General features: G+C 63.7%; 50 protein-coding genes (1 of these 50 only partly in view). 18 read left to right on the forward strand and 32 right to left on the reverse strand.

All coding sequences use genetic code 11. The features are described 5' to 3' along the window. From GM676_RS15075 to GM676_RS15095, 5 genes are all read right to left on the reverse strand, one after another. Positions 1-198, reverse strand: a 198-nt coding sequence (locus GM676_RS15075) for a hypothetical protein (RefSeq protein ID WP_211923237.1), incomplete at its 3' end; no start/stop codon positions are given. 7 nt (positions 199-205) lie between these two features. Further along, a complete protein-coding gene (gene cpaB, locus GM676_RS15080) occupies positions 206-1,042 on the reverse strand; it encodes a Flp pilus assembly protein CpaB (protein WP_155464479.1) in 837 nt (278 codons plus the stop codon). Beyond that, positions 1,039-2,412: a DUF8689 domain-containing protein gene (locus GM676_RS15085; protein ID WP_155464480.1), complete on the reverse strand. Its 1,374-nt coding sequence runs from the start codon at positions 2,410-2,412 to the stop codon at positions 1,039-1,041. The genes cpaB and GM676_RS15085 overlap by 4 nt, the downstream gene beginning before the upstream one ends. An 87-nt stretch (positions 2,413-2,499) precedes the next feature. Continuing rightward, positions 2,500-3,030 carry an A24 family peptidase gene (locus tag GM676_RS15090; RefSeq protein WP_155464481.1) on the reverse strand — a complete coding sequence of 177 codons (531 nt, stop codon included), beginning with the start codon at positions 3,028-3,030 and terminating at the stop codon, positions 2,500-2,502. Positions 3,031-3,083: 53 nt separating this feature from the next. Then, on the reverse strand, positions 3,084-3,266 hold the full coding sequence (locus GM676_RS15095) for a Flp family type IVb pilin (protein ID WP_155464482.1): 183 nt from the start codon (positions 3,264-3,266) through the stop codon (positions 3,084-3,086). 256 nt (positions 3,267-3,522) lie between these two features. Between GM676_RS15095 and GM676_RS15100 the strand changes: the two genes are divergently transcribed. Then, positions 3,523-4,566, forward strand: a complete 1,044-nt coding sequence (locus tag GM676_RS15100; protein ID WP_155464483.1) for a GGDEF domain-containing protein — start codon at positions 3,523-3,525, stop codon at positions 4,564-4,566. A gap of 2 nt (positions 4,567-4,568) precedes the next feature. Here GM676_RS15100 and GM676_RS15105 read toward each other — a convergent pair whose 3' ends face one another. Next, positions 4,569-5,792, reverse strand: a complete 1,224-nt coding sequence (locus GM676_RS15105; protein ID WP_155464484.1) for an HD-GYP domain-containing protein — start codon at positions 5,790-5,792, stop codon at positions 4,569-4,571. Between the two features lie 78 nt (positions 5,793-5,870). Between GM676_RS15105 and GM676_RS15110 the strand changes: the two genes are divergently transcribed. From GM676_RS15110 to icmF, 3 genes are all read left to right on the forward strand, one after another. Next, positions 5,871-6,800: a LysR substrate-binding domain-containing protein gene (locus GM676_RS15110; protein ID WP_155464485.1), complete on the forward strand. Its 930-nt coding sequence runs from the start codon at positions 5,871-5,873 to the stop codon at positions 6,798-6,800. A gap of 164 nt (positions 6,801-6,964) precedes the next feature. Beyond that, positions 6,965-10,468 carry an indolepyruvate ferredoxin oxidoreductase family protein gene (locus tag GM676_RS15115; RefSeq protein WP_229262703.1) on the forward strand — a complete coding sequence of 1,168 codons (3,504 nt, stop codon included), beginning with the start codon at positions 6,965-6,967 and terminating at the stop codon, positions 10,466-10,468. A gap of 26 nt (positions 10,469-10,494) precedes the next feature. Continuing rightward, positions 10,495-13,782 carry a fused isobutyryl-CoA mutase/GTPase IcmF gene (gene icmF, locus GM676_RS15120; RefSeq protein ID WP_155464487.1) on the forward strand — a complete coding sequence of 1,096 codons (3,288 nt, stop codon included), beginning with the start codon at positions 10,495-10,497 and terminating at the stop codon, positions 13,780-13,782. A gap of 10 nt (positions 13,783-13,792) precedes the next feature. Here icmF and GM676_RS15125 read toward each other — a convergent pair whose 3' ends face one another. Both GM676_RS15125 and soxR read right to left on the reverse strand, forming a co-directional pair. Then, entirely contained in the window at positions 13,793-15,238 is a 1,446-nt protein-coding gene (locus GM676_RS15125; protein WP_155464488.1) for a pectate lyase family protein, read from the reverse strand. Positions 15,239-15,510: 272 nt separating this feature from the next. Continuing rightward, positions 15,511-15,942 carry a redox-sensitive transcriptional activator SoxR gene (gene soxR / locus GM676_RS15130; RefSeq protein ID WP_155464489.1) on the reverse strand — a complete coding sequence of 144 codons (432 nt, stop codon included), beginning with the start codon at positions 15,940-15,942 and terminating at the stop codon, positions 15,511-15,513. Positions 15,943-16,009: 67 nt separating this feature from the next. On the opposite strand from soxR, the gene GM676_RS15135 reads away from it, so the two are divergent. Continuing rightward, positions 16,010-16,423, forward strand: coding sequence for a RidA family protein (locus GM676_RS15135; protein WP_155464490.1), 414 nt, complete (start codon positions 16,010-16,012; stop codon positions 16,421-16,423). On the opposite strand, the gene GM676_RS15140 is transcribed toward GM676_RS15135, so the two are convergent. The 6 genes from GM676_RS15140 to GM676_RS15165 all read right to left on the reverse strand — a co-directional run bounded on the left by GM676_RS15140 (position 16,417) and on the right by GM676_RS15165 (position 23,205). Next, positions 16,417-16,818 carry a hypothetical protein gene (locus GM676_RS15140; RefSeq protein ID WP_155464491.1) on the reverse strand — a complete coding sequence of 134 codons (402 nt, stop codon included), beginning with the start codon at positions 16,816-16,818 and terminating at the stop codon, positions 16,417-16,419. The two genes, GM676_RS15135 and GM676_RS15140, sit on opposite strands and share 7 nt — an antisense overlap. A gap of 43 nt (positions 16,819-16,861) precedes the next feature. Beyond that, positions 16,862-17,884, reverse strand: coding sequence for a substrate-binding domain-containing protein (locus tag GM676_RS15145; RefSeq protein ID WP_155464492.1), 1,023 nt, complete (start codon positions 17,882-17,884; stop codon positions 16,862-16,864). Between the two features lie 10 nt (positions 17,885-17,894). Next, entirely contained in the window at positions 17,895-19,163 is a 1,269-nt protein-coding gene (locus GM676_RS15150; protein WP_155464493.1) for an MFS transporter, read from the reverse strand. A gap of 22 nt (positions 19,164-19,185) precedes the next feature. Next, positions 19,186-19,839, reverse strand: coding sequence for a beta-phosphoglucomutase (gene pgmB / locus GM676_RS15155; protein WP_229262704.1), 654 nt, complete (start codon positions 19,837-19,839; stop codon positions 19,186-19,188). Further along, the gene (locus tag GM676_RS32955) at positions 19,836-22,157 is read right to left on the reverse strand and encodes a glycoside hydrolase family 65 protein (protein ID WP_371866247.1); all 2,322 of its coding nucleotides are present in this window, start codon (positions 22,155-22,157) and stop codon (positions 19,836-19,838) included. Before GM676_RS32955 ends, pgmB begins: the two co-directional genes overlap by 4 nt. An 88-nt stretch (positions 22,158-22,245) precedes the next feature. Next, positions 22,246-23,205, reverse strand: a complete 960-nt coding sequence (locus GM676_RS15165) for a LacI family DNA-binding transcriptional regulator (RefSeq protein ID WP_229262705.1) — start codon at positions 23,203-23,205, stop codon at positions 22,246-22,248. A gap of 194 nt (positions 23,206-23,399) precedes the next feature. Between GM676_RS15165 and GM676_RS15170 the strand changes: the two genes are divergently transcribed. Next, a complete protein-coding gene (locus GM676_RS15170) occupies positions 23,400-25,868 on the forward strand; it encodes a TonB-dependent receptor (RefSeq protein ID WP_155464495.1) in 2,469 nt (822 codons plus the stop codon). A 131-nt stretch (positions 25,869-25,999) separates the two neighbouring features. Further along, a complete protein-coding gene (locus GM676_RS15175) occupies positions 26,000-26,338 on the forward strand; it encodes a hypothetical protein (RefSeq protein WP_371866248.1) in 339 nt (112 codons plus the stop codon). Here the strand turns inward: GM676_RS15175 and GM676_RS15180 are convergent. Further along, complete coding sequence (locus GM676_RS15180; RefSeq protein WP_155464496.1) at positions 26,328-27,389, reverse strand: MBL fold metallo-hydrolase; 1,062 nt, start codon at positions 27,387-27,389, stop codon at positions 26,328-26,330. The two genes, GM676_RS15175 and GM676_RS15180, sit on opposite strands and share 11 nt — an antisense overlap. Before the next feature lie 156 nt (positions 27,390-27,545). On the opposite strand from GM676_RS15180, the gene GM676_RS15185 reads away from it, so the two are divergent. Then, positions 27,546-27,998 carry a hypothetical protein gene (locus GM676_RS15185; protein WP_155464497.1) on the forward strand — a complete coding sequence of 151 codons (453 nt, stop codon included), beginning with the start codon at positions 27,546-27,548 and terminating at the stop codon, positions 27,996-27,998. 18 nt (positions 27,999-28,016) lie between these two features. Here the strand turns inward: GM676_RS15185 and GM676_RS15190 are convergent, their stop codons facing one another. Together GM676_RS15190 and GM676_RS15195 are read right to left on the reverse strand one after the other, a co-directional pair. After that, on the reverse strand, positions 28,017-29,108 hold the full coding sequence (locus tag GM676_RS15190) for a WD40/YVTN/BNR-like repeat-containing protein (protein WP_155464498.1): 1,092 nt from the start codon (positions 29,106-29,108) through the stop codon (positions 28,017-28,019). Between the two features lies 1 nt (position 29,109). Next, positions 29,110-29,379, reverse strand: a complete 270-nt coding sequence (locus tag GM676_RS15195; RefSeq protein WP_155464499.1) for a ubiquitin family protein — start codon at positions 29,377-29,379, stop codon at positions 29,110-29,112. Positions 29,380-29,439: 60 nt separating this feature from the next. Between GM676_RS15195 and GM676_RS15200 the strand changes: the two genes are divergently transcribed. Next, entirely contained in the window at positions 29,440-29,745 is a 306-nt protein-coding gene (locus tag GM676_RS15200; RefSeq protein WP_155464500.1) for a hypothetical protein, read from the forward strand. Here GM676_RS15200 and GM676_RS15205 read toward each other — a convergent pair whose 3' ends face one another. After that, positions 29,746-30,282, reverse strand: coding sequence for a carboxymuconolactone decarboxylase family protein (locus tag GM676_RS15205; protein WP_155464501.1), 537 nt, complete (start codon positions 30,280-30,282; stop codon positions 29,746-29,748). 112 nt (positions 30,283-30,394) lie between these two features. On the opposite strand from GM676_RS15205, the gene GM676_RS15210 reads away from it, so the two are divergent. Continuing rightward, positions 30,395-31,294: an AraC family transcriptional regulator gene (locus GM676_RS15210; protein WP_155464502.1), complete on the forward strand. Its 900-nt coding sequence runs from the start codon at positions 30,395-30,397 to the stop codon at positions 31,292-31,294. A 204-nt stretch (positions 31,295-31,498) separates the two neighbouring features. Here GM676_RS15210 and GM676_RS15215 read toward each other — a convergent pair whose 3' ends face one another. From GM676_RS15215 to GM676_RS15230, 4 genes are read right to left on the reverse strand one after another with little or no spacing between them, the layout of a single operon-like run. Then, positions 31,499-31,777, reverse strand: coding sequence for a 2Fe-2S iron-sulfur cluster-binding protein (locus GM676_RS15215; protein WP_155464503.1), 279 nt, complete (start codon positions 31,775-31,777; stop codon positions 31,499-31,501). A gap of 32 nt (positions 31,778-31,809) precedes the next feature. Continuing rightward, complete coding sequence (locus GM676_RS15220) at positions 31,810-32,697, reverse strand: ABC transporter permease (RefSeq protein ID WP_155464504.1); 888 nt, start codon at positions 32,695-32,697, stop codon at positions 31,810-31,812. Beyond that, complete coding sequence (locus tag GM676_RS15225; protein WP_170304302.1) at positions 32,694-33,755, reverse strand: ABC transporter permease; 1,062 nt, start codon at positions 33,753-33,755, stop codon at positions 32,694-32,696. Before GM676_RS15225 ends, GM676_RS15220 begins: the two co-directional genes overlap by 4 nt. Continuing rightward, the gene (locus tag GM676_RS15230; RefSeq protein WP_155464505.1) at positions 33,742-35,319 is read right to left on the reverse strand and encodes an ABC transporter ATP-binding protein; all 1,578 of its coding nucleotides are present in this window, start codon (positions 35,317-35,319) and stop codon (positions 33,742-33,744) included. The genes GM676_RS15225 and GM676_RS15230 overlap by 14 nt, the downstream gene beginning before the upstream one ends. Before the next feature lie 231 nt (positions 35,320-35,550). On the opposite strand from GM676_RS15230, the gene GM676_RS15235 reads away from it, so the two are divergent. The 7 genes from GM676_RS15235 (at position 35,551) to GM676_RS15265 (ending at position 41,861) form a co-directional block, all read left to right on the forward strand. After that, complete coding sequence (locus tag GM676_RS15235; RefSeq protein ID WP_155464506.1) at positions 35,551-36,261, forward strand: GntR family transcriptional regulator; 711 nt, start codon at positions 35,551-35,553, stop codon at positions 36,259-36,261. Positions 36,262-36,376: 115 nt separating this feature from the next. Continuing rightward, positions 36,377-37,225, forward strand: coding sequence for an outer envelope protein (locus tag GM676_RS15240; protein ID WP_155464507.1), 849 nt, complete (start codon positions 36,377-36,379; stop codon positions 37,223-37,225). Positions 37,226-37,249: 24 nt separating this feature from the next. Beyond that, complete coding sequence (locus GM676_RS15245; RefSeq protein WP_155464508.1) at positions 37,250-38,326, forward strand: BMP family ABC transporter substrate-binding protein; 1,077 nt, start codon at positions 37,250-37,252, stop codon at positions 38,324-38,326. A gap of 2 nt (positions 38,327-38,328) precedes the next feature. Beyond that, positions 38,329-39,312, forward strand: coding sequence for an aromatic ring-hydroxylating dioxygenase subunit alpha (locus GM676_RS15250; RefSeq protein WP_155464509.1), 984 nt, complete (start codon positions 38,329-38,331; stop codon positions 39,310-39,312). Next, positions 39,309-39,788: a nucleoside deaminase gene (locus GM676_RS15255; protein WP_155464510.1), complete on the forward strand. Its 480-nt coding sequence runs from the start codon at positions 39,309-39,311 to the stop codon at positions 39,786-39,788. The genes GM676_RS15250 and GM676_RS15255 overlap by 4 nt, the downstream gene beginning before the upstream one ends. Before the next feature lie 97 nt (positions 39,789-39,885). Then, positions 39,886-41,424: a S10 family peptidase gene (locus GM676_RS15260; RefSeq protein ID WP_371866255.1), complete on the forward strand. Its 1,539-nt coding sequence runs from the start codon at positions 39,886-39,888 to the stop codon at positions 41,422-41,424. Positions 41,425-41,456: 32 nt separating this feature from the next. Beyond that, positions 41,457-41,861 carry an EF-hand domain-containing protein gene (locus GM676_RS15265; RefSeq protein ID WP_229262706.1) on the forward strand — a complete coding sequence of 135 codons (405 nt, stop codon included), beginning with the start codon at positions 41,457-41,459 and terminating at the stop codon, positions 41,859-41,861. Here the strand turns inward: GM676_RS15265 and GM676_RS15270 are convergent, their stop codons facing one another. The 5 genes from GM676_RS15270 to GM676_RS15290 form a co-directional block, all read right to left on the reverse strand. Continuing rightward, positions 41,862-43,043 (reverse strand): hybrid sensor histidine kinase/response regulator, encoded by a 1,182-nt coding sequence (locus GM676_RS15270; RefSeq protein ID WP_155464511.1) that lies wholly within the window; start codon positions 43,041-43,043, stop codon positions 41,862-41,864. It lies immediately after the preceding gene. Continuing rightward, on the reverse strand, positions 43,043-43,645 hold the full coding sequence (locus GM676_RS15275) for a chemotaxis protein CheB (protein ID WP_155464512.1): 603 nt from the start codon (positions 43,643-43,645) through the stop codon (positions 43,043-43,045). The genes GM676_RS15270 and GM676_RS15275 overlap by 1 nt, the downstream gene beginning before the upstream one ends. A 2-nt stretch (positions 43,646-43,647) precedes the next feature. Next, positions 43,648-44,466, reverse strand: coding sequence for a CheR family methyltransferase (locus tag GM676_RS15280; protein ID WP_155464513.1), 819 nt, complete (start codon positions 44,464-44,466; stop codon positions 43,648-43,650). 2 nt (positions 44,467-44,468) lie between these two features. After that, positions 44,469-47,978 (reverse strand): response regulator, encoded by a 3,510-nt coding sequence (locus GM676_RS15285; protein WP_155464514.1) that lies wholly within the window; start codon positions 47,976-47,978, stop codon positions 44,469-44,471. Positions 47,979-48,066: 88 nt separating this feature from the next. Next, on the reverse strand, positions 48,067-48,852 hold the full coding sequence (locus tag GM676_RS15290) for a TauD/TfdA dioxygenase family protein (RefSeq protein ID WP_155464515.1): 786 nt from the start codon (positions 48,850-48,852) through the stop codon (positions 48,067-48,069). Positions 48,853-48,944: 92 nt separating this feature from the next. Here GM676_RS15290 and GM676_RS15295 point away from each other — a divergent pair, with 92 nt between their 5' ends. Further along, positions 48,945-49,841 (forward strand): LysR family transcriptional regulator, encoded by an 897-nt coding sequence (locus GM676_RS15295; protein WP_155464516.1) that lies wholly within the window; start codon positions 48,945-48,947, stop codon positions 49,839-49,841. A gap of 13 nt (positions 49,842-49,854) precedes the next feature. Here GM676_RS15295 and GM676_RS15300 read toward each other — a convergent pair whose 3' ends face one another. The 5 genes from GM676_RS15300 to GM676_RS15320 form a co-directional block, all read right to left on the reverse strand. Continuing rightward, a complete protein-coding gene (locus GM676_RS15300; protein ID WP_229262707.1) occupies positions 49,855-52,545 on the reverse strand; it encodes a TonB-dependent receptor in 2,691 nt (896 codons plus the stop codon). A 48-nt stretch (positions 52,546-52,593) separates the two neighbouring features. Then, positions 52,594-53,952 (reverse strand): glycoside hydrolase family 5 protein, encoded by a 1,359-nt coding sequence (locus GM676_RS15305; RefSeq protein ID WP_155464518.1) that lies wholly within the window; start codon positions 53,950-53,952, stop codon positions 52,594-52,596. Between the two features lie 68 nt (positions 53,953-54,020). Beyond that, a complete protein-coding gene (locus GM676_RS15310) occupies positions 54,021-55,478 on the reverse strand; it encodes a glycoside hydrolase family 30 protein (RefSeq protein ID WP_155464519.1) in 1,458 nt (485 codons plus the stop codon). Between the two features lie 291 nt (positions 55,479-55,769). Next, positions 55,770-56,615, reverse strand: coding sequence for a helix-turn-helix transcriptional regulator (locus GM676_RS15315; RefSeq protein ID WP_155464520.1), 846 nt, complete (start codon positions 56,613-56,615; stop codon positions 55,770-55,772). A gap of 84 nt (positions 56,616-56,699) precedes the next feature. Further along, a protein-coding gene (locus GM676_RS15320; protein ID WP_229262708.1) for a YbhB/YbcL family Raf kinase inhibitor-like protein crosses the window boundary here: on the reverse strand, positions 56,700-57,258 show its 3' portion. 68 nt of this gene lie beyond the right edge of the window; the window shows 559 of its 627 coding nt (coding positions 69-627); its start codon lies off the right edge, out of view; the stop codon is at positions 56,700-56,702.

Consider the following 57,258-nt stretch of genomic DNA (forward strand, 5'->3'; position numbering starts at 1 on the left):
GGCGAAGGCGGTAGCCCGCCTGGCGGCCGTGACGACGGTGGCCGGCGTGGCGGTGGTGGCGAAGGCGGCGTCGGGTGTCGCTGCCTGGCCCGGTGCCGGCAGCGTCAGCGCGGCGCACAGCGTCCACGCCGCCGCCAGCAGGCGTACGCGGAGCGGCATGGGGAAGCGCGGCAGCGCGGCTTGGCGATACGTATCCATGGCGCGCTCACAGGCATTCTTGCGTGCGCTGCACGCCTGCGATCACACCGACACAGGACCGCGCACGCGGCGCGGCGGCCAGCACGCGCGGCTTCGGCGGCGCTGGCGGCTCGGCGGCTGGCGTACCCGACGCGGGCGGCGCGACCGGCGGCGGCTCATGCGCGCCAAGCAGCGTTCCCTTGGTTGCGCCTTCGGTGGTACCCGGACGCGGGTCCACCTGATTGCGCAACACCAGCGACAGCGTGCCCACGCTGCGCGCCAGGTCCAGATTCTCGGCCTGCGCCGGCGTCACCTCCAGCGTCACCGCATTCACCACGCGCGGCTTGGTCTCATCGCGCCCCACTTCCTGCGCCACCGCCAGCACCAGTATGCGCTCCAGCACAATCTTGGAAATCGCCTTGTCATTGGACTGCGTGTTGACGATGATGTCGACAAAATTCCCCGGCAGCGCAAATCCCGCCACGCCCACCACATCGTTCACCCGCACCGTGATGGCGCGCTTGCCTTCGGCGATCAGGGCCGACAAGCCGCCCAGCGTGCCGGCCGGCGCCAGTTTGGCTTCGCTCAACGGCTCGTCGCGCAGCACACTGGTTTTCAGCACGCGCCCTACCAGCTTGCCGTGATCGCGCAGCGCGCCGCGTGGCAGGCTCTCGGCCGGCCAGTCGATCTGCTTGAGCATCTCCGGCGTCAGACGCTGGCCAAGATTGACATCCTGCGCCGCCACCACAATCTTGTTCGAAGAACCGGGCGTCTGCCGCAGCAGCCAGCGCGAAGCCAGCGCCACCGCCGCCAGTCCGAACACGATGGCCAGCGCCATCATCAACAGTGCGCGCCGGTTCTTCATGCTATTCGCGGCTCCACATCGTCGGCTGCCGCGCGCAAGTCAAAATCGGCGCCGGCGAACATGCTGATCCAGGCCTGGTCCAGCGTGGCGATGGCGAGGCGCGCCGGTTCGCCCATGAAACCGGCGAAATCCGCCACCCGGCCGACGATCTCGCGCGGATAGCAGGCCAGCAGCGGCAACCCGGCGCCCGCATGCAGCTCGTCCAGCAGATAGCGCAGCGCCGCTTCGTCATACGCCACGCCCAGGCTCAGACACTGCTGGCGCACCAGCGTGCGATAACTGGCGGCGCTCAGCGCGCCCACCGGAATCTTGTAGCCGACGCGGCGCAACGCCGCATCGTCCAGCAGCGACGACGGCGGCAAGCTGGTGGCAAACACCAGCCGCATGCGGCACGGCACCGTGAAGTGATAACCACCGGCCAGCGACAAGGCGCTGCGCTCCAGCTCCTGTGCCTGCGTAAAGCGGTTCAGCAGCTCGACCGCCGGCACGCGCTGGCGGCCCAGGTCATCGACAATCAGCAGGCCGTTGTTGGCCTTGAGCTGCGGCGGCGCGCGATAGCAGCCACTGGTGGCGTCTGGCTGCAAGTCCAGCATGTCCGCATCGAGCGATGCGTCCAGCACCACCGCCGGCCGCTGGCACAGTACCCAGCGCGGATCGCCGCTGCGCCGCTCGGGCGCCTGCTGCGCCAGGCGCGCCTGACGCGGCAAGGGTGGGCGGTGCACGGCAGGGTCGTACACCTGCACGATGTCCTGCCCCACCACCAGCGCATGCGGTACCGCCACCAGGCCTTGCGACAGCGTGCCGAGACGGCGCGCCAGCAGCGACTTGCCGCTGCCCGACGGTCCGTACAACAGCATGCTGCGCCCCGCATGCATGGCCGCACCCAGCATGCGCTGCACCTGCGGCGCCAGGAAATCGTCGCTGAATTCCGCCGCCAGTTCATCGGCGTTCAACTGCGGCGCCTGCGCGGCCAGGCGTTCGACCACGGCGCGATACGCCTCCAGCGTCACCGGCGCCGCGCCGACATACGGGCAGCGCTCGTGCCAGGCGGCGGCGCGCTGCTTGCCGGCGCCCGTCAACTGGTACTGCACGTCGATGTCGGACTCGCCGCGCCACGCCACCTCCACCACGTGCTCGGCCACCATGAAATCCAGCACCTCGCGCAGCACATTGATTGACAGATGCAGCCGCGTGGTCAGCACCGGCAGATGGCTTTTGCCGCCAAGGTAGAGCACCTTGGCGATCAGTTCGACGATCAGCTGCTGCGGCAGGCCGCTGTCGCGCACCGATTTCGGTTGCGGCGGCAGCGCGGCTTCCGGCTCGGCATCGAGCAGCTGCGTGTAGGGGGACGGCGGTTCCAGGGCTAGCATCGTTATCTCCGCAAGGAAACTAATTTCGGTGTGGAATCAAGTTTAGCCAGCCATGCTTTGCGGACATTGACGTGCAGCAAGCGCAGCTCAATGATGCTGCCAAGCGACAAGGCCTACCGTGCCGAGCGCGATCGCCACACCGTAGGGAATGCCGCCCACGCTGGCCTGCGGCGGCAACGGTACCGGCATCAGCGGCACGCCCAGCAGGCGCAGCAGCAAGGGCTTGCAGATCAGGCGCAGATTGCGCGCACTGTCGCGCCAGCGTCCGCTCCACAACAGCATCAGCAGCGCGATCGCGCCGCCGATCAGGGCCGACAACGCGGCAACTTGCAGCGCCTGCCACGGCCCGACAAACGCCCCCACCATGGCCATCAGCTTGACATCGCCGGCGGCCATGCCGCGCAGCAGATACAGGGGCAGAAATAAAAAAAGGCCGGCGAAACCGCCGGCCAGCCACAGCGACACCGACGACCCCGGCTGCCCGCTCAGCAGGTGCAGTATCAGCGCCAGCATCAGGCCGCTGAGGATGAGCACATTCGGTATCTTGCGCATGGCCAGATCTGTCAGCGCCGCTTGCGCCACCAGGCAGATCAGGATCACTTCAATCGCATTCAGCATGACGGTTCTCCCGAAAGAGCTTTCCGGCCGCGGCCGGAAAGCTCAGCTGCCGCTTACGTCGCCGCCGTGATGGAAGCGGCGATGCCGGAGAAGGCCGTGCTGATCGCCGGTCCCAGCACCGCGAAGGCGCCCACCACCACCGCCACCATGGTGGCGGCGATCAATCCGTACTCAATTGCGGTGATCCCGTCTTCCTCGCGCCCAAATTCCTTTACTGCTGCGATAATCGCGTTCATGTCGTACTCCTTTGGTTAAGTCCATCGGTAAGCCTCTGGCGCACGCCTGCCGCGCCATTGAGTTCACTATACGGACCACAGGTTTTAAAGAGTTGACGCTACGCAAGTTTTCCATGCGGAATCTTTTTAGTGGCAGATCAAGGGGAATGTAGGAAAAAGGTCGCATTATTGGGCAATGGAAGTTTTTTTTCGCACACAAGAATTGCCTCGATTGCAAAAAGCTATTATCCTGCTTAGCTGTTCTTTGGAAAGGCAAATGGACTCCCTACTGAAACACATGGTGGACATGACCGGTCACCGCGATCACACGATGCTCGACATCTCGGTGATTTCAGCGGTGCAGGAGCTTGCCCGCGCCGATCTGGTCCGTGTGTTGACCTTGGCCACCGTGCGGGGAAAGGTTTTCGTCCGTCCGCGCGCCGAGATCCTGGCCGGCGAAGCCGCGCGCATGGTGGATACGTCCTACCAGCACCATCCGGGCGAACCGATCACGACCTATCCCGCCTTGGCGCAATGCGTCGCCAATCACGAATCGAGTGCCGAAGTCGCCAACGAGGCCGACGAACACACCCTGTGGCTGCCGATCTGGCTGGGCGACAAGGCCGATACCTGCCTGGAAGTGGTCAATCCGACGCCATACACCAAGGAAACCATCCACGTCATCGGCGCGATTGTCAGCGTCTACCGCAACTTCCAGAACCTGCTGGATTACAGCGAACGCGACTCCCTGACCGGCCTGCTCAACCGCAAGACTTTCGACGACCAGTTGTCCAAGATGCTGGCCGCCTGCACCGACCAGGATGCCGTCACCCTGCCGGGCGAACCGGAGCGCCGCCACCACAGCGAAGAAGAAAAGCAATGGCTGGCGGTGGTGGACGTGGACCATTTCAAGCACGTTAACGACCGTTTCGGCCATTTATACGGCGATGAGGTACTGATCCTGATCGCCAACCTGCTCACCTCCTCGTTCCGCGCGCAAGACCGCGTGTTCCGTTTCGGCGGCGAGGAGTTTGTCGTGCTGCTGCGTTCGGCCACGCTGGACAACGCCAAGAAAATCATCGAGCGCTTCCGCATGAACGTGGCGGCGCATGACTTCCCGCAGGTGGGCAAGGTGACGGTAAGCGTGGGCTTTGTCAGCATCAGCGCGCTGGAGGCGCCGGTGATCATCCTGGGCCATGCCGACCAGGCGCTGTACTACGCCAAGAGCCATGGCCGCAACCTGGTCTGCCACTACGACGAGCTGGTCAGCGGCGGCAAGCTGCAAGCCATCGCGTCCAACGATACGGCGGAATTCTTCTAAGCCTAAGCCGCGACCGTCAGGAAGCGCATCGGGTCCACATTCCACTTGGCCGGCGATTCATGGCCGACGATCTTGTCGCCGCCGCCAAAGCCGACGCCGCGCGACAGATCCACCGTTTCCGGCTTGATGTAGACATTCTTCTTGGTGTGGAAGAACACGTTGACCTTGGGCGCCAGCAGATTGGTCTCGTGTGGCTCCACCACCACACCCAGACGCCCCGACTCCAGCAACACCATGGTGCCGACCGGATAAATCCCGACGCAGCGCATGAATTCCTGCGCGTACTGCGGGTTGAAGTGGAACTTGCTCCACTCGTAAATCTTGCGTAGCGCAGCCGCCGCCGACATGCCCTTGTGATAGCAGCGGTCCGCGGTAATGGCGTCGTACACGTCGACAATGGCGGCCATCTGCGCCAATTCGCTGATATCGTCGTTGGCCTGCTTGCTCGGATAGCCGCTGCCGTCGCGCCGCTCGTGGTGGTGCAGCGTGATGTCGAGCGGAATCGGGCCGATCTCCGGCGACTGGCGCAGGATGTTATAGCCGTCTTCCGGATGTTTCTTGATGACGGCGAATTCCTCGTCGGTCAGCGGACCCGGTTTGTTGAGGATGTGATCCGGCACCAGCGCCTTGCCGGTGTCGTGCAGCAGCCCGCCGAGGCCGGCCTGGTGGGTGATCTCGGGCGGAATGTTGCGCGAACGGCAGAACGCCACCAGCAGCGTGCACACGCTGACCGAGTGCAGGAAAGTGTAGTCATCCTTGGTCTTGATGCGCAGCAGACCCACCAGCGCGCCGGGATTGCGCAAAATCGATTCGGTAATGTTTTGCACCACCGGCTGCACGTGGTCCAGTTCAATGGCCTTGCCGAGACGGGCATCCTGCATGACGGTACGCACCAGCGTCGAGGCCTGATGGCGGATCTGCACCGCGCGCTGCATTTCCTCGGCCAGCGGCACGCGGGTCTGCACCGGCGCCTTGGCCACGATTTCGACGATTTCCCGTTCGGTGGCCGCTTGTGCTTCGGCCAGCGTGGGCGCATCCTCCACATCCAGGCCCTTGCTGCTGTCTATGACAACGTCGTGGATGCCGGCGTTGATGATCTTGCGGATTTCCTCGCCGCTGGAGATCTTGAAGCGATTACGCACGAAGGGATGGGTCATCCAGTCGCAGCTCAGGTCATGAATGTACATGCCCACTTTCAGCTGGGAAGAGTCGACTTTCTTTAACATACGTTTACCCGTCAAAATGGCGCGGTCTGCGCTAACACAGTATAACAAACAGTTTCCTACCGGGATTAAATTTACAACATGGAATTACGCCAGCTCCGTTATTTTGTTGCTATCGTCGATCACGGCTCGCTGTCGCGTGCGGCGCTGATTTTGCATGTCGCCCAGCCGGCGCTGACCCAGCAGTTGCGCCAGCTGGAAGAGGAGCTGGGCGTGCAGTTGCTGCACCGGACCGCCCAGGGCGTACTCAGCACCGATGCCGGCAAAGTGTTCTACGAACACGCCCAGGCCATCCTCAAGCAGGTGGCCGACGCCCGCTCGGCGGTGGCGCAGTCGGCCGAGCGGCCCAGCGGCAGCGTCACGCTGGGGCTGCCGCACAGCATTTCCGGCGCACTGGCCCTGCCACTACTGATGGCCACCCGCGCCCATTACCCGGAAATCAGTCTCCAATTGACCGAGGAACTGACCGGCAACCTGAGCGACCAGCTCAAGTCCGGCCGCGTCAACCTGGCGGTGCTGTTCGACGACGGCCAGCTCAGCCAGTTCGCCACCACGCCGCTGGCCGAGGAGGAACTGCAATTCATTTGCCGCGCCGACGCGGCGTATGCTCAAAGTGAGCATTCACTCACGCTAGAGCAGGCTTTGCAGGCCATGCTGATCCTGCCGGGTCTGCAACATGGCGTGCGACCGCGCATCGAAAGCGTGGCGCGCGAGGCCGGCCTGAGCGTCGGCAATGTGATTGAGATCAACTCCATCGCCATCCTCAAATCGGCCCTGCTGGCCGACATGGGCGCCACTATTTTGCCGTCCGCGCCTGTCCTGGACGAACTTCAGCGCGGCACGTTGCGTGCCCAGCGCATCCATAGCCCGCCGATTTCGCGCACCGTGGTGCTGTGTGCTTCACGCAACATTCCGCTGACCAATGCCGCTGCCGCCATCAGCCGACTGGTGCGGCAAGTCAGCGACCAGCTGTGCGCCGATGGCAGTTGGCCCGGCGCAACACCGATATAAGTTTTTCTTATACCCCTATCGGCAAACGATATTTCCGTATACGTCAAGTAGCGCCCATACTGGTCATAGAACCGCCCACCAGCGGTTAGTGGCCTGAACCTGGCATGCCCACCCGGCATCCCCCAGTTCGAGCGCGATCTGACTACAAGAACGGAGACACCACCATGCCAGACGGCAGCAGCTCGCTCACGTCCGTGAGCCTCGACGACAAATACACTTCCACCAAAGGCACCATTTTCCTGTCCGGCATCCAGGCCCTCGTGCGCCTGCCGATGATGCAGCAGGTGCGCGACAAGATGGCGGGCCTGAACACGGCCGGCTTCATTTCCGGCTACCGCGGCTCGCCGCTGGGCGGCCTCGATGAAAACCTGTGGAAGGCCAAGCCGCACCTCGAAGCGCACAACGTGCAGTTCGTGCCGGGCGTGAACGAGGACTTGGCGGCGACCGCCGTGTGGGGCTCGCAGCAGGTGGATCTGATCGGTGAATCCAAATACGACGGCGTGTTCGCCATGTGGTACGGCAAAGGCCCGGGTGTGGACCGCTGCGGCGACGTCTTCAAGCACATGAACCATGCCGGCACCTCGAAGCACGGCGGCGTGCTGCTGGTGGCCGGCGACGACCACGGCGCGTATTCGTCCACGCTGCCGCACCAGTCGGATCACATCTTCTCGGCCTGCATGGTGCCGGTGCTCTACCCTTGCAATGTGCAGGAGTATCTGGACCTCGGCATCCACGGCTGGGCCATGTCGCGCTTCTCCGGTTGCGCGGTGGCGTTCAAGGCGCTGGCCGACACGGTGGAGTCGTCGGCCTCGATCGACGCCGATCCGTTCCGTGTCGAGACCAGGATTCCGAAAGACTTCGTGATGCCGGAAGGCGGCCTGAATGCGCGCCTGTCCAGCATTCCGCTGGGCCAGCAGGCGCGCAATCAGGAAGCGCTGATGCAGGACTACAAAATCTACGCCGCGCTGGCCTATGCGCGCGAGAACAAGCTGAATCACATCACCATCGATTCGAAAGACGCCAAGCTGGGCATCATCGCCTCCGGCAAATCGTATCTGGACGTGCTGGAAGCGCTGGAAGAACTGGGCATCGATGAAGAGATGGCCGCCAAGGTCGGCCTGCGCCTGTTCAAGGTCGCCATGCCATGGCCGCTGGAGCCGGACAGCGTGCGCGAATTCGCACAGGGCCTGGACGAGATTCTGGTGGTGGAGGAAAAACGCCAGTTCGTCGAATATCAACTGAAGGAACAGCTGTACAACTGGCGCGACGACGTGCGCCCGCGCGTGATCGGCAAGTTCGACGACAAGGGCGAATGGGTGGCGCCGCGCGGCGAGTGGCTGCTGCCGCCGAAGGCCGACTTCTCGGTGTCGCAAGTGGCGCGCGTGATCGCCAGCCGCGTGGCGCGCTACATCAGCGACGCGCACATCCAGCAAGAGATCAAGAACCGCCTGACCTTCCTCGATGAGAAGGACGCGGTGCTGAAGAAGGCCATCAGCACGCCATTCCGCCCAGCCTTCTACTGCTCCGGATGCCCGCACAACACCTCGACCAAGGTGCCGGACGGTTCGTTCGCGCTGGCCGGCATCGGCTGTCACGTCATGGCCACCTCGATCTACCCTGAGTACAACAAGCTCACCACCCATATGGGCGGCGAAGGCGCGCCATGGATCGGCCAGGCCGCGTTCTCCAAAGTGCCGCACGTATTCCAGAATCTGGGCGACGGCACCTACTTCCACTCCGGTTACCTGGCCATCCGCGCGGCGGTGGCGGCCAAGGTCAATATCACCTACAAGATTTTGTACAACGACGCTGTCGCCATGACCGGCGGCCAGCCGGTGGACGGTCAGACCTCGGTGCCGATGATCGCGCAGCAGATGGCGGCGGAAGGCGTGAAGCGTATCGCGCTGGTGACGGAAGACCTGTCGCGCTATACCGATCGTTCGGCGCTGCCGTCCATCGTGTCGCTGCACGACCGCAAGGAGATGGACGCAGTCCAGCGCGAACTGCGCGAACTGCCGGGCACTTCGGTGCTGATCTACGACCAGACCTGCGCGGCCGAGAAGCGCCGTCGCCGCAAAACCGGCGCTTATCCCGACATCGCCAAGCGCATGGTCATCAACGAAGCCGTGTGCGAAGGCTGCGGCGACTGCGGCGTCCAGTCCAACTGCGTGTCCATCCTGCCGAAGGAAACGGAATTCGGCCGCAAGCGCACCATCGATCAATCGTCGTGCAACAAGGACTACTCGTGCACCAAGGGCTTCTGCCCGAGCTTCGTGACGGTGGAAGGTGGCGCGCTGAAAAAATCCAAGACCGGCGCCACCCAAAGCGATGACGGCTGGGATGCACTGCCTGTGCCCGCGCTGCCGGACTGCGAGCATCCTTACAACATTCTGATCAACGGCATCGGCGGCACCGGCGTGATTACCGTGGGCGCGCTGATGGGCATGGCCGCGCACATCGAAGGCAAAGGCGCCTCGGTGCTGGACATGACTGGCATGTCGCAGAAAAACGGTTCGGTGACGTCGCATGTGAAGATCGCCCGCACCCCTGAGCATCTGCGCGCGCAGCGCATCGCCACCGGCGAAGCGGACGTCATCCTCGGTTGCGACATGCTGACCGCTGGCGCCGCCGATGCGGTATCGAAGATGCGCCCGGGCCGTACGCTGGCCATCGTCAACCTGCACGAGCAGCCGCCCGGCACCTTCGCGCAAAACGCCGACTGGCAGTACCCAGCGGCCGACGTGCGCGCGCTGATCGAGGAATCGGTCGGTGCCGGCGCCGCCGACTTCATCGACGCCACCAAGCTCGCCACCGCGCTGATGGGCGACTCGATCGCCGCCAACCTGTTCATGCTGGGCTACGCCTGGCAGCGCGGCCGTATCCCGCTGAAAGAGGAATCGCTGCTGCGCGCGATCGAACTGAATGGCGTGGCCGTCGCCTCCAACAAGAAGAGCTTCCTGTGGGGACGCCGCGCGGCGGTGGATCTCAAGCGCGTCGAGCACACCGCCACGCCGGCGCAAGCCATCGTGGTACAGATGCCGCAAAGCCTGGACACCATCGTCGCCAAGCGCATGGTCTTCCTGACCGGCTACCAGAACGCCGCCTACGCAGACGCCTACTCGGAACTGGTGGCGCAAGTGCGCGCCAAGGAAAACTCGCTCGGCCTGGGCAACAAGCTGTCCACCGCTGTCGCCAAATCCTACTTCAAGCTGATGGCCTACAAGGATGAATACGAAGTGGCGCGGCTGTACACCGACGGCCGTTTCGTCGAACAGCTGCAATCGCAGTTCGAAGGTAACTTCAGCGTCAAGTTCAACCTGGCGCCGCCGCTGTTCGCGAGGAAGGACGCCAAGGGCCATCTGGTGAAGGCGGAATTCGGCTCGTGGATGTGGAGCGCTTTCAAAGTGCTAGCCAGGCTGAAAGGCCTGCGCGGCACCGCCTTCGACATCTTCGGCTACACCGAAGAACGCAAGATGGAGCGCGCGCTGATTGTTGAATATCGCGAGATGGTGGCGTCGCTGCTGGCCAGGCTGAATGCGGACAACCACGCCACCGCCGTCGATCTGGCCGCGCTGCCGGAGAAAGTGCGCGGCTTCGGCCATGTGAAGGAAAAGGCGGTCGCCACCTTCCGCACCGAAAAAGCGCGCCTGATGGCACAGTACATATAATGATTAAAAAAATATAAGGGACACCAATGAACGATCTCTCGACCCCGAAAATCGCGGCTGTGGACGACCAGCCGCGCGTCAAGAACAAGGTTCGCTTCGTTACCGCGGCCTCGCTGTTCGACGGCCACGACGCGTCGATCAACATCATGCGCCGCATCCTGCAATCGAATGGCGTGGAGGTGGTACACCTCGGCCATAACCGTTCGGTGGATGAAGTGGTGACCGCCGCGCTGGCGGAAGACGTGCAGGGCATCGCCATCTCCAGCTACCAGGGCGGCCACGTTGAATATTTCAAATACATGATCGACCTGCTGCGCCAGCGCGGCGGTGCGCACATCAAGGTATTCGGTGGCGGCGGCGGTGTGATCGTGCCGCACGAAATCGAAGAGCTGCATGCCTACGGCGTCACCAAAATCTTTAGTCCGGAAGATGGCCAGCGCATGGGCCTGGTCGGCATGATCCAGTGGATGGTGCAGCAGTGCGACATCGACCTGTCGCCATACTCGCCAACCTCGCTGGCGCCGCTGCGTGAAGGCGATATCGCCGCGCGCCATCGCCCGCTGGCGCAGTTGATCACCGCCCTGGAGAACGACAAAGCCGCGCCGGCGCTGCGCACCGAGCTGCTGGCGGCGGCCGAAGACCTGCCGGTGCCCACGCTGGGCATCACCGGCACCGGCGGCGCCGGAAAATCCTCGCTGACCGATGAACTGATACGCCGCGTCCGCCTCGATCAGGGCGATGCGCTGAACATCGCCGTGATCTCGATCGACCCATCGCGCCGCAAATCGGGCGGCGCGCTGCTGGGCGACCGTATCCGCATGAATGCCATCAATCCATGGGCCGGCCAGTCGCGCGTGTTCATGCGCTCGTTGGCCACGCGCGAAGCAGGTTCCGAGATTTCGCAGGCGCTGCCGGACGTTATCGCCGCCTGCAAGGTGGCCGGCTTCGATCTGGTGATCGTTGAAACCTCCGGCATCGGCCAGGGCGACGCCGCCATCGTGCCGCACGTGGATGTCTCCATGTACGTGATGACGCCGGAATTCGGCGCCGCCTCGCAGCTGGAAAAAATCGACATGCTCGATTTCGCCGACTTCATCGCCATCAACAAATTTGACCGCAAGGGTGCGCAAGACGCGCTGCGCGACGTCGCCAAGCAGTACCAGCGCAACCGCGAACTGTGGAGCAAGCGTCCGGAAGAGATGCCGGTGTACGGCACGCAGGCCTCGCGCTTCAACGACGATGGCGTGACCGCACTGTATCAGGGCCTGCTGCCGCGCCTCGTGCAACTGGGCCTGCGCGCGCAAGCGGGCAAGCTGATTGCGGCCGATGTACGCCACTCCAGCGGCAAGAACGTCATCGTGCCGCCGGCACGCGCGCGCTACCTGGCGGAGATTGCCGACACCGTGCGCGGCTACCACCGCTTCACCCGCAAGCAAGTCACGCTGGCGCGCGAACGCCAGCAGTTGAGCGAATCCAAACGCATGCTGGCCATCGCCCACAAAGCCGCCGATTTCGACGACCTGATCGCCGAGCGCGATGCTGAAATGGACGCCAGCGCCAAAAAGCTGCTGGCGCAATGGCCCGACATGCAAGCCGCCTACGCCGGCGACGACTACGTGGTGAAAATCCGCGACAAGGAAATCCGCACCCGCCTCGTGCAGCACACGCTGTCCGGCACGCGCATCCGCAAGGTGGCGCTGCCGCGTTATGAGGACCATGGTGAAATCCTGCGCTTCCTGATGCTGGAAAACGTACCGGGCTCCTTCCCCTTCACCGCCGGCGTGTTCGCCTTCAAGCGGGAGGGCGAAGATCCAACCCGCATGTTCGCCGGCGAGGGCGATGCCTTCCGCACCAACCGCCGCTTCAAGCTGGTCTCCACCGGCATGGACGCCAAGCGCCTGTCGACCGCGTTCGACTCGGTGACCTTGTACGGCGCCGATCCGGCGCTGCGTCCGGACATCTACGGCAAGGTTGGCAACTCGGGCGTGTCGATCGCCACGCTGGACGACATGAAGGTGCTGTACGACGGCTTCAATCTGTGCAGCCCAAGCACCTCGGTATCGATGACCATCAACGGCCCGGCGCCGACCATCCTGGCGATGTTCATGAACACCGCCATCGACCAGCAGATCGACAAATTCGTCGAAGAGAACAAACGCCAGCCTAGCGCCGACGAAGCTTCGAAGATCAAGGCATGGGTACTGCAAAACGTGCGCGGCACCGTGCAGGCGGACATCCTGAAGGAAGACCAAGGGCAGAACACCTGCATCTTCTCCACCGAGTTCTCGCTGAAAGTGATGGGCGATATCCAGGAGTACTTCGTGCACCATCAGGTGCGCAACTTCTACTCGGTGTCCATCTCCGGCTACCACATCGCCGAAGCGGGCGCGAATCCGATCTCGCAGCTGGCGTTCACGCTGTCGAACGGCTTCACCTTTGTGGAGGCCTACCTGGCGCGCGGCATGCACATCGACGACTTCGCGCCCAACCTGTCGTTCTTCTTCTCGAACGGCATGGACCCGGAATACACGGTGCTGGGCCGCGTGGCCCGTCGCATCTGGGCCGTGGCGATGCGCGACAAATACGGCGCCAACGACCGCTCGCAAAAGCTCAAGTATCACGTGCAGACCTCGGGCCGTTCGCTGCACGCGCAGGAGATCGACTTCAACGACATCCGCACCACGCTGCAAGCGCTGATCGCCATCTACGATAACTGCAACTCGCTGCACACCAATGCCTACGACGAAGCCATCACCACGCCGACCGACGAATCGGTGCGCCGCGCACTGGCGATCCAGCTGATCATCAACCGCGAATGGGGCCTGGCCAAGAACGAAAACCCAAACCAGGGCTCGTTCATCATGGACGAATTGACGGATCTGGTGGAAGAAGCGGTGCTGCAAGAGTTCGAGCGCATCGCGGAGCGTGGCGGTGTGCTGGGCGCGATGGAGACCGGCTACCAGCGCGGCAAGATTCAAGAGGAGTCGATGCTGTACGAGCATCAAAAGCACGACGGCACGCTGCCCATCATCGGCGTCAACACCTTCCGCAATCCGAAAGGCGCGGCGGCGCCAGCGCAGATCGAGCTGGCGCGTTCCACCGACGATGAGAAGCAATCGCAGCTCAAGCGCCTGGAGGACTTCCACGCGCGCAACGCGGCCAGCGCGCCACAAGCGCTGGCCGCATTGCAGCAAGCCGCCATCGACAACGCCAACGTCTTCGAAAAACTGATGGACGCCGTGCGGGTCTGCTCACTGGGCCAGATCACCACCGCCCTGTTCGAAGTCGGCGGCCAGTATCGCCGCAATATGTAAAGCTGTCGCTCTACTTCAACTTCCCGGCGCCCGCACTCGCGGGCACCGCGGTCAGCGTTGCCGTGGCGCTTTGCAGCGTGTAGGCATACGGCGGCGTCCACACATTGGCGCCGGTCGGCTGCGCATAACCACACTGCCCATCCACCGCGTTCGTGCCCGACTTATCGCTGGTGAACACATGGCCCGATGAGCGGAAGCCGATGAAGCTCTTGCCCTTGATGGCTTTGCCGCAGAACTCAGCCAGTTTAAGACCGGTGATGTTGTAATACTGGTTCTCCAGCAGCATGTTCGAGCGATACCGCGCATCGCTGCCGCTTTCAAACTTGATGTCTGTGTTCGTGGTCGAGGTGCTACCTGAGATCAGGTTGTTGAACATATGTACCTGGCCATAGCGGTTCAGCGGCAGCCGGGTCGTCGCCCCATCCCACCAGTTGCCGCTGAAGGTCACATGCAGACGCCCCTCGTCGCTCCACGCGCGGCCGGAGTCACCATTTCCCACCAGCGTGGTCTTGTGGTGCTTGCCGAAGTAGCTATTGGAGATCGTGACATAGTCGCTGCCACGCACCACGTCCAGCGCACCGTCGTGACGCGTGTCGTAAGTGCCGGTCGCCAGCGAATCGGGCGTATCGCCGTCGCTGATGGTGAGATGGTCAAGATAGATGTTCTGGCCGCGCGAGACGGTCAGGCCATCGGCGTAGGCGTTATCGGCGTCCTCGGGATTCACATCCCACGGCGTATCGATGACCAGGTTGCGCACGATGACGTTACGGGTCCAGGTGGGATAGTCTTCGCCGTCCTTGCCGTCGGCAATCCACTTCTTGAAATCCGCCTCGGGATCTCCGCCGGCGGTCAGCGGCAGCTCGCCGCCTATCAGCAACGCGGTGCCGGTAATGCGTGCCGGCCGGCCTTGCGCGTCATTGATGCCAACCAGCGTGGTGTTGGACGGCAGCGCAATCGAACCGCCATATTTCTGGTCCGAATAGCTGGTGTATTCGCGGAAGACGGTGTTGTTCTGGCTCCAGCGCAAATCGATATGGCCAATCACGCGAATGATCTTGGGATCGTTGCCGGCTTCATTGATGGCGGCCACCAGTTGCTGGCCGTTGTACACCGTGTAGACGCGGTTCGCAATGGCCGAGCCGCCACCAGTCACCAGCACGGGGCCTTTGCGCGACTGGGCGTGCCAGCCGGTGGCCGGCGCCGGGTCGCGCTCGAATGTGAGGACGCCGCCGGTCGGATCGGCCGCGGCAAACTGCCATGCCGGCAGCTTGGGGGCGGCCGCATAGCTGGCGGGATCGTGCAATCCGTCGACCAGCACGGGCGCCGAGTAATTGCGCACGCCGTACTGGGCGACCTGCAAAGGCGTGCTGGCGCCGACCAGGGTTTTGGCGTCGATGGCGGCGGCGTGCACGGAGGAAGCCAGCAGCATGCCGGCAACAGCGAGTGGATATTTCATGGTTGTCTCCAATATTGAACATCACTGTGAGCTCGCGACAATCCATACCCGCGTGTCTATACCTTGCCGATGGCAAAACGGGACAGCTTACGGGAGGGTACGGATCAATATTCGGTCATCCAACCGGAATGACCGAAGCAGGCACCTTGCGTACCTGCCGCCTTTGCGAAGAGGACCGGGAAGCCGAGTTCGCGCTGGTCAGGAATCGGCGGCGAAAAAAACCACGCCGCCAACAATGAATAAATACTAATCCTGCTTAAAAAATTATGCAACTACGTGAAGTGCGGCCCCGCGCCTTGCCGCGCCAGCCCGTCATCGGCGTTGCGCAAGGGGCAGGCTTTGAGCGACAGGCATCCGCAGCCGATGCAGCCGTCCAGTTGATCGCGCAACTGGGTCAGCGTCTTGATGCGATCTTCCAGTTCCTGTTTCCAGGCGGCGGACAGCCGGCGCCAATCGGCGACAGTGGGCGTGCGGCCCGAGGGCAGCGCATCCAGTGCCCGCGCAATCTCCGCCAATGGCAAGCCGACGCGCTGGGCGACTTTGATGACAGCGATGCGGCGCAGTACGGAGCGCGCGTAGCGGCGCTGGTTGCCGCTGGTGCGAACGGAATGTATCAGTCCCTTGGCTTCATAAAAATGCAGCGTGGAGACGGCGACACCGGCCCGCTCCGCCAGCTCGCCCACGCCTAGTTCCCTGGATATCATAAATTCGCTTGACCTCAAGTTAAGTTGAGATTTTATAGTATGCTCACATTCACTGCTGAAGGACACCATGAAATTCATTAACCCCACCAGTCTGTATGACCCGCGTCCCAATGGTTATAGCCACGTCGTCGTCGCCGAAGCACCGGCGCGCATCATCTATATCGCCGGCCAGGGCGGCGAGAATGCGGATGGCGAGTTGTCGGCAGATTTCAAAACACAGGTGGAGCAGGCGCTGCGTAATCTGCAAACCGCGCTGGATGCCGCAGGTGCGCGTCACACGCATGTCGGCAAAGTCACCGCGTTGATAGTCGATCACAGCGAGGCAAGGCTCGCCATTTTCAGCGCCGCCTTGCGCGCCATGTGGGGCGATGAACCGGCACCTGCCTGCACACTGATACCGGTGCCGCGTCTGGCCCTGGACGGCATGCTGTTTGAGATTGAAGCGACCGCCGTGCAGCCAATGGGAGACGAGATTTACTGAGCGTGGCAAGCCGCCGCGCGATAGAAGTAGTAATTGCCAAAATTGAGGAACTCGCTCTTGTCATTGAAGCGGTAAGAAATCTCCCGTCGCTTCTGGTCAAATCCGAGCAGACCGTCATGTTTGGATAGCTGTTCCCTGAACACCTCCGCAGGGAACGGCTCCTTGCCGCCCAGCGTGATAATCAAAATATCGCCATCCGCGCGCCGCCACGTGGCCGGGCTATAAAACGCAAAACCGCCACGGAACACCAGACCGCCATCCGCTTGCAACAGCATGCACATGGTCGGATACTCCGTGCCCGTATTCTCCAGCACCAGAGGCGCAGCGGGACGCTGCACACTGGCACAGCCGCCGATCAACAACGCAAAGCTAACGTAAGCTATATAAGTTCTCATACACCATTATCCCGAGCCACCCCAACAGCAACAGTGCGCAAGCTCACTTTGGCGCAACCTGTCTGACCGGGCCGACGGTGGTGCCTTCCAGCAGAATGGGTTGCCATAATTCGTGCAGTTCGCTGGCGGGGGTGCCTTCGACCAGCGATTGCAGCATGGCGACCATGCGGGCGCCGGCGCGGCGCGGATCGGGCTGGTCGACGGTGGTGACGTTGATGCCCGACAGCGTGTCGGCCATATTGCCCCAGACGATGACGGAAATCTCTTTGCCGATTTCCACGCCCGCATCCAGCAGCGCGCGCATGGCGCCGACGCCGGACAGGTGGTTGTCGACGATTACCGCCGTCGGCCGCGGCGAGCAGGCCAGCAGCTGTTGCATGGCCTGGTGGCCGCTGCGCCGGTCCAGCGTATTGTCGATCAGGTAGCGCGTATCGATGCCCAGACCGGCCGCAGACATGCACGCCGTGAAGCTGTCCTTGCGCTGCCGCGCGAAGTTCAATTCCAGCGGTGCGCTGATCAGGGCCACGCGCTGGTGGCCCAGCCCCAGCAGGCGCTCCATCGCCATGCGGATGCCGGCCTCGTTGTCGTAGTCGAACCACGCATACGGCGCGTTGAGCTCCGTGCGTCCGTGCGCGACAAAGGGAAACTTGGCTTTGCTGAGGAAGGCGATGCGCTCGTCGCGCACCAGCGTGCGCCCCACCACCAGGCCATCGACGCGCCGTCCGCGCACGATCTGCTGGTACGAGCGCTGCTCCGCCGCCGGCGACACCGGCGCAATGATCAAACTCTTGGAGACCTCTTCCAACGCGGCCGACATGCCGGCCATCACCTCCAGGAACATGGAGTCGCCCAGATCCGCCGGTTGCAGCGGATAGATGATGCCGAACACGTTGGTGCGCCCCAGCGCCAGTGAACGCGCCATCGGATTTGGCTGGTAGCCAACCTCCTTGGCCGCCTTCAACACGCGCTCGCGGGTGCGCACATTGACCTCAGGGTAACCGTTTAACGCGCGGCTCACCGTGGTCTTCGACATACCAAGATGATTTGCAAGATGCGCGAGGTTCATGGCCGATCGTTCAATGTTGACCGCTGATTATAGCGGCAGGGTCGAAGCCACCGCCACCGTCATCGACTGCTCTTTTGAAGAAATACAACATCACCAGGACAATTGTGATGGGCACCAGCGTCAGATAGAAAGCAAAATGACCATTAAAATTGCCAAATACATAACCAGTGATCAGCGAGCCGGTGGTGCCGCCCAATGCTGAAAAAATCACCAGCAGGCCGGTCATGGCCGAGTGCTGATTTTTTGGCAAGGAGCTCAGCATCACCGAGTTGATGCCGGGGTAAATCGGCGCCATGAACAGGCCGATCAGCGGGAACAGGAAGGTCGCCAGCGGTGCTGTGGCCCAGGTGATGTGCGGATCGGCCACCACGTCGTGGGTAAGCGGCAGCGCCAGCAACACCATGGCGGCCATGCCGATCACGCAGGCATTCATCACCGGATACCAGTTCAGTTTGCGCATCAACACGCCGGCCGACAGGCGACCCACGGCCAGGCAGGCGGCAAAGATGCTGGTCACCTCCACGCTCATCGCCGCCGGCAGCTTGAGGATTTCGTTGTTGAAGGTCGGAAGCCAGGTGCCGACGCTTTGCTCAATCAGCACGTACAGGAAGGCGGTGATGACGAACACGCACACCAGCGGCTTGAAGAACAGCTTGAGCATGGCGGCGAAGTCCTGCGCGATGCCGCGCCCTTCCGGCAGCGCGGCCATCGATTCGTTGAAGGGCGTGGACAGGATCAGCACGAAGGTCAGCATGCACAGCACGGCCAGCACCCAGTACACATGCAGCCAGCTTTGCGACAGCGGATCGTGCGAGTCGATGAAGTAACCGAACACCCAGTAGGCGCTCAACACGCCCAGCATGAAGAAGCCTTCCAGCAGATTCATGGTGCTGGCGTGCTGTTTGCGGTCGGCCGCGATCAGGCCGAGTGTGGAATACACCGATACCTTCACCAGCGCGAACGATACGCCGACGCAGAAGAACAAGGCCTTGGTGGTGGCGAACGACGGCAGCACCGGCATCGCCACGCAAGCGGCGGTGACGATGGCCAGGCCAATCAACATGGCCTTCTTGTAGCCGATGCGCGGCAGGAAGGAGGCCACTAAAAACGACACCACCGCAATCGGCAGGTCTTTAAAGCCTTCCAGCACGCTGGCGGCGGATTTGCTCACGCCGTAGTTGCCGATCACTTGCAGGATCACCGTGCCCACGCTGTTGAGCAGGATGGCAAAGACGAAGTAGACCAGGAATAGTGCGAATAGAATCTTATTGTTCTTCATGCTGCTGTCTCCGTTGTTGGTCTTAGTAAGCGGCGAGGTTGAATTCTTTCAGGCTTGTTATCACCACGTCCGCTTCGGTCAGCACGAAGGGATGGCCTATCCCCAGCGCGAACATGCCTGCTGCCTTGATGGCTGCCACGCCGGCCACCGCGTCTTCCACGCCAAGGCAGTCGGCCGGTGCGACGCCCAGTTCGTGCGCGGCGCGCAGGAAAATTTCCGGGTCAGGCTTGCCGCGCGCGATGGTGGCGGCGTCCACCACGTAATCGAATTTATCGGTGATCCCCAGGCGGCCCAGTACCGTAAAGGCGTTCTTGCTGACCGAGGCCAGGCCGATGCGCAAACCGGCGGCGCGCACCGTGTCCAATGCGGCCACCGCGCCGGGCAGCAGATCGGCGGCGGACATGGTGGAAATCAGTTCCTGATAGTGGCGGTTCTTGACGTCGGCCAGCGCCAGCTTTTCCTCCGGCGTGTATTGACGCGACGCCGAGGCGAGGATCAGATCCAATGAGCCCATGCGGTCGATGCCTTTCAGGCTCTCATTGAACTCGTGATCGAAATGCACACCCTGCGATTCCGCCAGCTGCTTCCACGCGAGGTAGTGGTAGTGGGCGGTATCGGTAATCACGCCATCCAGATCGAAGATGACTGCTTTGAAGCGGCTCAGCGGTTGATTCATTCAAAGCTCCTTGATTGCTTTGGTTGCGACAGGCTTAACGCGACCGACTCGCCGCCGTGCGTAAAGGACAAAGATTCGCCTTGCAGCAGGCGGTATTCAACGCGGCCCGCTTCCACATGCACTTCCAGCAGGGCGCCACGGAAGTGGATCTTGAAGGTGTAGTGCTGCCACTGCTTCGGCAGTTGCGGCGCGAAGTGCAGTGCGCCGCCGGCCACGCGCATGCCGGCAAAGCCATACGCCACGCCCAGCCAGGTGCCGGCCATGGCCGCCGTGTGCACGCCGTAGTGGGTGTTGCCGTGCGTGTCGTCCAGATCGAGACGCGCGGTCTCCATGAAGTAGTGATAGGCCTTGTCCTGATAACCCACTTCCGCCGCGATGATGCCGAAGATGCAGGAGGACAGCGAGGAATCGTGCGTGGTCACCGCTTCGTAGTAATCGAAGTCGCGGCGCTTGTCCTCCAGCGTGAACTGATCGCTGAGCAGCAGCAGCGCCAGCACCACGTCGGCCTGCTTGCACACCTGATGGCGGTAGATCACCATCGGGTGGTAGTTCAGCAGCAGCGGATAGTTTTCCTTCGGCGTGTTGGCGAAATCCCACACTTTCTTGGACAGGAAGCTATCGTCCTGTGCGTGGATTTGCAGCGCTTCGTCGTACGGGAGGCGCATCAGCGATGCGGCACGGCGCCACTCGGCCGGCTCGCTCACGTCCAGCGCCATGGCGGCGGCGATGCGGGCGAATTCGGATGGCGCCTGCGCCTGCAACTGCTCCGCGATGGACGCCGCGAAGTTCAAATGCATCCGCGCCATGGCGTTGGTGTAGTAGTTGTTGTTGACCAGCGCCGTGTATTCATCAGGACCGGTCACCTGGTTGATGCAGAAGCGGCCCTCGCGGTCGTACGAACCGATACCGGTCCAGATGCGCGCCGTCTCCATCACGATTTCCGCGCCGGCCTTCAGCAGATATTCCTGATCGCCGGTGGCATCCATGTACATCTTGATCGAGTACGCGATGTCGGCGTTGATGTGATACTGCGCGGTGCCGGCCGGGAAGTAGGCCGAGCACTCGTCGCCGGCGATGGTGCGCCATGGGTACAGCGCGCCTTTGTCGTGCGACATCTGGCGCGCGCGTTCGCGTGCTTTCGGCAGGCCGGCGTAGCGGTACTCCAGCAGCTTGCGCGCGATCTCCGGCTTGGAATACAGGAAGAACGGGAAGATGTAGATTTCCGTGTCCCAGAAATAGTGGCCTTCGTAGCCTTCGCCGGTCACGCCCTTGGCGGAGATGTTGGTCTTGCCGTCGCGGCCCACCGATTGCAGCAGGTGGAACTGATTGAAGTGCATGCCTTGCTGGAGCGCGTCGTCGCCGGCGATCTGCACGTCGGCCTGCTGCCAGAAGTCGGCCAGGTACTGTTCCTGCGACAGGCGCAGAACGTCGAAGCCTGCGGCGGCGGCGTTGGACAGCGTGTCTTGGCTGCGCCACATCAGGTCTTTCGCATCATAGTCGCGCGAGGAGTAGTAGCTGCCGTACTTGGTCAAGGTGACGGTCTGGCCGGCGGCCAGCGCCAGCGACCAGCTTTGCGTCAGGCGCTGGCCGTCTTGCGCGCTCACGGCCGGCAGGTCGGCGCTCAACACCGACTCGGTGGCGCTGATCAGCGTGAAGCCGCTGTTGTGGGTCTTCTGCACCAGCGCCGAGAAGCCGTTGGCCTGTTCGCTGTCCACCAAATGCAGCGTCGGGCCGGAGATGGCCGAGCCGACGCGCGGATCATCGCCCGCTTCCTGATTCTTCACCGCGCCGTCCAGCGCGGACACCAGACGCGCCGGTCCTTCATAGTTCAGCGAGGTCACCTCGAATTCAAGCGCGAACAGGTGCTTGTTCTCGAAGCTGACCATGCGGCGGCTGCGCACGCGCACGCCGCGGCCTTGCGGCGAGGTCCACTCCACCACGCGCGTCAGCAGGCCGGTGCGGAAGTCCAGCACGCGCTCGTAGGTCTGGATAGAGCCGGTCAGCAGATCGAAGCGCTCATCGCCCAGCCACAGCTCCACGCCTTTGGCGTTCGGCACATTCAGCATGAATTGGTTGACCTTGGCCAGACCGTACGCCGCTTCCGGATACTGGATAGGCTCGGACTCGTAGAAGCCGTTCAGGTAGGTGCCATCCAGCGAGGTGCCGGCCGGGCCGCCATAGCCCTCTTCGGCGGTGCCGCGCAAGCCGATATAGCCATTCCCCAGCGCGAACAAGGTCTCGTCGAGGAAGTGGGATGCGGTGTCAAAGCTGGTCTCGCGGATGCACCAGGCTTCAAGAGGATAAGTGTGTTGTTGCACAGCGAATTCCTTAGAAAAAGCGATTCAAAGCGGTTTGAATTTTGAAAAACAGCGGTTTTTGATCGTTTTTGCTGCTTTTCGGGAAAAACTAAGTCTGGCGTACCATCAGGGTGGTCGGCAGCATTTCGGAAGCGACCGGCTGGCCTTCGATCAGGCCCAACATTTTCCTGGCCAACAACACGCCGCCATCGCGCAGGTACTGGTGCACACTGGTCAGGGGCGGCACGAAGCTGGCCGCGCCCGGCGTATCGTCGTAGCCGATGACGGAGACATTCTCCGGCACCCGCAAATTCTTTTCGGCCAGCGCGCGGATCGCGCCCATGGCCAACAAATCGCTGGCGGCAAACACGCCGTCGAACGACGCGCCCTTCTTCTTCAACAGCGCCGAGATGCTGTCGAAGCCCGCCTCGAAGGTGAACGCCTTCGGCCGGATGATGTGCACCGTGGCCGCGCCGCCCATGGCGTCGATAAAACCGGCGCAACGCTCCTGCACCTCGGCGTGGTCTACATCGCCCAGAAACACCAGCTTTTGCCGGCCCTGCGCGATGAAGCGCTCGGCCGCGCTGATGCCGCCCTTGCGGTTGTCCGAGCCGACCACGATGTAGTCGGCGCCCTGCTCCGGCGCGCCCCACACCACCAGCGGCATGCCGGTCTGCTGCAAGGTGCGCACCGCCTCGCCGTGCGAGCCCTGGCCCAGCAGGATCAAGCCGTCCGCGCCCATCACCGGCGCGGTGTTCATCAACTGCTTGGAGGTCAGCACCACGCTGTAGCCGGCCGTGGTCAGCTCCTGCGTGATGCCGCCCAACAGCTCCAGCGGGTACGGATCGGACATCGGGCGGCCGCGCACGGGTGTCATTTCCACAACAACCGCCACCGAATAACTGCGGCCCATGCGCAAATTGCGCGCGCTCACGTTCAAGCGATAGCCCTGTTGTTCGGCCAGCGCGCGGATTTTCTCGCGCGTTTCCGGCGTGACCAGCGGACTGTCGCGCAATGCGCGCGAAACCGTGATCTTGGAGACGCCGGCCAGCTGGGCCAGATCTTCCATTGTCAGGGCTGTTGCTACAGTCTTCTTCGCGGGCATCGTTGTTTTTTCGGTTCAAAAAGCGGGGGTGCGGACGCATTATGACAGAAATTTCAAATTTGTCGCGAAAAATGACATCGATAACATTTCAATTGACATCGATATCATTTCTTGTTTCAATGGCCGAACTCAACACCTAATAAGAAAGAAGAGACACGATGAAAAACCCGTTCCTGCCTTCGGCCATCGCGGCCGCAGTCCTCGTTTTAGTCCACCAAGCCGCCGCCCAAGCCCAGACGGCCGAAGCCCCGGCAAGCGAGCCGTCCAAAGAAGTTTCGAAGGAAATCCAGCAAGTGGTCGTCACCGGCGTCGCCTCGGCGCGCGGCGTGCGCAAGGTCGACTCGGCCTTCTCGATCACCACCGCCAACGAAGAGCAACTCAAGCAAGCCGCGCCGTCCAGCACCGCCGACATCATGAAGATCGTGCCGGGCGTGTACGCGGAATCGACCGGCGGCCAGTCCGGCGCCAACATCGAGGTGCGCGGCTTCCCGTCGGGTTCCGACTCGCCGTTCGTCTCGGTGCAGATGATGGGCAACCCGATCTTCCCGCCGCCGACCCTGTCGTTCTTTGAAGGCTCGTCGGCCTTCCGCCTGGACGACACCATCGAGCGCGTGGAAGTGCTGCGCGGCGGCCCGTCGACCATCTGGTCCAACGGCCAGCCGGGCGCGACCATGAACTTCATCCTGAAGGAAGGCACGGACACGCCGGAAGGCACGGTGCGCTTCACCACCGGCACCGGCAGCCTGCGCCGGGTCGACATGTACTACGGCGGCAAGATCAGCGATGGCTGGTACGGCTCGGTCGGCGGCTTCTACCGCAAGACCGACGGCGTGCGCGACGCCGGTTTCCCGGCCGACGACGGCCACCAGATCACCGCCACCCTGACCCGCAATCTGGATCAGGGCAAGCTGACCCTGTACGCCCGCAGCACCGACGACAAGAACGCCTTCTACACCGGCGTGCCGCTGATCTCCAGCAACGGCGGCCGCACCATCAGCGCCTTCCCCGGCTTCGATCCGCTGACCGGCACGCTGATGAGCGGCGAGATGCGCAACTTCACCATCGAGGCGGCGCCCGGCAAAACGCTGACCAAGGACCTGGGCGACGGCCGCGGCCTGAAAGCCACGGTGTTCGGCGCCAACTTCGACCAGAAGGTCGGCGACTGGAGCATCTCCAACAAGTTCAACCGCTTTGACGGCGACCTCAACACCATCGCCATGTTCACCGGTAACAACCCGCTGTCGATGAGCGACTACATCAACGCCGCCATCGCTTCGGCCAACGGCAACGCGGCCGTGGTGGCCGCGGCCGGCGGCCAGCTGGCGACCTCGGCCACCGCCACCTTGGTCAAGGGCGGCGCGGTCAGCGGCAGCCAGCAGGTGGTGCAGGCCGGCCTGTGGGCGGTGGAGAAGCAGCTGAAATCCTTCACCGACGAGCTGCGCGTCAGCAAGGAAATCTTCAAGGACAACACCGTGACGGTAGGCGGCTACTTTGCCGACTATTCCTCGCACGACGTCTGGTATCTGGGCAACAGCCACCTGATGACGGCCGTGCCGCAAGCCAGCCTGATCAACGTCACCCTGAACAACGGCGTGGTGGTGTCGAAGAACGGCACCGACGGCAATGTGTTCTACGCGCCGGTGGCGTCGTACGACGGCCGCAACACCGCCGTGTTCGCATCGGATGAGTGGAAGGTCAACGACAAGATCAAGGTCGACTTCGGCATGCGCCACGAGCAGCAGAAGATCAGCGGCACCATCTCCAACCTGACCTCGGCCGACACCGACAACAATCCGCTGACCGTGTACAACAACGGCACCTCGATGCCGAACGGTTCGAACACCTACCTGACGCGTACCGACAGCGCCAACTCGTTCACCATCGGCGGCAACTACAAGCTGGCGCGCGATACCTCGGTGTTCGTGCGCGCCAACCGCGGCCACACCTTCATTTCGTTTGACGACCTGCGCGGCGCCGGCACCCAGGCCAATGTGAACGACAGCAACCTGCTGCCGACGCCGAAGGTGAGCCAGTACGAAATCGGCTTCAAGACCGCATCGCAGCTGTACACCGCGTATATCAACGCCTTCCACACCGAATTTGACGGCATCGCCTTCTCGCAAGTGCTGTCCAACGGCCAGGAACTGCGTTCGATCAGCGGCTCGAAAGGCAATGGCGTGGAGTTTGAGCTGGCCGTGCGTCCGATCGAGAACCTGCAACTGCAACTGACCGGCGACTATCAGAAGTCGGAGTACCGCGACAACCCGGCCACCGCCGGCAAAACCGTGCAGCGCCAGCCGAAGCTGCAATTCCGCTTCACGCCGACCTACCGCATTCCGTTTGGCGATGGCAACGCGGCCAAGCTGTACGCGACCTACACCTCGATCGGCGAGCGCTGGGCCGACCAGGCCAACCAGCAGTACCTGCCGTCCTACCGCACCATCGACGCCGGCGTGCTGTTCTCGTTCGGCGACAAGATCGAGGTGCGCCTGGCGGGCACCAACCTCAACAACGAGCTGGGCCTGACCGAGGGCAACTCGCGCCTGACCACCGGCAACGTCGGTCCGATCAACGCGCGTCCGCTGTTCGGCCGCACCTGGGAAGCGTCGCTCTTGTACCGCTTCTAAGCTGGAACTCTCCCTCTTTGGGCAAGGCGCGGTTGGCCTTGCCTTTTTTGTTTTCATGGCCTAATCTGCAATAGATCGTATGACACGATCCTGCCTCACCATGTCCAGAGTTTTGCATCAGGGAAAGAAAAGTGGCTACGCTGCTCTCCATCAACGCGCTGCAAGCATCGGTTGCACAAGCTGAAAGGCAGGTGCAAAAGGATCAGGTGCGCGTGAATCAGGATGCGGACCGGCTGGAAACCAGCCGCGCCCAGCTGGCCAAGGACAAGCAGACCCTGAGCGACAACCAGCGCGAAAGCAATCAGGCCACGCAGGCGACGGAGCAGCCTGCGCCGTCGGTCAACCTGAGCAGCGCGATTGAAAATCCGCCGCGCTCGGCCCAGCAGTTGCCGGCCGAGCTGGTCCAGCCCAAGCCGAGTATCAACACGCTGGGTCAGACCATCGGCCAGTACATCAACATCACGGCATAACGCCGGCCAGCGCTTCCTCGGCCACCAGCGGTTCCCACCATTTGCGTTCAGCATGCGGCTGGCGGATGTCCAGCGGCTGGCCGATTTCCGGCGTGGCGAGCGGCAGGCGGCGCTCTTCGGCCAGCTGGGCGATGCGGTCGAACGGGTCGTGCCAGGCGTGCAGCGACAAATCGAAAGTGCCATTGTGAATCGGCAGCAGCACCTTGCCGCGCAGGTCGATGTGGGCTTGCAACGACTCCTCCGGCTGCATGTGCACGTCCGGCCACTGCGGATCGTAGGCGCCGGTTTCCACCATGGTCAGGTCGAACGGGCCGTAACGGCGGCCGATTTCCTTGAAACCGTCGAAATAGCCGCTATCGCCGCTGAAAAACAGCCGAACGTCCCGATCCTCGATCACAAACGAGGCCCACAAGGTTTTGTTGCGGTCGCCCAGGCCGCGGCCGGAGAAGTGCTGGGCCGGCGTGGCCACCAGCTTGAGGCCGGCCACAAAGGCGGTCTGCCACCAGCTCAGCTGCTGCACCTTGCCGCGCGGGATGCCCCAGGAAATCAAACGGTCGCCCACGCCCAGCGGCGTGATGAAGTGCTCGGTCTTGCCGGCCAGCTTGAGCACGGCGGCGCGGTCCAGGTGGTCGTAATGGTCGTGCGACAGGATGATGCCCTTGATCGGCGGCAGCTCCTCGATGCTGATCGGCGGCGCGTGGAAGCGCTGCGGCCCGGCCCACTGCACCGGCGAGGCGCGCTCGGAAAACACCGGGTCGGTCAGCCAGAACTGGCCGTTGAGCTTGAGCAGCACGGTCGAGTGGCCAAGGCGGAACAGGCTGCGATCCGGAGCATCCATTAACTGCTGCTGCGTGATCGCGTGAACGGGGATCGGCAGGGACGGCACCGTGTCCTTCGGCTTGTCGAAGGCAAAACGCAGCATGATGCCCAGTGTCTTGAACAAGCCCATCTTGTGCATCCGGACCGGATTGCGGAAACGGCCGTCACGCGAACGCGGCGCGCTCGGCACCGGCAAGCTGTCCAAACTATCGGCGGCAGATGGATACGTCATGGTGGTACTCCTGCGGTTAGTCGATCTAACCGTCAAGACGAGTCACGCACGCAAATATTGTGGCGAGAATTCAAGGTGCTATCCTCTCACTCATCGGCCGAGTTCGGCCAAAAGCAGACCTTGGCTCTTCCACCTTTCTAACCGACGCTCTATCCCATGGAAATTAGTGTAAGCAAATCAATCGTTGACGGTAGTACCGTTCTTAAAAGTGGGAGCGGCACATTTTGTTTTCGACGCTTAACGCCTGGAGCATTACTTGTCACGATCACCGGAAACGATCAAGGGCAATTCGGCACTGCGGCACTGGATGAAATACGTCTTGAAATCCTTCGGCACGGGAAGCTTGAGCTGTTAGTCGATGCTGAACATGCTGAGTTGGTTACTGTCGAGGTTAGTCAAGAGTGGACCCGTTTTTTTGCAATCACCAGAGAGCAGCTGAAACGGGTAAGTGTGCTTACGGGGTCCAAGCTCATCAACTTGACGGTTGCCATTGCCCAGCATCTTTCGCAGACTGGAAACCTCATCCAAATTTACTCGGACAGAAGCCTGTTCGAATTAGCGCTAGCTAAAGCTAGCACTGCGCAAGTTATCAAAAACGCTCGATCTTGATCTGGCTTGAGGACTTCTTCACGCGAACGCCACCGCGTAAATCGGCGGCAAGTTGGTGGAGATGGTTTGCCACTGGCCGCCGCCGTCTTCCGACAGCCACGCTCCGCCGGTGGTGGAGCCCATCAGCAGAATCTGCCCATCATCGCTGACCGCCAGCCCGTGGCGATACACCAGATCGTAGCAATGCTGGTGCGGCAGGCCGCCGCGCCAGGCGGTGAAGTGCCGGCCGCCGTCGGTGGTGCGGGTGACCGCCAGCGAGGCTTGCGGCGGGATGCGCTTGCTGTCGGCCTCGGCCGGCACGAACCAGGCCGTCTCGCCGTCCCGCGGATGCACCGCCGTCACGAAGCCGAAGTTGGAGATCGGCGCGGCCGGCGTGATCTCGCGCCAGTTGGCGCCATTGTCGATGCTGCGCCAGATGCCGTTGTGATGCTGGCACCACAGCTTGTCCGGCTCGCCCGCGCAGCGGACGATGCGGTGCGGGTCCTGCACCGCCTGATCGTCGGCCAGCTCGGGCGGCATGTAGGCGGCCTTCATGCCCTTGGCGCGCATGGTCCAGCTGGCGCCCCCGTCCTCGGTCAGCCAGGCGCCGCCGCAGGACACGCCGACCAGCACCGACTTGCTGTCGCGCGGATCGACGCAGATGCTGTGGATACCCGGCACATCGTAGCCGCCGCCCATCCACCTGGCGCGCTCCGGCACATTCCACAAGCCGTCCACCAGCCGCCAGCTGCCGCCGCGGTCGGCCGAGCGGAACAGGCCGCCCGGCAGGGTGCCGGCCCACAGCACGCCCGGCTCGTCCGGCCCGCCGGTCGCCAGCGACCAGATTTGCTTGACGGTCCACTCGACCGGATCGGCGCTGTCGGCCGGCTTGGCCGGGAAGGCCGGCGCCGCCACTTCCACCCATTCCTTGCTGCCCGGATCGCGCCGGTGCAGCTTGGCGCCGAAATGGCCGAGGTTGAGCGCGGCGTACAGCGTGCCGTCGCGCCGGTCCGGCAACACCATCGACACCGGATCGCCGAGGAAATGCTGCTGGTCCAACAGCCACGCCTCATGCGTGCGATACACTTCAAACAAACCTTTGCGGGTCGCGATGTAGGCGCGATCGGACATATCAGCCTCCTGACAGTGCTTGCAAAATGTAGACCTGGGATTGTGGCGTGAGCGCGTCATCCAGCCGCTTGGGATCGCGGGCGCGCTGGCCGTCGATGAAGATCACCACGTTCTCGCGCAGGCCGCCCTGCTCGTCGAGCACGTAGCCGCGCAGGCGCGGATGGTCGGCGAAACAGCCGTCGAGCGCGCTGCGCAGATCGGCCGCAGTGGTGTCCACTTGCGGCACGCGCATGAAGCGGCCCAGCTGCTGGGTGAATATCAATTTCGCCATCTTGCAGATTCTATGCCGATTGGGGCTAAAATGAAATCGCCTCAACCACCGGAGCCCTGCATGTCGATTACGCCGCAAGAACTGGAACTGCTGATGCAGGAAGTGGAGAAGGAAGACCCCATCGATTTCGCCGACCTGCCGTTTGAAGAGGAAGAGTTGCGCGGGCTGATCGCCAACCACCTGTGCGAGATGGCGGACGCGATGGAGAACTTCAGCGAGGAAGACAAGCACCTGACCTTGCTGGCGGTGGCCGCCAAGCTGGTGCTGGAAAACCTCGTGCTGCACGTGCAGATGCTGCGCCAGCATGACGTGCCGCTCAACCAGACCACGGAGGCGCTGCTGAGCCGCCTCCGCAGAAAGGACTGATCAGTCAGCCGCTGGGAAATCCAGCGCCGTCACATTCACCCGGTTGAACAGATTGGTGAAGGTGATGGAGGTGATCGCCAGCAGCGTATCGACGATTTGCGCATCGCTGTAGCCGGCCTGCTTCACCGCCTGCACGGCCTCGGCCGGCACATCGCCGCTGGTGCGCGCCACGGCGTGGACAAACGCGGCCAGCGCATCGACCTGGGCGTCGCCAGTGGCCTGACCATGGCGCACGCCAAGGATGGCGTCCTTGCTCAGGCCAGCTTTGCCGCCCATCAGCGTGTGTGCGGCAAGGCAGTAATCGCACTGCGCATCCTGGCTGACGGCCAGCTTGATCACTTCAATCTCCTTGGCGCTCAGGCTGCTTTTGCGCAGCGCGCCGTCCAGATTCAGCGCGGCTTCCAGCGCCAGTGGGCTGTTACTGCCGATGCCCACATAGGCATTCGGCACCTTGCCGATCGCGCCCTTGATGGCGGTGAACAGTTGGGCGGCGTGGCCGGTAGCTTCCGAGACGGGCTGGGTGAACAGACGGGACATGATGTGTTTCCTTTCAAAGTGAGTTGGTATGGAACACAGTCTAGGCCGGTCGGCTGCGATGATGAATGCCTGAAATGCTCTATAATTTGCTCTATCGTCTCATCAGCATAGTATGGATTCCCTTAGCCACCTGCTTTCCCTCTACCCCGTGCGCACCGCGCTGGACGTGCGCTGCCGCTTCGGCGCGCCCTGGGTGCTGGACCACGACGGCGCGCCGCATGGCGTCGCCCCCTATCACCTGATCGTGCACGGCGAGGCGCTGTGCGGCGAGGTGCAGCTGCAAAGCGGCGACATCATCGTCTTCCCGCACGGCACCGCGCACCGGCTGCACATCGGCGATCCGGCGCAAGCCACGCCGCCGCGCGCCGAGCCGGGCCTGCTGCGCTATGAAAGCAATGACGGCGACGGCCCGCAAACCGACATCCTGTGCGGCGAATTTCATTTTGACGCCGAGGGCGGCGCCGGCCTGCTGGCCGCCCTGCCGCCGATGCTGGTGGTGCGCACCGCCGGCCGGCCCGACGCGCAAAGCCTGCGCCACCTGATGCGCATGTTGCAGGAGGAAGCGGAAGCGCCGCGCAACGGTTCTGAAGCCATCGTGCGGCAACTGGCATCGGCCCTGTTCGCGCTGCTGATGCGCACCTGGCTGGAGCAGGCGCTGGCAGTGCCGGGTTTGATCGGCGTGCTGGCCGAACGGCGTTTGCAGGCCGCGCTGAACGGCATGCTGGCCGCGCCGGAAAAATCATGGACCTTGGAAGAACTGGCGGAAGCCAGCCACATGTCGCGCGCCACCTTCGCGCGCCTGTTCAAACAAGCCGCCAACGCCACGCCGGCCGACGTGCTGACACAACTGCGCATGGCGCGCGCCGCCCGCCTGCTGGACGAAGGCCGCGCCGCCGGTGCCGTCGCCGATGCGGTCGGCTACCAGTCGGAAGCGGCCTTCAACCGCGCCTTCAAGCGCCAGTACGGCCTCGGCCCCGGCGCCTACCGCAAACGCACCCGTGACATTGCGTAGACCAAATTCCACTAGTACGCTACGTCCTCCAAGCGATAGCGGAACTTGCGCCGCTCGGGCAAGTCCCAGCCTTCTCCTGGATTTAGACCGGCAAACCCACAAGAAGTTCAGGGCAGAGGAAAAATAGAGAGAAATAGGGGAAAACAGAAGAGAAAATAGAACGAAATCCACAAGGGAACGCCAATGTCTCCCCTTCTGAATCCCCTAGAACTGGCTGGCGGCCGGGGCTTCGATGGTCAGGTCGGCGGTGGCGATGGCGACGCAGGGCAGGATGTAGCCTTCGCGCTTCTCGTCGAGGCTGAGGCCCGGCCATTCGATCTTGTAGCGCACCGCGCCGCTGGTGGAAAGGCAGATGCAGGTGCGGCAGGTGCCGTTGCGGCAGGAACTGGGCAGGCGTATGCCGGCCTGCTCGGCCGCTTCCAGCACCGTGTCCGGCGCCTCGGCGTCAAACGTCCATCCCTGCCCTGCCAGCGTAATCTTCATGGTCCCTGCCGCGCTTAGAAAGCGACATGGTATCAGGCCTGGTCCGGTTTGAAGTTCTGCCCCAGCGACATGGGTTTATTCAACAAGATGGTCTGCGGGTTTCGGCAGATCAGCACCAGCACGACGATGGTAGCAATGTATGGCAGCATGGACAGGAACTCCGACGGTATCGCCAGCCCCATGCCCTGCCCGTGGAACTGCAACACCGTCACGCCGCCGAACAGGTAGGCGCCGATCAACACGCCGCGCGGCTTCCACGTCGCAAACACCACCTGCGCCAGCGCGATCCAGCCACGGCCGGCGGTCATGCCCTCCACCCACATCGGCGTCAGCGCCAGCGACAGGTAGGCGCCAGCCAGTCCCGCCATGGCGCCGCCGAACAGCACCGTGCCGTAGCGCAGGCCGATCACCGGGAAGCCAATGGCGTGCGCGCTGTGCGGCGACTCGCCCACCGCGCGGATGATCAACCCAAGCCGCGTGCGCGCCAGCATCCAGCCGATCAGCAGCACCAGCGCAATCGAGAAGTACACCATGCCGTCAAAGCCCCACAGCACAGGCATGCGCTCCACCGTCTGCCCCACGTAGCCGCGGCCAAGGAAGGCCGAGACGCCAATCCCGAACAAGGTCAAGGCGAGGCCGGTGGCCACCTGATTGGTTTGCAGCGTCAGCACCAGAAAGCCGAATACCAGTGACATCAGCATGCCCGCCGCCATGGCCGCCATCAAACCGAGCGTCATGCTGCCGGAAGTGAGCGTAACCCCGAAGCCGACCACCGCGCCCACCAGCATCATGCCCTCCAGCCCCAGATTGAGCACACCGGAACGCTCGGTCACCAGCTCGCCCATGGACGCCACCACCAGCGGCGTGGCCGCGCCGGCGGTACTGGCGAGGAAGGCGATCAACAATTCAGTGGTCATCATGCATACACCTCGTTTCGGATGCGGTAGTGGATGAACAGGTCGGCGGCCAGCAGGTAAAACAACAGCAGCCCCTGGAAGATGCCGGTGATGGCGGACGGCGCTTGCAGCTCGATCTGCGCCGTCTCGCCACCGATGTACAGCAGGGACATCAGCAACGCCGACAGCACCACACCGAGCGGATGCAAGCGTCCCACATACGCCACGATGATGGCCGCGAAGCCATAGCCGGGCGACACCGATGGCTGCAACTGCCCCAGCGGCCCCGCCACCTCGCCCACGCCGGCGATGCCGGACAGCGCGCCGCTCACCATGAAGGCCAGCCACACATTGCGCGGCTCACTAAAGCCCGCATACAGCGCGGCGGCCGGCGCCATGCCGCTGACCTGCATGCGATAGCCAGCGAAGGTGTGCTTGCAGAAGAACCACGCGGCGCCAGCCATCAGCAGCGACAGGATGAAGGCGGCGTTGACGCGCAAGCCTTCCACCAGCAGCGGCAAGGTGGCCGACTCGCTGAACATTTTCGATTGCGGGAAGTTGAAGCCGGCCGGGTCGCGCATCGGCCCGTGTACCAGATAGCTGAGCAAATGGTAGGCGATGTACACCAGCATCAGGCTGACCAGAATTTCGCTGGTGTTGAAGCGTGTGCGCAGCAACGCCGGTATCGCCGCCCACAGCATGCCGCCCACGGCGCCGGCCAGCAGCATCAACGGCAGTACCCACCAAGCCTGCACTTCGTCGAAGTACAGCGCCACCGCACCAGCCGCAATGGCGCCGATGGTCAGCTGGCCGTCGGCGCCGATGTTGTTGACGTTGGCGCGGAAGCCGATCGCCAGCCCGACGCCGCACAGGATCAACGGCGTGGCTTTCAGCAGCAATTCGCCGATGCCATAGGCCGTGGTCCACGGTTTGATGAAGTAGACGTAGAACGCGTGCAGCGGTTCCTGTCCCATGAAGAAGAACAGCATGGAGCCGGTCAGCAGCATGGCCACCGCCGCGATCAGCGGGGAGGCCAGCATCATGCGGCGCGAGGGTTCGGGGCGTCGTTCAAGCCTGGACATATTCGGGAGCTCCCTGCGGTTGGGTGGAATAGTCGAAATCGCCGCTCATCCACACGCCGATCTGGTTGATGCTGGTGGCTTGCGCCGGCACCGCGCGCGACAGGCGGCCGTCCGCCAGCACGGCGAGACGGTCGCCTAGCATGAATAATTCGTCCAGTTCCTCGGACAGCACCAGCACCGCCACGCCCTGGTCGCGCATGTCGATGATGGCCTGGCGGATCAGCATGGCGGCGCCGATGTCCACGCCCCAAGTCGGCTGGGCGAACACCATGACCCTGGGCGCCAGCAGGATCTCGCGGCCGACGATGAACTTTTGCAGGTTGCCGCCAGAGAGCGAGGCCGCCGCCGATGCCGTGCCGCCGCATTTGACCTTGAAGCGCTCAATCACCCGCTCCGCAAACGCACGCACCGCCCCGCGCTGGATCAGTCCTTTGCGCAGCATGGCGCCGGCGGTTGCGTCACGGCCTTGCCGCCCGGCCGGCACGTAGCCGGTCAGCAGCGCGTTATCGGCCAGCGACAAGTCAGGCACCGCGCCGCGTCCCAGCCGCTCCTCCGGCACGAAGCCGAGGCCCAGCTGGCGGCGCTGGGCCGCATCGAGCGCGCCGACATCCTGCCCGCACAGCCGTATCGTCCCTTCCCGCACGCTCAGCGTGCGCTCGCCGGAAATCGCCTTCAACAGCTCCTGCTGACCATTGCCCGAAATCCCGGCGATGCCGACAATCTCGCCGCTACGCAGCGACAAGCTCACCTCCTTGAGCCGCGTGCCGAACGGATCGTCGCTCTTCACGCACAGGCCATCGAGCGACAGCAACACCTCGCCCGGCTCGCGCGGCTGGTGCACACAAACCGGCAGCTCGCGGCCGATCATCAACTCGGCCAGCGATTTGGCGCTCTCCTGCTTCGGCAGCGCGGTTCCGGACACGCGCCCGCCGCGCAGCACCGTGGCCTTGTCGCACAAGGATTGAATCTCATCGAGCTTGTGGCTGATATACAGAATGCTCACGCCCTCCGCCGCCAGCCGCCGCAGCGACTCGAACAGCTTAAGCACCGCGTCCGGCGTCAGCACCGAGGTCGGCTCGTCCATGATCAGCAGCTTGGGCGATTGCAGCAGACAGCGCACAATCTCCACCCGCTGCCGCTCGCCCACCGACATGCTGTGCACCAGCCGCTCCGGATCCAGCGGCAAACCATACTGCTCCGACACGGCGCGGATGCGCGGCGCCAGCGCCGCCGGCGACTGCTTGTCATCCAGCGCCAGCGCGATGTTCTCGGCCACCGTCAGCGTCTCGAACAAGGCGAAGTGCTGGAACACCATGCCGATACCCAGCTTGCGCGCATCGTGCGGCGAGTGGATGTGGACCTGCCGGCCCTCCCACATGATCTGGCCGGCATCCGGCTTGACCACGCCGTAAATGATCTTCATCAGCGTGCTCTTGCCGGCGCCGTTCTCGCCCAGCACAGCGTGGATCTCGCCCGGCATCACGCTCAGGTTCACATCGGCATTGGCCACCACCGAGGGATAGATCTTGGAGATGCCGAGCATCTGCAAGCGCGGTTCAGTCATCGGCGTCTTCCTCCATCGTATACAAAACAGGACAGAACTACAGACGCAAGTAGCATGCCACATCCATGCACCGGAAAACGTGCCGTTTCGGCCCGCCACTCCCCAAAAGCGTGCGCAAATGGCCCAAACAAAGTCGTTTCGTACACAATCTGTGCCCATGCTTTGTACACAAGCTAGCACGCTTCCTGCTTAACCAAAGGTACGCATCATTCATCTCTGGAGAACCACGCAATGGCCGACAAGCGCAAAGCCGGGCAAGCAGTCAAACGCGGTACCACCGCCGTCGACATGCGTATCTACAAGGCCGTCGTCAACGCCGTCATGAGTCACCGCCTGCCGCCCGGCCCCCACCTGGGCGAGGCCGATTTCTGCGAGCTGTATCAGGTCAGCCGCACCACCGTGCGCAAGGCGCTGCAACGGCTGGCGCATGACCACATCATCGAGCTGCGCCCCAATCGCGGCGCGGTGATCGCCTCGCCCACGCCGCGGGAGGCGCGCGAGATCTTCGCCGCGCGACGCGCCATCGAACGCGAGATCGTGCCGCTGGTGATCCGCAACGCCACGCCGGAATCGATCCGGCACATCCGCGCGGCGCTGGCGGCGGAAGACGCGGCGCGCCGCAGCGGCGACCGCGCCGGCTGGATACGGCTGGGCGGCGAGTTCCACCTGCTGCTGGCGCAACTGGCCGGCAACCACGTGCTGCAACGCTTCATGCAGGAGCTGGTGTCGCGCTGCTCGCTGATCATCGCCCTGTACGAAACGCCCGGCAGCGCCATGTGCGAGAACGACGAGCACCAGAACCTGGCCACCCTGATCGAGAAAGGAAAAGTAAAGGAAGCCACCCATCTGATCGAACACCACCTGCTGGAAATCGAAGCACGATTGCGACTGGCGGAGCAAGACAAAAAAGTCAATTTGGCGGAAGTGTTGTCCGGACGCTGAATAGTTGGCCCGCATCTTGCTAACGAGGTAGACGAGATTGAATCCAATTGCTAAAACGATTGGATACAAAAAAAGTGCTTTCAAACCTGATCATTACCACTTGAATGGAGCTCGTATGTCACATCTCGTCCGCCGCGCCGCCGCACTCGCCCTCCTCGCCACTTGCACCGCGCAGGCGGCCGACTGGAGCGATACGTCGCTGAGCTACCGCTATGGCACCAAGTTCGCCGAGCCATTCAACAACAACGACATCACCAAGAACATCGTCAACCTGAGCAGCGTCTCCGGCTACAAATACGGCAAAAACTTCTTCAGTGTCGACCTGCTGATGTCGTCCGAACTGGACCCGTCGGCGGCCGGCTCCAACAGCGGCGCGCACGAGGCCTATGTGGTGTATCGTCACACGCTGGACTTCGGCAAGATCTTCAAGCAGAGCTACGCCTTCGGCCCGGTGCGCGGCGTCGGCGCCACCCTCGGTTTCGACTACAACAGCAAGACCGACGCCGGCTACAACTCCAAGAAGCGCATGGTGGTGGCCGGGCCGACCCTGATGCTGGACGTGCCGGGCTTCCTCGACGTCAGCCTGCTGGCCCTGTGGGAATCGAACGCACCGTACAACACCTTCACCAACCAGGCCACGCCGCGCTACGCCTACAAAACGCACGCCATGCTGACCGGCGCCTGGGGCATCCCGTTCAACATCGGCATCCCGCTGTCGTTCGAGGGCTACGCCAACTTCATCACCGCCAAAGGCACCAATGAATTCGGCGGCGGCACCGCGCCGGAGACCAACATCGACATGCAGATCATGTACGACATCAGCGAAGCGGTGGGCACGCCGAAGAATACCTTCAAGATCGGCGTCGAGTACCAATACTGGCGCAACAAGTTCGGCAACCCAAGCACCAACAATCCCGGCGCCACCGCCAAGACGCCGATGGTGCGCGCCGAATACCACTTCTAATCCTCTCAACGCAAAGGAACTCGCATGATGAATCGCCGCAAAGTACTCGCCGCCCTGGCCACCGCTTCCGCGCTGGCCGCCGCGCCTTCGTTCGCCGCCGATCCGCTGAAGGTGGGCTTCATCTATGTCGGCCCGGTGGGCGACGCCGGCTGGACCTACGCACACGATCAGGCCCGCCTGGCGCTGGAGAAGGAACTGGGCGGCAAGGTGAAAACCAGCTACGTGGAAAACGTGCCCGAAGGCGCGGACGCCGAACGCGTGATCCGCAAGCTGGTGGCCGAAGGGAACAAGCTGATTTTCACCACCTCCTTCGGCTATATGAACGCGACCGAAAAAGTCGCCAGGACCACGCCCGGCGTGACCTTCATGCACGCCACCGGCTTCAAGACCGGCAAGAACTTCGGCACCTACGAATCGCGCCTGTATGAAGGCGCTTACCTGAACGGCATCCTGGCCGGCAAGATGACCAAGTCGAATACGCTGGGCTTCATCGCTTCCTTCCCGGTACCCGAGGTGATCCGCAACATCAACGCCTTCACGCTGGGTGCGCAAAGCGTCAATCCGAAGATCAAGACCAAGGTGATCTGGGTGAACTCGTGGTACGACCCGGCCAAGGAACGCCAGGCCGCTGAAACGCTGGTGGCGCAAGGCGCGGACGTGATGGCGCAGAACACCGACTCGCCGGCCACGCTGCAAGTGGCGCAGGAAAAGGGCGTGTATGCCTTCGGCTGGGACTCGGACATGTCCAAGTTCGCACCGAAAGCGCACCTGACGGCGGCCACCAACGACTGGTCCGGCTACTACATCAACACCGCCAAGGCGGTGCTGGCCGGCACCTGGAAAACCGAGTCGTATCGCGGCGGCCTGAAAGAAGGCATGGTCAAGATGTCCAAGGTGAACCCGGTGGTGCCGGCGGAAACCGTGAAGCTGTTCGACGAGAAGAAGGCCGCGCTCACCGCCGGCAGCTTCGATCCGTTCACCGGTCCGATCAAGGACCAGTCGGGCGCGGTGAAATATGCCGCCGGCGTGAAGATTCCCGAGAAGGAGCTGCTGGGCATGAACTTCTACGTCCAGGGCGTGGAAGGCACGATACCGAAATAAGCATGGACCCGGTCCTTTACAACGACTGGCACCCGGTCGCGCTCTCCAGCCAGATCGCGGCCGGCGCCATGCTGGCCACCGACCTGCTGGAGACGCGCCTGGTGCTGTGGCGCGACAGCGGCGGCGTGCTGCACGCGTGGGAGGACCGCTGCCCGCATCGCGGCACGCGGCTTTCCATGGGCACGCTGCAAGAGGACACGCTGCGTTGCCCTTATCACGGCTGGGCTTTCGGCAAAGCAGGCCGCTGCACCCACATCCCGGCGCTGCCCGATGCGCCGTTGAAGGCGCAGGTGGCGGTGTTCCAGGTGCGGGAACAGTACGGCATGGCGTGGGTCTGTCTGGGCACGCCGGCGCATGCCGGGCCGCCGGCGTTTCCCGAATTCGCCGACGACAAACTGCGCCAGGTCTGGTGCGGCCCCTACGACGTGCAGGCCAGCGCGCCGCGCATCATCGAGAACTTTCTCGACATGGCGCATTTCGCCTTTGTGCACGAAGGTATCCTCGGCGACAAGCGGCAGCCGGCGGTGCCCGACTACACGGTCGAAACGTTCGAGGATGCGGAGTACGGCAGCGGCGTGTGGGCCAGGCAGTGCTACGCGTATCAGCCGCAAGCCAGCCGCTCCGCCACCGGCGGCAGCGACATCGAATACACCTACCGCGTGGTGCGCCCGCTGACCTCCATCCTGACCAAGCATCCACCGGGCGCGATCCGCGAGGCGATCGCCCTGTTCTCGCAGCCGCTGACCGAGACCGGCACGCGCGTGTGGATCATCATGGCGCTGAACGATTTCACTTCCAGCCATGAAGCGATGCGCGCGTTCCAGGACACCATCTTCCTGCAAGATAAACCGATCCTGGAAAGCCAGTATCCGGCGCGCCTGCCGCTGGCGCCCGGCGCCGAAGTGTCGGTGCGGTGCGACCGCATGTCGCTGGCCTACCGCGCTTATTTGAAACAGCAGGACTTGCACTACGGAGTCATCAGATGAATGCAACACCGCGGGACCATGCATTCCTGACGCGCGTGCTGGCGCTGGCGCAGCGCTCGCGCGACGAAGGCCATCATCCGTTTGCCGCCATGGTGGTGGCGGCCGATGGCACCGTGATTGCGGAAGCGATGAACGCCTCCGGCAGCGACCGCACGGCGCACGCCGAAATGAACGCGCTGCGCCTCGCCTCGCAAAAGCACGGGCCGGCCGAACTGGCCGGAGCGACGCTGTATTCCAACGCGGAGCCATGTGCCATGTGCAGCGGCGGCACCTACTGGAGCGGCGTCGGGCGCGTGGTGTATGGCATGTCGGAAGCCAGCCTGCTGGAGCTGACCGGCAGCGATCCGGAGAACCCGACGCTGTCGCTGCCCTGCCGCACCGTGTTCGCCGCCGGCCAGCGGCCGACCGAAGTCATCGGACCGCTGCGCGAAGACGAGGCGCGCGCCGCCCACAAGGATTTCTGGCGGCACCCATAAGCCGCCCCACGCATTACCTGGATTCCTGCCTTCGCCGGAATGACGTAGCAGTGCGTGCTGCTCAGGCGTATCATCCGATATATCCCTACAGGGAGATATCGTGGCATTTTCAGCAAAATTACCAATTGCAGCGGCAGTCGCTGTCGTCCTCTCCGGCTGTGGCGGCGGCGGCGGTGGCGACACGGCGCCGACGCCCCCAGCCACCACGCCCGTGGTTGCGGGCGCCTATGCCGACAGCACGGTCTACTCCAGCGCCGCCACCGCCTCGCTCACCGCGCCGAATGAAAACGCCGCCGTCATCGCCGGCCATATCCAGCTGAACGGCCAGCAGTTCAACTACACCGCCACCACCGGCCATCTGACCGCCAGCGACGTCAAGACCGGCCAACCCGCCGCCTCCTTCTTCTACGTGGCCTACACCGTGGCCGGCGCCGCCGCCAAACGGCCGCTGATCTTCTTCTACAACGGCGGCCCCGGTTCGGCATCGACCTATCTGCACCTCGGCTCCTTCGGCCCGCGCCGGCTGGTCAGCACCATCCCCAGCGCCAGCATCCCGCCGGTGCAGCTGGTGGACAACCAGGAGACCCTGCTCGCCAGCGCCGACCTGGTGTTCGTCGACGCCGTCGGCACCGGCTACTCGCAAGCCATCGCCCCCGGCACCAACGCCGACTTCTGGGGCGTGGACAAGGACGCCGCCGCCTTCCGCGATTTCGTGCGGCGCTACGTCGCCGTCAACCAGCGCGAGGCCTCGCCCAAATTCCTGTTCGGCGAATCCTACGGCGCGCCGCGCACCGCCGTGCTGGCCAACCTGCTGGAAACCGCCGGCGTGCAAGTCGATGGCCTGATCCTGCAATCGGCCATCATGGACTACAACAGCAACTGCGGCGTGCTCGATCCCGACGCCGTCAGCTGCGAGGGCTACATCCCCACCTACGCCCTCACCAGCGCCTACCACCAGCGCGCCGCCGCCGTGCCGGTGGAGACGGTGCGCGGCTTCGCCAGCGGCGGCTACCGCACGGCGATTGCCGCCTACCTGTCCGGCAAGGTGGCCGCGCCGGCCGCCGTGCTGGGCCAGCTGTCCGACCTCACCGGCCTGAGCACCCTCACCTGGCAGCAGCACTTCGACATGCAGCCCGGCTACTACCAGCAGAACGCCGTCAGCGGCCAGCTGCTGGGCCGCTACGACGCCCGCGTGACCGCGCCCAACGGCAGCACCCTGACCCGTGACGGCGACCCGTCGCTGACCGTGGTGAACGCCGCCTTCTCCAGCAGCATCGCCAGCTACCTCGCGGGCGAGCTGCATTACAGCGCCGGCTCGGCCTACGCGCCGTTCGCCGACATCATCAACCGCTGGGATTTCCGCCACGACGGCAAGCCGCTGCCGGACACCATCCCGGACCTGGCCGCCGCCATGACGCTCAACCCGGCCATGAGGATTTTGGCCATCAACGGCTACCACGACCTGGCCACGCCCTTCCACCAGACCGAGCTGGATCTGGCGCGCCTGGGCGACAACCAGGCTATCGCATTGAAATACTATGTGAGCGGTCACATGACGTATCTAGACGACACCGCGCGCCGCCAGCAGCAAACAGATTTGATTAATTTCCTGAACAGCGTCACAGTGTCACACTAAGCCATGCATCTTCAGATGTGGGGGAGACAATCATGAAGCTTTTGCAACTTGCCATGCTGACGGTCGTGATGGCCATGTCGCAAGCCGGCGCGCAGACGCCGGCCACCGATCCTGTTGCGCCAGCCCCGGCTGCCGTGCGCTCCACCCCGGCCTATCCCGAACCCTATCTGCCGCCGGCGCTGCGCAAGCCGCTGCGCGACGCCACCACCGGCCCGGTGCTGCTGCGCTACCAGGCCATGCAGAAACTGAAAAAGCGCTTTGACGACGCCGACCTCGACGGCAGCGGCACGCTGACCCGCGACGAAGCGCGCAAGGCCGGTCTCGGCTTCATCGACAAAAACTTCGAACACATCGACACCTACCAGCGCGGCAACGTCAGCTTCGACGACCTCAAGGCTTACCTGATGCAGCGCCGCGAAGAGGCGCGCTCGCGCTGATTACCTGGCCGGCGGGGCGTCGCGGCGCGGCAGCGTCAGGCTGAACACCGAACCCTCGCCCGGCTTGCTTTGCAGCGTCAGGCTGCCCTCATGCACCTCGGCCAGCTGGCGCGAAATGTACAGGCCCAGCCCCAGCCCGGCCGGCCCCTCGCTGCCGACCCCGCGCTCGTACGGCTCGAAAATCTTGTCCTGCTTGTCCGGCGCGATGCCGGAACCGCAATCGCGCACATCCACCCGCGCCCAGTCCTGATCCACCGTCAGCGTGACCTGCACCGGCTTCTGGCAGCCGTAGCGCAGCGCATTGGTCAGCAGGTTGACCACGATCTGCTCGATGCGGAACTCGTCCCACCAGCCGCTGACCGGCGTGGCCGCGTCCAGCGTGATGCTGGTGCCGGCGGTGGTGGCTTGCGGCGTCAGGTCCTGCACCACGCGCCGCAGCAGGCCGGACAACTCCACCCAGCCCGGCCGCAAGGACAGCTTGCCGCTGCGGATGCGCGACACGTCCAGCATGTCGTCGATCAGGCGGATGATGCTCTGGATCTGGCGGTCGTCGCGCGCCACCATGCGCTGCAACTGGTCCGGGCCGAAGGCCGCCATATTGCCGCGCTCCAGCTGCATCTTGCGCAGCTGGGTTTCGAGATACAAGGTGTTGAGCGGCGTGCGCATCTCGTGCGACACCATGGACATGAATTCGTCGCGCATCACCAGCGCGTGCTGCAACTTGGCCTGGGTGGCCTCCTGCTCGCGCCGCGCCGCCTCCAGCGCCTCGACCTGGCGCCGCATGGCCTCGCGCTGCTCGTACAGCGCCACGAACACCGCCACCTTGCCCTTGACCGCCGGCGGGTCGAGCGGCTTGTACAGCACATCCACCGCGCCGGCCTCATACCCCTTGAAGGAATAATTCAGCTCCTTGCCGGCCGCCGTCACGAACACGATCGGGATCTGGCGCGTTTTCTCGGTGCCGCGCATCAGCTCGGCCAATTCAAAACCATCCATGCCCGGCATCTGCACGTCCAGGATGGCCATGGCGAAATCGTGCTGCAACAGCAGGGCCAGCGCCTCCTCGCCGGAACCGGCCTGGAACACCGCGCGGCCGGGGCCGCGGATCAGGGCCTCCAGCGCTTGCAGGTTTTCCGGCAGATCGTCGACGATCAGCAGCTTGGTGGGGGACGCGTCTTGCATTAATTGTTCTCCAGCATCAACAGCAACGTACGGATATCATCCAGCGGCAAAATCAGGTCCGGCGCGCGCAAGCGTATCGCTTCCTGCGGCATGGTGGGCACGTCGGCCTGGCGCGGGTCCTGCACCACGGTCAGGCCGCCGGCCACGCCGATGGCGGCCAGTCCGGCCGCGCCATCCTGGTTGGCGCCGGTCAGCAAAATGCCCACCAGCGCCGGGCCGTAGGCGTCGGCCGCCGATTCCATCAGGTAATCAATTGCGGGGCGGGCAAAATGCACCGGCGCCTCGCAGCTGAGTGAAAAACTGCGATCGCGCTCAACAGAGAGATGGTAGCCTGAACCGGCAAAGTAGAGCGTTCCGGATGACACCTCTTCCTTGTCGCGCGCCTCGTGCACCGGCAACGCCATGCGCTGCTGGAACACCCCGGCCAGCTGGCTTTGCCGCCCTTCCGGCACGTGCAGCACCGCCACCACCGCGCAGCCGTAGTTGGCCGGCAGCCCGGGCAGCAGTTGCAACAGCGCCCCCACGCCGCCGGCCGAGGCGCCGATCACCACCGCCTCCGGCTTGCGGCCGGCCAGCGCGGCCTGGAGTCGGGCGCGCTCCATGGTCAGCGTTTGCGGAACAGGCGTTCGCGCTTGAGCACCGGCTCGAAGCAGGGCGCGTAGGCGGAAAAATCGATGCTCTCCTTGCTGCCCAGCCCGAGGAAGCCGCGATGGCACAGCGACTCGTGAAACAGGCCGAAGGCGCGCTCCTGCAATTTCTTTTTAAAGTAAATCATCACATTGCGGCAGCTGATCAAATGGGTTTCCGCGAATACCGCGTCGGTGGCCAGGCTGTGATCGGCGAAGGTGACGTTGTCGCACAGCGAGCGGTCGAACAGCGCGGCGTTGTAGGCCGCCGTGTAGTACTCGGAAAAACTGCGGGCGCCGCCGGCGGCCTGATAGTTCTCAGTGTACTCGCGCATCGCCTCCAGCGGGAACACGCCCTGGCGCGCCTTGTCCAGCGATTGCGGGTTGATGTCGGTGGCGTAAATCATGCTGCGGTCGAGCAAGCCCTCCTCCTTGAGCAGGATGGCCATCGAATACACCTCCTCGCCGGTGCTGCATCCGGCCACCCAGATCTTCAGCGACGGATAGGTGCGCAGCACCGGCACCACGTGCTCGCGCAGGCCGGCAAAATAGCCGGGGTCGCGGAACATGGAGGTGACCGGGATGGTCAGGTATTGCAGCAGCTGGCTGAACGCGGCCGGCTGGTGGATGATGCGCGCCTGGAGCGCCGAGATGCTGTCGCACTCCATTTCCTTGAGCGCGTGCAGCACGCGGCGCTTTTGCGAGGCGCCGGTGTAGTCGCGAAAATCGTAGCTGTACTTCATGTAGATGGCTTCCATCAGCATCTTCAGCTCGATTTCGGTATCGCTGTGCTGCATGGTCAACTCCGTTCGGCGTTCGGCATCCAGACGCGCAGCAGCGAGTACAGGCGCGACAGGTCGATCGGCTTGGCCAGGTAGTCGCTGGCGCCGGCCGCCAGGCATTGCTCCTGATCGTCCTTCATGGCCTTGGCGGTGATGGCGATGATCGGCAGGCGGGCGAAGCGCTCGTCGGCGCGGATGCGGCGCGTGGCTTCCAGGCCGTCCATCACCGGCATCATCACATCCATCAGCACCAGATCGATGTCGGCCACGGCATCGAGTTTTTCCAGCGCCTCGTGGCCGTTGCGGCCCACTTCCACCAGCGCGCCCTTCTGCTCCAGCGCGCTGGTCAGGGCGAAGATGTTGCGCACGTCGTCGTCCACCAGCAGGATGCGGCGGCCCTCGAACACGCGGTCGCGCGCGCGCACGGTTTTCAGCATGCGCTGGCGTTCGCTCGACAGGTCGGCCTCCACCTTGTGCAGGAACAGCGTCACCTCGTCCAGCAGGCGTTCCGGCGAACGCGCGCCCTTGATGATGATGGAGCGCGAGTATTTGTGCAGGTCGGCCTCCTCGGCGCGCGAGAGGTTGCGGCCGGTGTAGACGATCACCGGCGGGAAGGCCGCCAGCGATTCGCCCGCCATGCGTTGCAGCAGCTCGTTGCCCTGCATGTCCGGCAGCTTGAGGTCGATGATCATGCAGTCGTAGATGGTGGTGCGCAGCAGCGCCAGCGCTTCCTCGCCGCTGCCGACGGCGACGATTTCGACGTCCTCGTCGGAGATCAGCTGCACCACGCTGTCGCGCTGGCGGTGGTCGTCCTCCACCAGCAGCACGCGCTTGATCTTTTGCGTGAGCTTGGTCTCGATGCGGCGGAACACTTCCATCAGCTGCTCACGGGTGGCCGGCTTGATGGCGTAGCCGATCGCGCCCAGGTGCAGCGCGGCCTCGCCGTTGTCGCTGCCGGACACCACGTGGACCGGGATGTGGCGGGTGGCGGCGTCATCTTTCAGCAATTGCAGCACCGACAGGCCGGAGCGGTCCGGCAGGCGGATGTCCAGCAGCACCGCGTCCGGCTTGTACTCGCGCGCCAGCGCCAGGCCCTCGTCGGCGTCGAAAGCGACCAGGCAGTGGTACTGCTGCTCGTGCGCCAGCTCGTACAGGATGCGGGCGAACGATGCGTCGTCCTCCACCACCAGCACCAGCCGGCCGCGCGCCGCGCCGGGGCCGGCCGCCGCCACCAGCACGCGGTCGTCGTCGAAGGCGCGCACCACGAGGGCCGATGGCGCCGCCGCCGGCGCCGCCACTTCCGGCAGCGGCGCCTTGATGATTTCCACCGGCGCCACGTTGGCGTCGGTGGTCGAGCTGCCGGTGCGCGGTCCCGGTTCGGGCGCGCTCCACGCCACCGGCAGGTTCAGCGTGAAGCAACTGCCCTTGCCCGGCTCGCTCACCAGGCTGATGCCGCCGCCCAGCAACTGCGCCAGGTCGCGCGAGATCGACAGGCCCAGACCGGTGCCGCCGTACTTGCGGCTGGTGGTGCCGTCGGCCTGCTGGAAGGCGTTGAAGATGGCTTGCTGGTCTTCGGGCCGGATGCCGATGCCGGTGTCCTGCACCGAGAACGCCACCGCGTCGTCGCCATGCGCCCGCACCGACAGCGTGATCTGGCCGGTGCTGGTGAACTTGAGCGCGTTGGACAGCAGATTTTTCAATATCTGCTCCAGCCGCTGGCGGTCGGTCACCATATGTTCGGCCACGTCCTCCGCCACGTGCAGCTGGAAGGCCAGCTTCTTCTGCTGGGCCAGCGGTTCGAACACCATGGCCATGCCTTCCACCACATGGCGCGCCGACAGCGGCTCCGGCACCAGGTCCAGCTTGCCGGCCTCCACCTTGGAGATGTCGAGGATGTCGTTGATCAGGTTGAGCAGATCATTGCCGGCCGAGTAGATGGTGTTGGCGAAGCGCACCTGCTCCTCGTTCAGGTTGCCGGGGCCGTTCTCGGCCAGCAGCTTGGCCAGGATCAGCGAGCTGTTGAGCGGCGTGCGCAGCTCGTGCGACATATTGGCCAGGAATTGCGACTTGTACTGGCTGGCGCGTTCCAGCTCCAGCGCGCGCTCCTCCAGGTCTTTCTGCGCTTTCAGCAGCTCGGCGTTTTTCTGGTCGAGCGCGTTGCTTTGCTCGGCCAGCTGCTCGTTGGTCTGTTCCAGTTCCGCCTTCTGGTTTTCCAGGCTGGCCTGCGATTCTTCCAGCACGCGCGACTGTTCCTCCAGTTCCTCGTTGGCGGTGCGCAGTTCCTCCTGCTGCACCTGCAATTCCTCGTTGAGCTGCTGGGTTTCAGCCAGCACCTCCTGCAAGCGTTGGCGCGACCAACTGGCGTCGATGGCGCTGCCGATATTGCCCTTCACCAGCGCCAGGAAATCGAGATCGCGCTCATTGATGGGGCGCAGCAGGCCCAGCTCGATCACGCCATTGATCTCGCCATCGCTATCGACCGGGACCAGCAGCACACTGGCCGGCGCGCCGCTGCCGAGGCCGGAGCTGACTTGAATATAATCGGCCGGCACCGGCTCCAGGCGAATGATGCGGCGCTCCAGCGCGGCTTGTGCCACCAGGCTTTCGGCCGGCTTGAACAGCTGCTCGCGCCGCGCCCACTCCTCACTGAATCCGTAGGAAGCCACGCGGCGGAAGCTGCCATCGGGCGCGCGCAGGTACAGCGCGCCGACCACCACGCCCAGGTAACGCGCCAAAAATTGCAGCAGCACCGACGACAGCTGCGGCAGCGCCATCTGGCCGATGCCCTGCTGCGCCAGCTCGCTCTGGCCGGTGCGCAGCCAGGCTTGCTGCTGCAACAGCGCGGCATGGCCGGCTTGCTCATCGATGGCCTTGGTGTAAACCTGGGACAGGCCGGTCAGCTCGCGGCGGCCGAACCAGGCGAGAAGTCCGCCCACGCCCAGCGTCAGCACCAGATAAATCACCGCCACCCAGGTGGTGACGGTGCGCGCTTCGGCGTTGCGTTGCTGGCGCATGCGCTGCTCGGCGGCGACGAAGGCATCGAGCTGGCGGCGGATTTCATCGAACTGATTCTTGCCGCGGCCGGTCTTGACCGAGCCGGTGACATCGCCGTTGGCGGCGCGCAGGCGTATCATCTCCTGCGCGTACTGATCCCATTGCTGTTGCTGGTAGAGCACGGTGCGCAGGCGGTCGACCTGCATCGGGCTGTCGGCCACCATCTTCTCCAGCCCGGCCAAGCTGGCGGCAACCTTGGGTTTGGACAGGATGTACGGTTGCAGGAAAGCCTCGTCGCCGGCCAGCAGATAGCCGCGCAAGCCGGTTTCCATGTCCACCATCTCCTTGCCGATCTGGTTGGCATTGCCAATCACACGCTCGCTGTGCTCGACCCAGTTCATGGTGGTGACCAGATAAGCCAGCAGCACCACGAACACGCCGGCGCTGACCACCCCGGCGGCCAGCGGCAGCGTAACGTTACGCGCAAGGATACGACGAAAACCACGTTCGTCCAGCGTGGCGGAATTGGGCATGATGCGGGCCAAGGTAGCTTAAGGAGCAACAAGTTTAGCTCAAATACAAGCTTAGCAAGACCGCCAATTCAACCGTGCGTGAACGAAATCACCAAGCCGCCTGTTTCGCGGCCCCGTCGTACCAGATCACGTCGTCGGCGCGGATGGTGGTGCGGTTGAGGATGCGGCGGGTGGCCGGTGTAATCGGCGTGGCTTTGTGGCCGACGTGCAGGTTGTCGGCGATGACCACGTCGCCCGGCAGCCAGTGGTGGCGGTAGGTGGCGCCTTCACGCGAGTAATGGCGGTCCACCGCTTCCATCAGCGCGCGCGAATGGTCGGCGCTGTGGCCCAGCACACCCGCCGTCAGCCCCATGTTCAGGTACAGCGCCGGCACCTGCGTCTTCGGATGGCGCAGCACCAGCGGATGCACCACGCCATTGCGGTGCGCCGTCTTCAAGCTGTCGAACTCTTGCTGGATATCCGGTTGCAGTTCGGCATAGGCGCGCTGCAAGTCGGTGAACAACGTATCGCCGCCCTCTTCCGATTGCACTTCCGAATACCAGAAGCTGATCGGCGTCGGCTCTTCGCGGAACGAGCCGTCCGAATGCCAGTAGCGGCCGACCTCCACATGCCCGTCCTCCGGCCGGCTGGCAACGCGGAAGATTTCCGGCCAGGCTTGCAGCTGACCGCGCATCGCAGGAAAAGTCTCCAGGTCGCCAAACAGGCGGCTGGCCGCCAGTTGCTCCTCCGGTGTGAAGGACTGGTCGCGCACCACCAGCATGCCGTATTCCAGCAAGGCAGCGCGCAGCAAGTCCGCCATGCCTTCATCGGCACGGCGCAGATCGACGCCGGCAATTTCAGCGCCAAAACCAACTGGGAGCGGGGTGATTTTCATATGGCCTCCTAAATGAAAAACACTATAATCCCGCCTCGATCTGCTGATAATATGGGCAAAATAGCACACACTTTTGCGCAGGACGCAACGACATGGATAGATTCGCGGAATTGAAAGCCTTTTGCCTGGTCGCCAGCAACGGCGGTTTTTCGGCCGCCGCGCGTCAGCTGGGCGTGGCCACCTCCTCGGTCACGCGGCTGGTGGATGCGCTGGAACAGCGCCTGGCCGCGCCGCTGCTGAACCGCTCGACCCGCAGCATCACCCTCACCGACAGCGGTCGCGCCTACTTCGAGCACGCCACCCATATCCTGGCCGCGCTGGATGAAGCCGACGACGCCGCCGCCGGCCGCGACGCCGAACCGGCCGGCATGTTGCGCATCGCCGCCCCGGTCACGCTGGCCATACGCTACATCTCGCCCATGCTGCCCGAACTGACGCGCCGCCATCCCCGGCTGGAGCTGGACCTGCGCCTGAGCGACGCCGTGACCAATCTGGTGGATGAAGCGATCGATGTCGCCATCCGCATCGGCAATCCCGGACAGCAGCCCAACCTGATCGCCCGCAAACTGGCGGGCCACCAGCGCCACATCGTTGCCAGCCCGGCCTACCTGGCCGAACATGGCGCGCCACAAACGCCACAAGAACTGGCGCGGCACAATTGCCTGCTGTTTGCTTATGGGAGCAGCCGCCCGACATGGCGCCTGCGCGGCAAAGAGCTGGCAACCGAAGTGGAAGTCCACGGCAAGCTGCAAGTCAACAACGCGGAAATGCTGCGCCAGGCCGCGCTGAGCGGCCTCGGCCTGGCCCTGCTGCCGGGCTGGCTGATCCAACCGGATCTGAACGCCGGCAAGCTGATGACAGTATTGGCCGGCTACCAGGCCAACCCGGGCGAGATGGACATTGGCATCTACGCCGTCTACCCCGCCAACCGCCGCGGCGCCGCCAAAATCCGCGCGTTCACCGACATGCTGGCGGTAACGCTGGAATAGGCGGCGGCCTGGCTTACAGCTTGTAGTTCAGCCCCAGCAGGATCTGGCGACCGTAAGTGGTGTAGCGCTCCGGCGCATACGAACCACCGGAGAACGGATCGCCCTGACGGGTCTGGTAAGGCGAGTTGTTCAGGTTATTCACCTGGAACAGGAACGACAGGCCTTTGTACCGGCCCTCCTCAATCGCATAACCCAGCTGCAAGTCGATCTGGCGCTCGGCCAAGATCTCGCTGAACGCGCGCTGCGCGAACAAACCGGTCACCTCGCCACGATAGGCCGAACGATAACGGCGGCTGGCGCGCGCCGAGTAGCCGTCCTTCTCGTAGTACACGGTGAAGTTGGACACCACGCCCGACAAGCCCGGCAGCTTCTCCTTGGTGCCCGGCCCATTCGGATGGATCGAGCTCTCGGTGCCGGACATGCTGCCCGTCACGCCAAAGCCTTCCAGCGGCGCCCACAGCAAGCCCGCATCCAGCGCGCCCGACAGCTCCACCCCCTTCACCATGCCGCCAGTGCCGTTGGCCGGGCGGTTCAGCGTGCCGATATCCTGGATCGGAATCACCGCCGACGGGTTAGGGAAGCCGGCAAAGCTGAACGCGGTCTGCTGGTTGTAAATGTAGCTTTGCAGCTTCTTGTACCACAGCGCGCCGGCGATGTAGCTGCGCTTGCCGATGTACTTTTCCATCGACAGGTCATACGAATTGGCGCGCCAAGGCTCCAGGTTCGGATTGCCGCCGCTGCCGTTCCACATGCGGGTGGTGGAATCCACACCGCCCGAAATACCGGCACGCATGTCCGACATCTGCGGACGCGCCACCGTCTTGGCCGCGCCGAAACGCAGATTGGTGGTCGACAGGTATTTGTCGAGGTCGAAGTTCAGGTTCAGGCTGGGCAGGATGTCGGTGTAGTCGGCGCCGCCGTTGATGGTGCCCAGCTTGCCCGCGTTGACAGTGGCGCCGCGCGATTTCTGATCCACGTTCACCGCTTGCAGGCCTAGCGCGCCGCGCACCGGGATCGGACCGATATCGGCGTCGATGCCCAGCTTGGCGTAGGCGGTGGTGATCTTCTCGGTCACGCCCCAGTCCTGCAAGGCCTGGTCGTCCGGACGGGCCGGCTGTTTGTCGTAGTACTTGTTGAGCACGCCCAGCACGTCGTAGCTCATCACCGCGGGAATGCCGGCGAATGACAGCGAGGTCGATGGTTGCAGCAAGTCCGATGACACGGTGGCCGGTGCGCGGCCGTTTTTCAGGAACCAGTAGTTGTTGGTGTCGGCGTGGGTCTTCTCGCGCTTGCTGAAATTGACGCCGCCCTCCAGGCTGCGGAAGATGCCATCCAGTTCCTTCCTGGCCGAGAACTTGGCCGAGCTCAGTTCGTCTTTCACCACCGGGTGGTGCATGTCCGCATCCTTGCCCCAGCCGCCGACGTCGGTCAGCTTGATGATCTTCGGATCGGTGTAGTTGAAGCTCGGCGTAAAGGTCGGCAGGCCGCTGGCGGTCGGGATGTGGAATTCGAAGTTGTTGTCGGTGATGTGCGAACCGGCCGGGCCCAGGCCGGCGTAGGTTTCCAGCACCTCCTCGCGGCGCTTGGCGGTCGAGTACGACAGGTCGCCGATCAGGGTCCAGCCATCTTTCTTGAAGGTGTTGTTCCAGCCCAGTGCGCACAGCTTGTCCTTGCGCTGGTTGTAGTCGTTGCGGACGATCGGTTCCAGGTTGACCAGCTTGCCGCCCACCAGCAGGCGCGTGCCGCCGATGGTTTCCACGACAGGATCGCGGTAAGTCACGTCGCTCCACTGGTGCGAGTTCCACATCATGCCGCGCATGGTGGTGTTCTGCTTGAACTCGGAGTAGTACAGGTCCAGCGTGGTGCGGAATTCTTTCGACGGACGGTATTCGATCACGCCCATCAGGCCATCGCGCTTCTGCTCGCGCGACGAGGCGGTGACTTCCGCGCCTTTCAGCGCCACCACGTCTTCCATGCCGGCCGGCAGCTTGTTGTCGCGGCCCCACCACCACGATTTGTATTCCTTCTGCTGCCCCGGCGAATCGAGGTGCGCGTAGCCGACCGCCACGCCCAGCGTGTTGTTGAGGAACTGGTCCACGTACGAGGCGCTCAGGCGGTTGCCGTTGGCTGAGGTGTTGGAGTTCAGTTTGCCGTTGGAGTTATGCTCGCCGCGCACGTTCAGCACCACGGTGCGCTGGCGGACATCCAGCGGACGCACGGTTTGCAGGTCCACCGTGCCGGACAGGCCGCCCGACACCAGCGACGCATCCGGCGTCTTGTACACGGTGACGCCGTTGATCAGCTCGGACGGATACTGGTCGTATTCGGCGCCCCGGTTGTTGCTGGTCGAAACCTGCTCGCGGCCATTCAGCAGCGTGGTGGAAAAGTCCGGCGCCAGGCCGCGTATCGAAATCACTTGCGCGCGGCCTTCGACGCGCTGCGCGGTCAGGCCGGCCAGGCGGGCGATCGATTCGGCGATCGACACATCCGGCAGCTTGCCGATGTCCTCGGCCGTCACCGCTTCGACGATGGCGTCGGCGTCGCGCTTGATGGCCATCGAGGTTTCGATGCTGCGGCGGATGCCGGTCACCACCACTTCCTGCACCGCGCCGTCTTCGGCCTTGGCTTGCGCCGCCTGCTGCTGGGCATGGGCGGGGCTGGCCGCGAACGCCATGACGGCGCAGGCGGCGGCAATGGGAGTCATCCTGATTACATGGTTGTGCTTGTTCATTGTCATCTCACTCTTATAGTTTTAACGGAAAGGCTGTGGTGCGGTGCTGCTGGTCATCCAGTCCTGCAACGGCTGGTGGACTTCGTACTGCTGACTGCCGAAGGACTTGAAAAGGGTTTCGATCTCGCTCAGCGAGGCGGCGGTGAAATCGGTCTTGGGCACGGGCGCGCTGCCGGCGTTGGTGACCATGCCCCAGGTGCCATTGCCCTGGCCGCCGCTGTTGGTCACCACCTTCCAGCTCCAGGCGGTGGCGGCCCAGCCGTATTTGGCGTAGGTATCGAAGGATGCGCGGGCGATCTGGCCGCCCATGTCCAGGCCCTGCCCGGTCCATGGCTGCATCTCGCCGACAAAGAAAGCGGTATCGACATCGCGGATGCGGTTGTCCCACTCGCACACGCCGCTGTTGCCGCCGCCGCTGCACGTCAGCCAATCCTTGTGCACCTGCACGCCGATCTGGCCCCAGCCGAACAGGCCGGGATAGAAATGCATCTCGAAGGCGACATTGCTCATGCCTTGCCCGGACGGCTTGCCGTAAGCGTTGATGCCGCCGCTGTTGTGGCCCGGCAGGATCACCACGTGATTCGGGTCGACCGCGCGGATGGCGCTGTACAAGGTCTTCACCACGCTGGCCAGATTGGCTGCGTCCGTGCCCCATGGCTCGTTGAGCACGCTGTAACCGGCCACGCTCACGCGGTCCTTGTAGCGCCCCGCCACCTGCTGCCACAGCCAGATGGTGCGCTGCTGGAATTCCGGCGTGCTCCAGTACAGATTCTTGCCGGCGCAGCCGCTGTGCTGCTCCCAGCCTTGCGAGCCGACCGCGCCGTGCAGGTCGAGGATCACGTACATGCCGCGCTTCTCGGCTTGGGCGATGGCGTCGTCCAGATAGCGCCAGGCGTCGGCGCGCAAGGTGCGCGGATTTTTTTCGTCTTCCACCACGCTGTAGATGAAAGGCAGGCGCACCACGTTCAGGCCGAACTTCTGCATCTGGTCCCAGTCGCGGGTGGTGATCCAGTTATCGCGGAACAGTTGCATCAGACGCTGGCGTTCGGCGTAGCCAAAGCGTTCGTCGAGCTTGGCTTCCAGCTTGCACTGGTCGTCGATGCCGTTGCTGCCCTGGCCCATCATCCAGAATTCATTGATCAGCCAGTTGCCGAGGTTGACGCCTTTCAGCGTGACCGGGCTGCCGTCGGCCTTGAGCCATTTGGCGCCCTGCGTATGCAGCATGGTCAGCGGCAGCACCGGCACCGGCGTCACCGGCGTCGGCTTGATGACTTCCGCCACAGGTGGCGGTGCGACCGGCGGCGCCGGTGGCGTGCCGCCGCCGCCACCGCAGCCGGCCAGGACCAACAAGCTCAGACGACAAATCGCGCGAAAAAACATCTCCAACCTCCTTCGTGTGGAAGCGCTTCCATATCAATGTAGAGAAAGCTGCACAAGGCAGCGACGGTTTAATGCCAGGTAAAGGTGGCGACGCTGGCCGCCGGCAAGGTGTAATCGAAACTGCGCTGGGCCACCCGCACCGCGAAACTGCGCGGCGCCTTGGCCGAGTTCACCACCAGCAGCGCCACCGAGCCATCGTCGGCGTTGCGGAAGGCCACCGTGTCGAGCTGGTCGTAGCCGCTGGTGGAGGCGATGCGACGCGCGCCTTGGCGCACGAAGCGACTGGCGTGGCCGAGCGCGTAGTATTCCTCGTTGCGGGTGATCTTGCCGTCGCGGCTGTCGATGGTCACCACGCCACGGCAATCCTTGCAGCCGCCGAGGTGCGGGCCGTCGTTTTCATCGAGCGCCAGATTCCACAGCAGCACACCCTTGGCCCAGCCGCGCGTGGTGCCGACCACCAGCACCTTGGCGAAGTGCTGCAAATTATCCGACCACACCGGCGCCCACTTGCCGCCCGAGCATTCGGTGAAGAAGGTCTCCTTGTCGGGCCAGCGGTCGTGCAGCGCGGCTTGCACGCGCACGTCGCCGCCGTAGCAGTGCCAGGCCACGCCGCTCACGTATTTGTTGGCGACGGGGTCTTTCAGCACATCGGCCGGCGAACCGGGCTCATCCCAGTTGTGGTCCCAGTCCAGGATCCTGGTTTGCGGATGCTCCCTGGCCAGCACCGGCCCCAGATGGCCGCCGATGAAAGCGGCACGCCTGGCCGGATCGACGCGCATGCCGGGATAATCCCTGGGCTCGAAGTGCGGTTCGTTTTGCAGGGTCAGCGCGTAGATCGGCACGCCTTCCTTTTCATAGGCGCTGACATAGCGCGACAGGTAATGGGCGAACGGCGCGAAGGCTTCCGGCTTCAGCGTGCCTTGAATCAGGCTGTCGGTGGACTTCATCCAGCCCGGCGCGCTCCATGGCGAGGCCATCACGCGCAGCCTGGGATTGATGGCCAGCGCGGCCTTGGTCACCGGCAGCACATCTGCGCGATTGGGATCGATCGAGAAGTGCTTGAGCTCCGGGTCGGTCTGACCCGGGGGCATATCGTCAAAGCTGTAGTGATGGCGCGAGAAATCCGATGCGCCGATGGTCAGCCGCGTGAAGCTGAAGCCCAGGCCGGGCGCTTTGCCAAACAGCTCGTTGAGCAGCGCGGCGCGCTGCTGCGGGCTCAGCTTGTTCTGGATCAGCCAGGCGGAAGCGTCGGTGATGGCGGCGCCGAAGCCGACCATTTCCTGGAAACGCTGCCTGGGATCGACTTCGATGATGGTGGTGGCTTTGACGCCGTTCTGAAACCTGGCATCGGCCGCACGCGCCAGCAGCTGAGTCTGATCGCCAGTGGTAATCCACGCCTGCACCGTCTGCGCCTGCACGGCGCCGGCGCACGCCAGCAGCGCGGCTGCCAGCAATGTAGAGAGGGATTTGAAAGACGACGGGCGCAACGCTCCATCGCCCGGCAATGCAGGGCTGACTGTCAACATGCTGTCTCCTCACGCAGGCGCTATCGTGGTCCGCCTGTCTCAGTTCATTCACTTATGAATTAAATGGAAGCGTTTCCATTTATTGAAAGAACTATAGCACCGGCAAATCTTCAATGTCAACGAATGCGCGGAGGGTGTGGGATTTTTGTCGGCATCCAATCGTGCGGACAACAAATCGACGTGTGCGGGATGTTCTGCGGCTGCTGCGCGTTAGCAAGATGACAGACGCAATGCGCTCAGGCTGGCGCGTCAAACACATAGCGCCTGCCTCTCAATAGCTAAGCTAGGCGTTCAGGACCGGCCTTCGCCGTCCGCCATGCGGCGATGGCCGCGAACCGAGGTCGGGGGGAAACCGAAGCGGTCACGAAAGCGCACCGCGAACTGCGATGGGGTCTGGTAGCCGACCGCGAGCGCGATCTGCGTGACAGGTTGGGCAGTCGATTGCAGCAACTGAAGCGCGAGCGTCATGCGGGTATCGACGAGAATGGCGCTGAGTGAGGTACCTTCGTCGGCGAGTTTGCGCCGCAGCGTCGCCTCGCTGATAGCGAACGCCGACGCCACCGCACAGGCGCTCCATTCCCCGCCCACGTCCTGGCCAATCACGCGCCGGACCTTGACAGCAAGCGTCAAGTCCCTGGCCTGTTCGAATCTGCCGCCGTGCAGGCCGACCCACAGTAACAACTCGGCGGCCCGGTGGCGAGCGATCTCGATGGGCAAGCGGTCGTCCTCTATCGCATCGCTGGCCTGACGGAACGCGGCGAGGAAGTCGGCCGGAGCGCCGATGATGGGCAGCGCGTCCCGGATAACGGTCTGCCGGGCGTGCGCGTTGGCGTGCGCGGCGATCAAGCCGCCGTCCCACGCCAGCCAGCGGGCGCGATAGCATCCGTCCGCCCCGATCCGGTTAGTGATATCGATCGACTGCCCGCCCGCCAGGGCGATTGCCTCCCCGGCGCGGATCTGGCACGCACCGCCGGACCATTGCACCGATTTGATTCCCTGTTCAACCAGGATCAAGACCGGATTTTCTATGAACAGGCGCTTGAATTCCAACTCCTGTTGTTGCTGGATACCCGCGGTCGCACCGACCTCTGAGCGGAGGGCGATCCGGGGTTCACTGCCGGTTGGATAAGCAATCATAGACCGTTCACTTGCAAAAACATGTTGTGTCACGCCGGTTTCCGCACCATGTACAGGGTAGCGCAGATTGACCGGCTGGCGGCGTTATCTGGAGAACTTCGCGGTAAAGGTCGCCTTGCCCAACAGGGCGCTGCCCACCCCTTTATTCATGACGAAAGAATACAGGGCGGCGGTCCCGGTGCGCGGCACGCCCGCGGCGGCGACCAGGTCATCCACCGCCAACGCATACACAGTGAACACGTACCGGTGAGGTTGGTCGCCCGCTGGTGGGCAGGGGCCGCCATAGTTGCCGTTCCCGCCGGCCACGCCCGTGTCGAGCAAATCGGTGGTGCCACCGAACGCCGGTGCCGGCAAACTGGCGGCGCGGTTACCAGCGCCTTGCGGCAGACCGGTGGCCGACGCTGGAATGTTGTACACGGCCCAGTGCCAGAAGCCACTGCCGGTTGGCGCATCGAGGTCCTGCACTTGCACGGCGAACGTCTTGGTGCCGGCAGGCGGATTACTCCATGCCAGCGCCGGTGACACATTGTCGCCCGTGCAGCCGAATCCGTTGAGGATGTGGTGATTGGAGAACGTGCCTGAAGCCAGGTCGGGACTGGAGAGCGTAAAGGCTGGCACCTGGGCCTGGGCGCTTCCACCGCAG

It is taken from the genome of Duganella radicis (genome assembly GCF_009720825.1).
In the GTDB taxonomy this organism is placed as follows: domain Bacteria; phylum Pseudomonadota; class Gammaproteobacteria; order Burkholderiales; family Burkholderiaceae_D; genus Rugamonas; species Rugamonas radicis.

What these genes read in the sequence shown, in the direction of transcription:
- GM676_RS15165 (WP_229262705.1), bottom strand. Translation starts at nt 23,205, where the DNA reads ATGGAAGATCTGGCCCAGCTGGCCGGCGTCTCCAAGATCACGGTTTCG.
- GM676_RS15280 (WP_155464513.1), bottom strand. Translation starts at nt 44,466, where the DNA reads ATGCAGCACAGCGATACCGAAATCGAGCTGAAGATGCTGATGGAAGCC.
- GM676_RS15290 (WP_155464515.1), bottom strand. Translation starts at nt 48,852, where the DNA reads ATGAAAATCACCCCGCTCCCAGTTGGTTTTGGCGCTGAAATTGCCGGC.
- GM676_RS15265 (WP_229262706.1), top strand. Translation starts at nt 41,457, where the DNA reads ATGAAGCTTTTGCAACTTGCCATGCTGACGGTCGTGATGGCCATGTCG.
- GM676_RS15150 (WP_155464493.1), bottom strand. Translation starts at nt 19,163, where the DNA reads ATGAAGAACAATAAGATTCTATTCGCACTATTCCTGGTCTACTTCGTC.
- GM676_RS15295 (WP_155464516.1), top strand. Translation starts at nt 48,945, where the DNA reads ATGGATAGATTCGCGGAATTGAAAGCCTTTTGCCTGGTCGCCAGCAAC.
- soxR (WP_155464489.1), bottom strand. Translation starts at nt 15,942, where the DNA reads ATGATATCCAGGGAACTAGGCGTGGGCGAGCTGGCGGAGCGGGCCGGT.
- GM676_RS15125 (WP_155464488.1), bottom strand. Translation starts at nt 15,238, where the DNA reads ATGAAATATCCACTCGCTGTTGCCGGCATGCTGCTGGCTTCCTCCGTG.
- GM676_RS15245 (WP_155464508.1), top strand. Translation starts at nt 37,250, where the DNA reads ATGATGAATCGCCGCAAAGTACTCGCCGCCCTGGCCACCGCTTCCGCG.
- GM676_RS15275 (WP_155464512.1), bottom strand. Translation starts at nt 43,645, where the DNA reads ATGGAGCGCGCCCGACTCCAGGCCGCGCTGGCCGGCCGCAAGCCGGAG.
- GM676_RS15215 (WP_155464503.1), bottom strand. Translation starts at nt 31,777, where the DNA reads ATGAAGATTACGCTGGCAGGGCAGGGATGGACGTTTGACGCCGAGGCG.
- GM676_RS15095 (WP_155464482.1), bottom strand. Translation starts at nt 3,266, where the DNA reads ATGAACGCGATTATCGCAGCAGTAAAGGAATTTGGGCGCGAGGAAGAC.
- GM676_RS15225 (WP_170304302.1), bottom strand. Translation starts at nt 33,755, where the DNA reads ATGTCCAGGCTTGAACGACGCCCCGAACCCTCGCGCCGCATGATGCTG.
- icmF (WP_155464487.1), top strand. Translation starts at nt 10,495, where the DNA reads ATGAACGATCTCTCGACCCCGAAAATCGCGGCTGTGGACGACCAGCCG.
- GM676_RS15170 (WP_155464495.1), top strand. Translation starts at nt 23,400, where the DNA reads ATGAAAAACCCGTTCCTGCCTTCGGCCATCGCGGCCGCAGTCCTCGTT.
- GM676_RS15310 (WP_155464519.1), bottom strand. Translation starts at nt 55,478, where the DNA reads ATGTTGACAGTCAGCCCTGCATTGCCGGGCGATGGAGCGTTGCGCCCG.
- GM676_RS15315 (WP_155464520.1), bottom strand. Translation starts at nt 56,615, where the DNA reads ATGATTGCTTATCCAACCGGCAGTGAACCCCGGATCGCCCTCCGCTCA.
- GM676_RS15195 (WP_155464499.1), bottom strand. Translation starts at nt 29,379, where the DNA reads ATGGCGAAATTGATATTCACCCAGCAGCTGGGCCGCTTCATGCGCGTG.
- GM676_RS15305 (WP_155464518.1), bottom strand. Translation starts at nt 53,952, where the DNA reads ATGTTTTTTCGCGCGATTTGTCGTCTGAGCTTGTTGGTCCTGGCCGGC.
- GM676_RS15285 (WP_155464514.1), bottom strand. Translation starts at nt 47,978, where the DNA reads ATGCCCAATTCCGCCACGCTGGACGAACGTGGTTTTCGTCGTATCCTT.
- pgmB (WP_229262704.1), bottom strand. Translation starts at nt 19,839, where the DNA reads ATGAATCAACCGCTGAGCCGCTTCAAAGCAGTCATCTTCGATCTGGAT.
- GM676_RS15210 (WP_155464502.1), top strand. Translation starts at nt 30,395, where the DNA reads ATGGATTCCCTTAGCCACCTGCTTTCCCTCTACCCCGTGCGCACCGCG.
- GM676_RS15105 (WP_155464484.1), bottom strand. Translation starts at nt 5,792, where the DNA reads ATGTTAAAGAAAGTCGACTCTTCCCAGCTGAAAGTGGGCATGTACATT.
- GM676_RS15255 (WP_155464510.1), top strand. Translation starts at nt 39,309, where the DNA reads ATGAATGCAACACCGCGGGACCATGCATTCCTGACGCGCGTGCTGGCG.
- GM676_RS15300 (WP_229262707.1), bottom strand. Translation starts at nt 52,545, where the DNA reads ATGACTCCCATTGCCGCCGCCTGCGCCGTCATGGCGTTCGCGGCCAGC.
- GM676_RS15100 (WP_155464483.1), top strand. Translation starts at nt 3,523, where the DNA reads ATGGACTCCCTACTGAAACACATGGTGGACATGACCGGTCACCGCGAT.
- GM676_RS15185 (WP_155464497.1), top strand. Translation starts at nt 27,546, where the DNA reads ATGGAAATTAGTGTAAGCAAATCAATCGTTGACGGTAGTACCGTTCTT.
- GM676_RS15085 (WP_155464480.1), bottom strand. Translation starts at nt 2,412, where the DNA reads ATGCTAGCCCTGGAACCGCCGTCCCCCTACACGCAGCTGCTCGATGCC.
- GM676_RS15140 (WP_155464491.1), bottom strand. Translation starts at nt 16,818, where the DNA reads ATGAGAACTTATATAGCTTACGTTAGCTTTGCGTTGTTGATCGGCGGC.
- GM676_RS15270 (WP_155464511.1), bottom strand. Translation starts at nt 43,043, where the DNA reads ATGCAAGACGCGTCCCCCACCAAGCTGCTGATCGTCGACGATCTGCCG.
- GM676_RS15180 (WP_155464496.1), bottom strand. Translation starts at nt 27,389, where the DNA reads ATGACGTATCCATCTGCCGCCGATAGTTTGGACAGCTTGCCGGTGCCG.
- GM676_RS15200 (WP_155464500.1), top strand. Translation starts at nt 29,440, where the DNA reads ATGTCGATTACGCCGCAAGAACTGGAACTGCTGATGCAGGAAGTGGAG.
- GM676_RS15190 (WP_155464498.1), bottom strand. Translation starts at nt 29,108, where the DNA reads ATGTCCGATCGCGCCTACATCGCGACCCGCAAAGGTTTGTTTGAAGTG.
- GM676_RS15145 (WP_155464492.1), bottom strand. Translation starts at nt 17,884, where the DNA reads ATGAACCTCGCGCATCTTGCAAATCATCTTGGTATGTCGAAGACCACG.
- GM676_RS15235 (WP_155464506.1), top strand. Translation starts at nt 35,551, where the DNA reads ATGGCCGACAAGCGCAAAGCCGGGCAAGCAGTCAAACGCGGTACCACC.
- GM676_RS15205 (WP_155464501.1), bottom strand. Translation starts at nt 30,282, where the DNA reads ATGTCCCGTCTGTTCACCCAGCCCGTCTCGGAAGCTACCGGCCACGCC.
- GM676_RS15135 (WP_155464490.1), top strand. Translation starts at nt 16,010, where the DNA reads ATGAAATTCATTAACCCCACCAGTCTGTATGACCCGCGTCCCAATGGT.
- GM676_RS15115 (WP_229262703.1), top strand. Translation starts at nt 6,965, where the DNA reads ATGCCAGACGGCAGCAGCTCGCTCACGTCCGTGAGCCTCGACGACAAA.
- GM676_RS15090 (WP_155464481.1), bottom strand. Translation starts at nt 3,030, where the DNA reads ATGCTGAATGCGATTGAAGTGATCCTGATCTGCCTGGTGGCGCAAGCG.
- GM676_RS15230 (WP_155464505.1), bottom strand. Translation starts at nt 35,319, where the DNA reads ATGACTGAACCGCGCTTGCAGATGCTCGGCATCTCCAAGATCTATCCC.
- GM676_RS15220 (WP_155464504.1), bottom strand. Translation starts at nt 32,697, where the DNA reads ATGATGACCACTGAATTGTTGATCGCCTTCCTCGCCAGTACCGCCGGC.
- cpaB (WP_155464479.1), bottom strand. Translation starts at nt 1,042, where the DNA reads ATGAAGAACCGGCGCGCACTGTTGATGATGGCGCTGGCCATCGTGTTC.
- GM676_RS15110 (WP_155464485.1), top strand. Translation starts at nt 5,871, where the DNA reads ATGGAATTACGCCAGCTCCGTTATTTTGTTGCTATCGTCGATCACGGC.
- GM676_RS15240 (WP_155464507.1), top strand. Translation starts at nt 36,377, where the DNA reads ATGTCACATCTCGTCCGCCGCGCCGCCGCACTCGCCCTCCTCGCCACT.
- GM676_RS15250 (WP_155464509.1), top strand. Translation starts at nt 38,329, where the DNA reads ATGGACCCGGTCCTTTACAACGACTGGCACCCGGTCGCGCTCTCCAGC.